The following is a 57,671-nucleotide window of genomic DNA, read 5'->3' as shown; positions in this document are numbered from 1 at the left end:
ACCTCTACCAGACCCATCCCCTGTTACCCCTGATCGCCGAGGTCTTCTCGGTCAACTCCCTCTCGGCCAGCTGGACCCTGGCAGGATGCACTGCTGGCCTCGCCGCCTCCCTGCTGATCTGCGCCAGACTGGCGGATCGCCATGGCCGTCGGCAGGTCATGCTGGGTACCCTCACCCTGGCGATCCTGCTCTCACTGTTAATCCCGCTGGTTGAGCAGTTTGGCACCCTGCTGCTGCTACGCATCCTGCAGGGCGCGCTGCTGGCAGGACTGCCCGCGACCGCGATTGCCTATATGGGGGAAGAGTTCAGCAAACGGGCGCTCCTCTCGGCGGTGGGGGTCTATATTGCCGCCAACGCCCTCGGTGGCATTGCCGGTCGGGTGGTCGGCGGCCTGCTGGCAGGCTGGTTTGGCGACTGGCAGCACACCTTTCTGGGGATTGGTGTGATCAGCCTGTCGCTGCTGCCACTGGTCTTCTGGCTGCTGCCCTATCAGACCCGCTTTGTGGCAAGCTCCCCCGTTCGCGGCCAATTTGTCCGCGCCTTGCAGCAACACCTGACCAACCCGTTGCTGGTGGGGGCCTATCTGATTGGGGGGCTCAACTTCATGGTGTTTCTGAACCAGTTCAGCTACCTCACTTTCCTGCTGGCCAAGCCCCCTTTCTCCCTGCCCACCCAGTGGCTCGGCATGCTGTTTCTCACCTATCTCTCGGGGACGGTGGCCTCCTCTCTGAGCGGCCGATTTGCCAATCGCTGGGGGGCACAACGCATGCTGCTGGTCGGGATCGCGCTGATGGCCCTCGGGAGTCTGTGGCTGCTGCAAGCTAGCCTGCTCGGGATCCTGAGTGGCTTGCTGATCTCCAGCTTCGGCTTTTTCCTGGCACACGCCTGCGCCAGCGCCTGGGTCGGTCATCATGTCGAACACAACCGCGCCCTCGCCTCCTCCCTCTATCTGGTGGCCTACTATCTGGGAGCCAGTCTGGGGGGACTTTACCTGCACCCCTTCTGGGAGCAGGGTGAGCTGGGCGGTCTGGTCATGGGGATTGAACTGGTCCTCATCCTGACGGCGGGCTTGAGCCTCTGGCTCGGCCGTCTCAAGCAGCGAAGCCGATCGCCACTGCCCGCCCAGCAACCCCACCGACATGGGTAACGGGCTCAGCGCAAACAGAGTCACCCACGAGCAGATGGCGATCTCGCAACCCAGCACCGCCAGATAACAAAAGGGGTCACACCGGTGACCCCTTTTGCTGCGTTATTCAAGAGCCTGTCAGGCTCGCACCGCATTGAGCGCAGGATCACTCCTGATCGAAATAATTCGCAGGCACCGCGATCACAGCACCGGTCGCCACCTCTTCGGCGATCACCTCAGCCAGCGAGCGCAGATGAAACTTGATCTGTCCGGAGGGCAACATCAGGCCAATATCGGGGTTGCGGGTATCCTGCATGTTGCCGGTTTTGAATGGCAGCTCGGGATAGCACGTTACCAGATCTTGCAGTGAAGTGACCACCAGCTCGATATGTTCCAGCCCCGCCTGATGGACGCGACCCGGTTTCGGTGCAGCCAGCTCGATACAGGGTACCTGTACCTCATCAGCCAGCAGCGGCTGATGCAACTGATAAGTCGCAATAGGGCGCCCGCCGATCATCCCCTCCACCAGCAAGGAGCCCGCTTCAGCCAATACAGCACATAGCGCGCGGTACTCCTGCAAGGTGGCCGCCCGATAACAGAGGTGATCGACCGTCGGCCGGGAAAATGTGACGCCAGCAGCGGCCAGTTCGGCCAACAGCTGAGAAACAAATGGGGCCATTGGCCCCAGTGTGGAATCGAGTGGGTGGGACATGCTTACCATTTCTTCTTGGGTTGAAACAGGACATCGAGCTCGTCGGCTTCCTTGTCCTTGATGTTTTGCAGATCCTGCGCGCTGTTTTGCTGCTGCAGCTCTTCAAGCTCCTTGAGCCCCTGACGCATATCTTCTTCACGGGCCAGCAAATAGGGATCCTTGTCGCCCACGCTCGCCATGGCAGAGAGTCCCTTGGTATAGAGCTGGCGGCAAGTGCCATATTGGCCCTGAATGCGGGCATCCATCGCCCGCTTGACCAGATTGGAGATGTTGATCTTGAGCTGCATCAGCTCGAGGCGGCGCTCTTCCTGGGCAAACCCCTGAGGGTCAATCTTGCCCTTGTTGTGCTCGACCCGCAGCACGGCCCGCATCTTCTTGACCAGCTGCAGCATCTGGATCGCCTGACGATCGGACTCCGGGGTCTTGAACTGCCCCTCATCCTGCACGCTGTAGTTCTCCTGCACATTCTTGATCTGGGTCTGCACATCGACGATGCGCTGCTTGATCTGATTGTTCGGCATCACCTGGGCGATAGCGCGATAGGCATCGAGGATCCGGTGCTGCAACAGCAACACCATGTTCTTGGAGAAAGGCACCAGATTGACGTTCAGCAACACCTCTTCGGTCTCGTCAGCCACCGTCTTGTGTCTGGCAACAGCGTGACGCTTGTCCGCCTCTGCCTTCTGCTTATATTGCTGCACCACGTTATAGGCGATAACCAAAAACAGGAGTGCGCCAATAGACAGCAATACCAAAGTTAAAATCATAGGATGTCCAAACCCCTGTTCCTATCCAATTGCGTGATCCTACAACAGCTTACCCACTTAAGGTAGCCTGCAGATCTCCCCTTGCCCACGATTTGTCACCAAGCTGTGCCCCCGGTCTCAGGGAGAGATTGCAGGATCAGGGGATGATGACCATGACGGTCACCTCCCCATAGTATCGCCCATCAGCGCCATTACTTGAGGTTAAAGCCCCGCGATTGCAGGAATCCCAGCATGAAAGGGCGGGACTCCTTGCCCAGAATGGCGCGGATCTGGCCACTCCAGGTCTGCTGCTTGTTGTTGCTGCTGCGGGCCTGATAGTAGTCCGCGATCTGCTGATCGTACCGGGCCAGCAGGTCGCGATCCAGCTCGTGCTGGTAGCGCTCCTGATGCACCACCAAGCCCCTGGGCAGACGGGGTTTCTGCTCCGGCTGCTGGGCAGGATGGCCAAGGCAGAGGCCAAACAGCGGGATCACCTGATGGGGCAAGCCGAGCAGTTCGCTCACCTCGGCCGGATGGTTGCGAATGCCGCCGATATAGACCCCGCCCAGCCCCAGCGACTGCGCCGCAAGCAAGGCGTTTTGCGCCATCAGGGCGCCGTCGATGGCTCCGATCAGCAACTGCTCCGCATAGCCGGTCTGGGCCTCGGGCACGATCTGGGTGTGGCGGTGGTAATCGGCGCAGAACACCAGAAACTCGGCCGCCTGCACCACATAGGGTTGATTGCCCGCCAGCATGGCCAGCTGCTGACGCGCCTCGGGTTCGCTGACTCGCACAATACTGGTCACCTGCAAAAAGCTAGAGGTCGAGGCGGACTGGGCGGCGGCGAGGATGGCATCCAGCTGCTGCGGGGCGATCGGCTCGGCAGTGAACTGACGAATGGAGCGATGGGAAAGGATAAGATCGATGGTCTGATTCATGGCACCTCCAAAATGAGGTAACACCATAGCGAAAAAAACGAGGGAGCCCAAGGCTCCCTCGCACACCCAGCTTAAGGGGCCGGATAGACGTAAGGGGCTTGCAACCCGAGCGGGAAGCCGAGCGCCCAGTAGAGCAGCAGGAAAATCGTCCAGCTCACCAGGAAGGCCAGCGAGTAGGGCAGCATCATGGAGACCAGGGTACCGATCCCGGTGCTCTTAACATACTGCTGGCAATAGACCACCACCAGCGGGAAGAAGACCATCAGCGGGGTAATGATGTTGGAAGCAGAATCCCCGACCCGATAGGCCGCCTGGGTCAGCTCGGGGGAGATCCCCACCGCCATCAGCATGGGTACCAGGATCGGGCTGATCAGCGCCCACTTGGCGGAGGCCGAGCCGACTACCAGATTGACGGTGGCGGTGAGCAGGATCATCCCGACGATGGTCACTTCACCGGGCAGCGCCAGCGCATGGAGCACTTCGGCACCGGAGAGGGCCAGCAGGGTGCCCAGGTTGGAGTCACCAAACGCCTTGATAAAGAGCGCGCAGAAGAAGGCCATCACCATGTAGGAGCCCATCTTGTTCATGGTGGCCGACATGGCATCGATCACATCCTTGCCACTCTTGAAGCTACCTGCGACAAAGCCGTAGACAATCCCAGGCAGGATAAAAAGCAGGAAGATGAGCGGCACTATGGACTTCATCACCGGCGCGGCGAAGGTGGTCAGGGAGCCATCGGCAGCACGCAGCGGTGAATCGCTCGGGGAGAGCGCCAGCGCCAGCAGCACGATAGCCGCCAGCATGGCAAACCCGGCCCAGTTGAAGGCCCGGCTCTCTTGCGCGCTGTAGCGCCCCATCTCGTCGGCACTCTCCAGATCCTCGTTGAGCGCCACATGCTTGAGGCGCGGCTCCACCACCTTTTCGGTGACGAACCAGCCGACGCAGATGATCAGCAACGAAGAGGCACCGGTAAAGATGATGTTGCACAGGGTGTTGACCATGTAGTCAGGATCGAGCAACTGAGCGGCGGACTGGGTAAAGCCCTGCAGCAGCGCATCCCCGCCGGAGGGCAGGAAGTTGGCGGCAAAACCGCCGGAGACACCGGCAAAGGCAGCGGCGATCCCCGCCAGCGGATGGCGTCCGGCAGCGTGGAAGATGATGCCGCCGATGGGGATCACCAGCACATAGCCTGCATCTGCGGCGGTGTGGCTGACGATCGCCACCAGGATCAGCATGGGAGTGAGAAAACGGGCAGGCGTCACTTTCAGCAACTTTTTCAGACCGGTATTGATAAAACCGGACTGCTCGGCCACCCCGACCCCGAGCATGGCTACCAACACGATCCCCAGCGGGGCAAAACCAGTAAAGGTCGTGACCATGGAAGAGAGAAACTCGGCCAGACCGGCACCGGTCAGCAGGTTGTTGACCACTACCGCCTCCCCGGTACGGGGATTGACCAGATCAAACTGGAATTGTGACAACACCCAGGAGCCGACCCAGACGATCAGCAAGGCGTAGAGGAACAGCATGGCGGGGTCGGGTAATTTGTTCCCGGCTTTCTCGACGCCATTGAGGAAACGGTTCAGCCAACCTTTGGGAGGGCTGGCCGGACGGTCATTGACAGCAGCATGACTCATTATTGCGATACTCCTTTCCCTAGAAACGAGGTCGCATGCTAGCAATTCCAGCCCATCCGTCTCATGACCGATCGCAAAAGAATGATTAATTTTGATTAAATATTGCGGAATAAAATCCCAAGTTGTGGCCTAACGCACACTTGTTACTCTGCCATCACGGCATCTAGCAGTGGATAACGCCCGACCTGGCACTCCACCACAAAACCGCTCGCCTCGACTTGCGCCACCGTCAGCGGCTTGCTGAACAGATATCCCTGGAACACATGGCACCCCTGGGTCTGCAGGGCGGCCAGCTCGTGAGGCTCCTCCACCCCTTCCGCCATGATCCCCAACCCCAGATTGGTGGCCATGGCCGCAGTCGCCCGGATCACCGGCAAGTTGAGGCCGACCACGAAGGAGCGATCCAGCTTGATGTTGTTGATCGGCAACCGGTTGAGATAGGCCAGCGAGGAGTAGCCGGTACCGAAATCATCGATGGCAATCTTGATCCCCTGTTCGCTCAAATCGTCGAGAATACCGAGGCACCCCTTCATATCGAGCATCAGCACGGTTTCGGTCAGCTCCAGCGTCAACAGGGAGGCATCCACCCCGTGCAGCTCCAGCTGCTGACGAACTTGCCCGGGCAGCGCCGACGAGAGCTGGAAACCGGAGAGGTTGACGGAGACCGGCACCCGCTGATGGAAGCGCTTCTGCCAGCTGGCAACCTGTGCCAGCGCGGTGGAGAGCACCCAGCTGCCAATCTCGCGGATCAGCCCCATCTCTTCGGCCAGCGGGATAAACTCCACCGGCGACACATGGCCGAGCACCGGGTTGTACCAGCGCAGCAGTGCCTCGTAACCGATCAGACGCCGTTTGGCGGCATCGACCTGCGGCTGGTAACAGAGGCTCAGCTCCTGACGGCCGATGGCCTTGGCCAGAAACTGCTTTAGATTGAGCTTGCGCTGCAGGGTCTGTTGCATGCTGGGGGTGAAACGCTGCCAGCGCAGCCGCCCCATCTGCTTGGCCTGATACATGGCCATGTCGGCACGGGTGATAAGGTTGTCCCCGTCATCCGCATCATCGGGATAGATTGCGATACCGATACTGCCGCCGATGGTCACCTCCGGCAGCCCGCTCAGTTGCAGCGGCTTGGTCATCTGGGAGAGCATCTGATCGGCCACCTCTTGCGCCCGATCCCCCTGATTGCCCAACGGCACCAGTGCTGTGAATTCATCGCCACCGAGGCGAGCCAGCTCCACATCCCGCGGGCAAATCTGTTTGAGGCGACCGGCGACCCGCTCCAGCAGGCGATCTCCCGCCTTGTGGCCGTAGTTGTCGTTGACCAGCTTGAAGTTGTCCAGATCCATGAACACCAGCGCGAAACGCTCTCCCAGCCCGCAATAGGCCTCAAGGGATTTCATCAAGCCATACCGATTGAGCAGGCCGGTCAGGGAGTCGTGCCAGGCGAGGTGGCGATGCTCCAGCTCTTCGAGTTTGCGATCGGTAATATCCCGCATGGTGAGCAGAATGCGGGCCCCCTGCTGGATATAGCGGAACTGATACTGGAACCAGCGCATCCCCTTGAGGGTACGGCACTCCCCCTCGGTCACCACTTCATCGAGACGGGAGAGCTTCTGGTAGAAGCTGTCATCATTGCCGGAGAAAACCTGGGAGAGCTTGGCGATCTGGTGGCCGAAACACATTTCGAAGTGATAGTTGCCACTCTCGAACACACCGTGGCTATCGAACAGGCAGGCCAAGGTATCGCCGGTTGCCAGCGAGGACTCCTGATAGAGGGTATCGGAGTCGAGCACCGCTTCGGTCATCATCATCAGCCGGCCAGCCAGCTGAATACCGGAGAGGCGCAGATAGATCTGCTTCTTGACCCCCTTTGGGGAGAGAGTCCACCACTCGTTGTAACTGCGACCCTGCTGAAAATCACCCAGATAGCGCTGCAGCAGCAGATCGATGGCGGTTGCCATATCGGCAGAGAAGTCGCGGGAGCAGAGTTCGTCGAGAGACGTCGCCTCCCACACGGAGAGCGCGGCGCTGTTTGCCCAGAAAATATGGTGATGCTCGATGTCATAAACCCAGATCGGGGTATGCAGAACATCCATCGTCTTCAGTAACCGTTCGTCAAGCGTATTCATCTGGTCAAGGTCATTCATGCTGGATGGTCACTGGTTAACCGGAAAACAGATCTGGCAAACCGCTAGCTGCAGAATGCAAGGTGCAAATACCTCTCGGCCATTATCCCTTTTCACATAGCCAAGAGCGGACAAAACTATTTCAGATATCAACAACAGGGCAGCCTGTACGGCAATACTACAAAGGACTCAGCCAAGGACCCTGTTAATCCAAGCAAATCATATAGTCGATTTTTAACTTTTTTCCCCAGTAAAAACAAGCACTAAGAGCTATCCACTCGAGACCTTGAAAGAGCAATTGCATATTTGCTGCGACAAATTTGTTATTAACATTTAAATCAATGGTGGAAATAGTCATCACTCTCTGTCACAAAGCTTCCATTAATTAACCAAGCGGGTGGATAAACAGCCAAAAAAACGCCAAAACGGACAAAAATAGTTCACTAAGGCGGAATCGATATACCCCAAATTCATTTTTCAACAGGCAATGAGCAAAACCAGAATATATGATCTGCATCACATTGGCTGTGGATGGCAAACCACTCCGGCTGAGTACGCAGAGCAACCCGGCGCCCTTCCATCAGGTTGCAATATCGGCCTTCGCCTGCGGTTATAGCGGAACAAATCAGGGAATATGGCAAACATCACTGCCGCAGTACCATTTGGCATCGTGCCGGAATAATCACCAACTCGGGGAAACTGAGATGACGGGCGGGTGGAGAACTGGTATCAACAGAAATCGAATCCAGATCAATTAAACGCTGAATTACCCTTGCCAACCCGGAACGCTCTTTTTATGGTTGCCCCCTTGTTACACCCAGAACAGCGTTTATGAAGCACATCGAAGAGTTCTACCTGTTCGTCAAGGTGGTGCAAGAGGGAGGATTCTCCCACGCTGCAGCCGCACTGGGCATGCCAACAGGCACCATCAGTCGACGCATTTCCCAGCTGGAAGAGCAACTGGGTTGCTCCCTGCTACATCGCTCTACCCGCAAGCTCCGCCTTACCGATGATGGCCTCAGATACTACGAACGTCTCTGCACGCCACTCGCACAAATCGAGCAGGCCACCAGCGAGATCCAGGGTCAAGAGGCCGACATCACCGGGCTTATCCGGATAGCTGCGCCCATCGCGCTCTCCAACACCATCCTCATCGATATGCTGGCCGAATTCGGGCTGCACTATCCCGAGGTACAGTTCGATATCACCCAGACCAATGATCACCAGCACCTGTTCGACAATGATCGGGATCTGGTGTTCTTCAACGGTGAGCTGCCCCAGTCGCTGCCCAATGCGATCTGTCTCGGTCATATCGAGTACGGCCTGTTTGCCTCACCACTCTATTTGACCAAGAAGGGCACCCCCTCCCACCCCAACCAGCTGGAAGAGCACGATCTCATCTACTGCTGGCCTCACCAGCACTGGCAGCTGACCGACAAGGATGGCCAGAGCGTCTGCATCAAACGCAGCGCCAAACTGACCGTCAACCAGACCCAGGCCGCGGTACGCGCAGCCCGGCGTCATCTGGGGATCGTCAACGCCCCGCTGCACTATCTGAGCAGCTTCCTCCATGACGAGCAGCTGGTGCCGGTACTGACCGACTGGCAAACCGGCAATCGCCCCTTCTACATGTTGTGTTGCCAGCACCAGTTCGCTCCGTTGCGTGTTAAGATGTTCGTTGAATTTGTTGAAAAATACTCAGCACGCTATCGCAATCGGCAGTGGGACAACCAATTTTCACAAGGTGATAGCCTCACCCATTGCATCTGACCGTTAGCGGGCCACACTTATAGCATCCCTTGCCAACAGAGCCTGCCTAACGCCATGAATGTATTGATATGTGATGACTCCGGGTTCGCCCGCAAACAGCTGGCGCGGGCGCTCCCGGCCGACTGGAAAGTCGATTTGCACTACGCAGCCAATGGTCTCGAAGGGATCGAACAGGTGCTGATGGGTCATGGCGATCTCATCTTCCTCGATCTGACCATGCCGGAAATGGACGGTTACGGCGTGCTGGAGACCCTCCAACGGGAGGGTCTGCGCAACAAGGTGATCGTGGTCTCCGGGGATATCCAACCAGAGGCCTATCAACGGGTCATGGGGCTGGGGGCGCTCGATTTCATCAAGAAACCCGCCGCCCCAGAAACCCTGCTCGCCCTGCTCAAAAAGCATGATTTCTGGAGTGCCGCCCCGAGTGGTCAACCAAGCGCCCCCGAGCAGCTGACAAGCGGCGTGGTAGCCGATGCAGGCGTCAAGATCACCCCCGAAATCCGCGATGTCTATCAGGAGCTGGCCAACGTCTCCATGGGTCAGGCAGCCGACTTGCTGGCTCGTCTGCTCAACGCCTTCGTGGTACTGCCTATCCCCAACGTCAACGTGCTGGAGGTCTCCGAGCTGCACATGGCCCTCTCGGCCGCTGCGGATTCAGATACCCTCTCCGCCGTCTGTCAGGGGTTTATCGGAGCGGGGATCGCCGGTGAAGCGCTGATCCTGTTCCATGACTCCAGCTTCAAAGATTTAGCCAAGCTGATGAACCATCAGGGGACGCTGGATCGCACCGCCGAACTGGAGCTGTTGATGGATACCGCCAACGTGCTGATCGGCGCCTTCCTGCGCGGCTACGCCAACCAGCTCGACACCCCCTTCAGTCAGGGGCACCCGGTGGTGCTCGGCCAGCACAGACCCATCAACGAGCTGATCAACACCAACAAGAGTCGCTGGCGCCGCACGCTCGCCATCGAGATCAACTACCGGATCCAGGATTACGCGGTGCAGTGTGATCTGCTGCTGCTGTTTACCGAAGATTCCATCGCCACCATGAACAACAAAATCATGCACATGCTCTAGGAGTGACTATGGAAATCCGTGAATTTCATTGGCTGATGAACATAGTCCAGAACCTGGACGTAGGCCTGGTAGTGCTCGACAAGGAGTACAAGGTACAGGTGTGGAACGGCTTTATGGAGAGCCACAGCGGCCGACTGGCCAGTGACGTGCGCGATGGCGTACTGTTCGAGCTCTTCCCCGATGTGGACAAAGCCTGGTTCGAGCGCAAGGCCAACATGGTCTTCAAGCTCAACAACCGCGCCTTCAGTACCTGGGAGCAGAAGCCCTATCTGCTACGTTTCTCCAACTACCGCCCCATTACCGGCTCGGCCCCCCATATGTTCCAGAACCTGACCCTGGTGCCACTGGCCGATTTCGGCGGTCAGGTGACCCACATAGCGGTGATGATCTACGACGCCACCGATGAGGCCATGCTGATGAGCGGCCAGCGGCAGGCTTGAGCTTGCTGCAAATAACAGAGGGCGCCGCGGCGCCCTCTGTTATTTCGGTATCAACAAATATCGGGATAACGGCTACATCACCAGCCGTCTCAACGCGCCCCGAGATACTCGGTGAAGGCGTCGATCACCTCTTCAATATCGTCATCGTTGATCTGCAGATGAGTCACCAGCCGCAGCTCGCCGTAACCGGAGAAGAGGATCCCCCGCTCCTTCATAAAAGCGAGCAGAGGGGCCGATTCCCCCTCACGCAGCCGCAGGAACACCATGTTGCTCTGCACCAGCGAGAGGTCGAGCTCGATGCCCGGCAGTGCAGCCAACCCTTCGGCCAGCCGTTTGGCACGGCGGTGATCATCGGCCAGACGGGTCACGTGCTGCTCGAGGGCAAACAGACCGGCTTGCGCCAGAATGCCCGCCTGGCGCATGCCACCTCCCAGCATCTTGCGTAGGCGGCGCGCACGGGCGATGAAATCGTGGCTGCCCACCAGCAGCGAGCCCACCGGTGCCCCCAACCCCTTGGAGAGACAAATCGAGATACTGTCAAACGGTGCAGCGATCTCCTCGACCGGGGTCTCGCTGGCCACGGCGGCGTTAAAGAGCCGGGCGCCATCGAGATGAAGCTTCAAGCCGCGCTCGGCAACGAATGCCCCCATCTCCTGCAGATAGGAGAGCGGCAGCACCTTGCCGTTGTGGGTGTTCTCAAGGCAGATCAGGCGAGTTTGGACGAAGTGGGCATCATCAGGGGCCAGCGCAGCTTTGATATCATCGAATGCCAGCGTGCCATCGCGCTGCATCGGCAAGGGTTGCAGGGCTACGGAGCCCAGCACGGCACTCCCCTGCGCTTCATAGCGATAGATGTGAGCGGCGTTGCCGAGGATGGCCCCCTCACCGCGCTGACAGTGGCTCATCACCGCCAACAGATTGGACATGGTGCCGGACGGCACAAACAGCGCCGCCTGTTTGCCCAGCAATCTGGCCCCAAAGGCCTCCAGCGCGTTGACGCCCGGATCTTCACCATAGACATCGTCACCGACTTCGGCGTGGAGCATGGCTTGACGCATGGCGTCAGTAGGCTGGGTGACGGTGTCACTTCGTAAATCGATATAGCGCATGAGATCCCTCCTGAAACAGGAGAGTGACGTTAGTCATGCTCCCCTCACTTGGCAAGGGGCGCATGAGCAGAATGTGAAGCCAATAGACGTCCGCAGAACCCGCAGGCGGGATTTACCAGGGCAGCGGCTGACCGTTGAGATCCAGTAGCTGGCCCGATTGGGTCAACGATAACCCCTTGATGAGATTGAGCAGTTTCACCGCCACCTCGGCAGGATCCTGCAATTGCTCCGCAGGCAACTCGCTCAGAAAGGGGGTGTTCATCGGGGACTCCATCAAGCCGGGCGCCACCGCCACCACCCCCGCTTGCGGGAAACGCTGCATCCACTCAAGGGCCAGCGTTTTCACCCCCATGTCGAGGGCCGCCTTGCTCATCCGGTAGCTGTAACGCCCCCCCTCCAGATTGGAGGTAATGGAGCCCGCCAGATCAGAGATGGCACAGAGCCACAGCGGATGGTCATTGCCCATCAACCGACTGAAACGGGCAGCCAGCGCCAGTGTTGGCCAGGCATTGGCCAGCAGGCTGTCGCACAGCCACTTGGGGTGCACCTCTTCGACCCGCCGCTCCGGCATAAAGCTGACATCGTGCAACAGGCCGATGGTGTTGATTACCACGGTGGGAAGCGGATCGGTGTCGTAGAGGGTAAACAGGGCGTCGAACGAGATGGCGTCCACCTCTTGCAGCGGGAAGAAGGCCCCCATCTCGATCCCTTTTGGATAGGTGCGCCCGGCCAGAAGGAAGGACTCCCCCCTTGCCATCAGCTCTCTTGCCAGCGCCGAGCCCAGCGCACCACTTCCGAGGATCAAGTAGCTCATCGCCCATTCCATGGAGAGTTATCTTGCTTAGAGCGTATCAGAATAATCAACCGGCCGTGACACGACCAAAGGGTAATATGCCCCTCATCACGCTTCCCCCAGATGGCGGCCAAACTCCCGCGTCAGCGCCAAGTCGAGAAAACCGTCCGCTTTCTTGTGGGTGCGCAAAAACTGGTAGTAGGCGAGCAGGGTGACCAGTGCCTCCTCATCGGGCAGCCCCACCCCGGGTTGCTGCTCGCCCAGCAGTAGTTGCGCCGCTGCCAGCGCCTCCCTGTCTACCACTTCCGCCTGACGGTAGAGATAACCGCAGCCGGTTGCCAGCCACTCCAACGAGCAGTTGGCCCCCATGGCGATCTGGTTGGCCCGCGCCAGGCCAGGCTCGGCTCCCTTTAAATATTTGCGGATCAGCGCTTCACTGAGCCCCACCTTGCGGGCAAAGGCGCTCACGCTCATCTCCCCGATCAGGCTCTGCAAGCGCTCGGCAAATCCTTCCATCCAACTCTCTCCTACTCTGCGATCAGAACCAAAGTTCGAATCATGCCACTGCCCATTATTGCTTTGCCAGCCACATGAGGCCAAGATGCCCGCAGTCATCTATGTTGCACATCGTTTTCGCATCGTGTTTTTCAAGGAGTCAACCATGTCTGTATCCCGTGTCGCCCTGCATCCGCAAGGCCCCACCTTCTCTCGCCTCATCATGGGTTACTGGCGCCTGATGGAGTGGCAGCTCTCTCCGGCCGCTCTGCTCGATCTGATGAAATATCATCTGGATCTGGGGGTCACCACCATCGATCACGCCGATATCTATGGTGGCTACCAGTGCGAAGAGGCCTTTGGTCACGCCCTGCGCCTCGAGCCTTCCCTGCGCAGCCGGATGGAGATTGTCACCAAGTGCGGTATCGCCCTCACCGCCAAGCCGGAGCATGCTCTCAACCACTACAACACCGGCAAGGACCATATCATCGCCAGCGCCGAGGCCTCGCTGCGCAAGCTCGGCACCGACCATCTGGACCTGCTGCTGATCCACCGCCCGGATCCCCTGATGAACGCAGATGAAGTGGCCGACGCCTTTATCACCCTGAAACAGGCGGGCAAGATCAAGCACGCTGGGGTATCCAACTTCACCGCCCGTCAGTTCGAGCTACTGCAATCGCGCCTCCCCTTCCCGCTGGTCACTAACCAGCTGGAGATCTCGCCGCTTCATCAGGAAGGGACCCTCGATGGTACCCTGGATCAGTGCCAGCAGCTTGGCATCAAGCCGATGGCCTGGTCATGTCTTGGCGGCGGCCGACTGTTCAGCGATGACGCCTATGCCCCGCTGCGTGCCGAACTGGAGCAGATCCGTCAGGAAGTGGGCGCCCAGACTATCGAGCAGGTGGTCTACGCCTGGGTAATGATGCTGCCAAGCCAGCCGCTGCCATTGATTGGCTCCGGCAAACGGGAGCGGATTGCTGCCGCCGTGGCCGCCGAATCCATCGTCCTCAATCGCCAACAGTGGTTTCGCATCCGCAAGGCGGCGCTCGGTTACGACGTCCCCTGATCACAGCAAAACGTCCAGAAACAAAAACGGCATGGGGGAAACCCATGCCGTTTTTTTATTGCCGAGGCACCTTAGCGGTGGCGCTGTTGCGGGCGACCACGGGGAGCATCTGTCTTCGGTTTGGCCTGGTTGACGGTGATGGTACGGCCACCGACCTCAGTGCCATGCAGACCAGCGATGGCCTTTTCGGCATCACCATTGACCGGCATTTCAATAAAACCAAACCCCTTTGACTGGCCGGTATCGCGGTCGATGATGATATCAACCTTGTCGACCTGTCCAAACTGGCTGAACAGGGTTTTCAGTTCGTCGGCCGTCATCCGGTACGACAGATTTCCTACGTAAATCTTCATGCCATCCACTCTCGATTCAAGGTGCCTTCTCTATGCAATTCCCAGCATAACGGTAAGGGCACAACCCCTATGCCGGACCTGCCATGGCTTCATGCCGTGGCCTTCTCCACACTGTCGTCAAGTGATTGATCTCTTGGGTTAACAGTGCAGACAAGATCAATTCGAGTCACTGGCAGTATCTGAGCTTTGCCGGGAATTGTCGAGAAAATAGTCGACTCAGGCCGATTGCAGATCTGACAACCGTTGCGCCAGCATCCGGCGACCGTGCCAGGCCCGTTTAAAGCCGAAGCGATAGACCGACGGGCTCACCAGATGCAGCTCCCCCGCCTTGAGATCCAGCAAGGCCATGGCCGCCGCCAGCTCCTCTTCACTCAGTTGCAGATCGAGGCTGAAGTCGAGCCACTGGCCGTCGTGGCCCACTCGCCGCTCTCGTTCGAGCGCCACCAGCTGGCTGCGGGGCAGCGCCAGCGCCTCATCCTTGTTGCCATTGAGCAAATAGATATGCTGTTCATCCCACCCCAGCTCCGCCAAGCGCCAGGGCTGCCAGCTGCGGGGCAGCGACACCATGATCCCGGTGATGCCACCAAAGACCAGGCCCACCCAGTTGAGCAGCGCCATGGCGCCCCAGCCATCCCACAAGGAGGCCGCCACCACGCCCCAACTCACCAGCAACAGCAGAAAAATGACGCAGCGATAGCGAACCGCTGGCGGCATCAACAGCTGCACCTGGGAACCGGCAAGCAAGGATGTAATACGCATGAAAAGCTCCTGTCATCACGAAATGGCGCCATTGTGAATAGCCATCAGGATGCTGACAAGGGGGTTTTCTTTGTCATCCCCCTATAAAATCAATACCATGGCGTAAATGATTCTCAGTGGGACCCGCTTCTTGACCAGCTCGCAACCCTGTGTGCGCTTTTGTGGCGTCGACAAATTCTATGGCGACTTTCAGGCTCTTCATCACATCGATCTCACCATTGAACGGGGAGAAAAGTGGGTCATCTGTGGCCCGTCAGGCTCGGGAAAATCGACCCTGATCCGCACCATCAACGGGCTGGAGGGGATCGACGGCGGCCAGCTGTTCCTGTTTGGCGAGCCGGTAACCCCCGCCTACTTGCGTCGCCTGCAAGGTCGGGTCGGCATGGTGTTTCAGCAGTTCAACCTCTTCCCCCATATGACGGTGCTGGAGAACCTGATGGTGGCGCCGGTGCATACCCTGGGGTTGCACCCTCAGGAGGCCAAAGCCCGGGCGCTCGGGCTGCTCGAGCGGGTGCGCATTCAGGCACAGGCCGACAAGTACCCACACCAGCTCTCCGGCGGCCAGCAGCAGCGGGTCGCCATCGCCCGCTCCCTCTGCATGCAACCCGAGCTGATGCTGTTTGACGAGCCCACCTCCGCCCTCGACCCCGAGATGATCCGCGAAGTGCTCGATGTGATCCGCGAGCTGGCTGACGAGGGGATGACCCTGATCTGCGTTACCCACGAGATGGGCTTTGCCCGTCAGGTGGCGGATCGGGTGCTCTTTATGGATGAAGGGAAGATTATCGAGTCTGCCCCGCCCGCCCAGCTGTTCAACGCCCCCCGGCACCCGCGCACCCGGGCCTTCCTCGAACAGGTGCTCAGCTATCATGGCTAGGCTCAATCGTCCCCGCCTGCTTGGCTGGTTGTCAGGCACTGTGATGCTCTCTGCGCTACTGGGCTGGGCGCTCTATAGCGGCGCTCGCCAGATGGGCTATGAGTGGCAGTGGCCGCGGGTGTTGCCCTTTCTCGGCGAGTGGGATGAGGGGACCTTTTATGCTGGCCCCCTGCTAAACGGCCTGCTGGTCACTTTGCAGGTGGCGCTGCTCAGCCTGTTGGGCACTCTGGCGGTCGGGGTGTGCGTGGTCAGCCTGCGGCTGCTTCCCTCCAGGCTCGGCCCCTGGCTCGCCATCTCCTATCTGGCGCTGGTGCGCACCACGCCCCAGTTGGTGCAGCTCTATATTCTCTATTTCTTGCTGGGCCCCATGCTGGGATTGGCCCCCCTTGCCTGCGCCGTGTTGAGCCTCTCCCTCTATCAGGGGGCCTTCACCGCCGAAGTGCTGCGTGCAGGTGTACAGGCCATTCCCAAAGGACAGTGGGAGGCAGCCCAGTCCCTTGGCTTGTCACGGGCCATCACCCTGCGCAAGGTGATCCTGCCCCAGCTGGTGCGCATCACCTTGCCGCCACTGACCAACGAGCTGGTCTCCCTTATCAAACATTCGGCGCTGGTGAGTGTGATCGCCATCTTCGATCTGACCAACGAAGGGCGTACTCTGGTTGCCGATACGTTTCTGACCTTTGAGGTGTGGTTTACCGTGGCTGCCCTCTATTTGCTGTTAACCCTGACGCTGTCAGCCTGTTCGCGAGCGCTGGCCCGTCACCTGAATCCGGATCAACAAGGACGCTAACCATGAATCTGTCATTCAAGACCACCCTGTCGGGCGCTGCCCTGCTACTGACAAGCCTGCTCACTCCGGCACTGGCACAAACTGCCCCCTCCGACACCCAGGCACAGATCGAGCAGAGCGGTACCCTGCGGGTCGGCATGTCCACCTTCGCCCCCTGGGCGATGCGCGACAAGCAGGGGGCCCTGATCGGTTTCGAGATTGACGTGGCCCGTCGCCTCGCCACAGATAACGGCTGGCAGGTAGAGTTCGTGCCTACCGCTTGGGATGGCATCATCCCCTCCCTGCTGGCGAAAAAATATGACGTCATCATCGGCGGCCTCACCATCACCCCCGAGCGGGAGAAGAGCGTGCGCTTCACCCAGGCCTACTCCCATTCGGGGGTGCAGCTGGCCGCCTCCAGCACCATGGCCAAAGAGAAGAAAACCGTGGCGGACTTCAACCAGCGCGGGGTGATCCTGGCGGTACGCCGTGGCGCCTCACCGGTACAGGTGGCAAAAGAACACTTCCCCAAGGCCACCCTGCGCCAGTTTGATGACGAGTCACAGGTATTTCAGGAGGTGCTGAACGGCCGCGCCCACGGCGCCCTCTCCTCTTCCCCGAAACCCGAGCAAGAGGCGCTGCGCCACCCGGATGCCCTCTTTATGCCGTTTGCCGAGCCGTTGGCACAAGGCGATGAAGGCTTTGCCCTGCGCAAGGGGGATGATGCCCTGGCTGAACAGTTCAACGAGTGGATCGCCGCCCGTCAGGCCGATGGCTGGCTCAAGGCGCGCCATGACTACTGGTTCAAGTCGCTGGCGTGGGAAGCGCTGGTCGCCAATCCCTGATGCTGATGGCCCTCAAACAGACCATCCGGCGCATCGTCCGGAAGCCATGTCGGAACATCAACTGGCTGGATGGGGCGATCGCCCTGATCCTGCTGCTGGCTGGCCTCTGGCTGGCCAGCCGCTTGCACATCGGGGTGGCCTATCAGTGGCGCTGGCATGAGGCCTTCGATCTGCTGTTCACCCCAGGCCCTCACGGCGAGTTGCCCTACTTTTTCAGCGGTCTGCTCACTACCTTGCGCATCGCCCTGCTCGGCATGGTGCTGGCGCTGCTGCTCGGCACTGCGCTGGGGGTAGCCGCCTTCAGCCGCCGCCCCTGGCTGGTGATGCCCGCGACCCTGTTTATCCAGCTGATCCGCAATCTGCCGCCGCTGGTCTTTATCTTCATCTTCTACTTCTTTATCGCCAACCAGCTGCTGCCTTCGAGCGGCCTCTCCCGCTGGCTCGGCACCGTATCACTCTCCCCGTGGCAAGAGGCGCTGTTTGGCCCACCTGCCCGCTGGGAGAACCTCATCTCAGGCACCCTCTGCGTTGGCATGATCAGCGCAGCCTTCGTCGCCGAGATCGTCCGCGCCGGGCTGGCCGCAATCCCCCGCGGCCAGTGGGAGGCGGCGCAGAGCCTCGGGCTCTCCCCCTGGGTGCGGCTGCGCCATGTGATCCTGCCGCAGGCCATGCTGCTGATGTTGCCCCCCCTCACCGGTCAGCTCATCGCGCTGGTGAAGGATACCGCCATCGTTTCCCTTATCTCGGTGCAGGAGCTCACCTTCGTCGGCACCGAGATGGCCAACTCCAGCGGACTGGTCTACGAGATCTGGCTGCTGGTGGCCGCGGCCTATTTATTTATATGTTTGAGTCTGTTCGTATTGCTGAGCCGACTCGAAGCAAGACAAGGAGCACGTACATGCTGACGTCCCTGTTGCTGGCGACTGTATTGCAAGCGGAAGCCATCGGTGGTTATGCCGCCGGTTGCCTGAAAAACGGCGTATCCCTACCCCTTGAAGGGCCGGGTTATCAGGTGATCCGCACCAAGCGGCTGCGCTACTACGGCCACCCCGACCTCATCCACTATCTGCAAGCGCTGGCCAACCAGACCCGCATGGCCGGGCTGCCAGATCTCTACATCGCTGATCTGGCGATGGCCCGGGGCGGCCCCTTTACCTCTGGCCATCGCAGCCATCAGACCGGACTTGATGCCGATATCTGGTTTCGTATGGCCAACCGTCCCATCAGCAAATGGGAGCAGGATGCCCCCAAGGAGTGGGCACTGATCGACGAACCCAGCTACAAGATGTTGCCGGGGCGCTTTGGCCCACAGCAGCTCACCCTGCTGCGGCTTGCGGCCAGCAAACCCGAGGTGGCCCGCATCTTCGTCAATCCGGTGATCAAATCCGCGGTCTGCCAACAGGCTGGTAACGAACCCTGGGTCGCCAAGCTACGCCCCTGGGTGGGCCACTTCAGCCACTTCCACGTGCGGCTGCGCTGCCCGGTGGGCAGCCCCGATTGCGAACCTCAGGCTCCCATTCCGCCCGGCAATGGCTGTGGGGAAGAGCTGGCCTCCTGGCTCAAAGACAAGCCCCAACTGCCCAAGGTCTCCGGCATCAACAAGCGACCCGAGCTACCTGCGCGTTGTGGCAACTGACCCTAAGCTGGTATGGTGGTGCACTCTTGGTCGTGCACCATCCATGGCGCACTATCGACTCGAAATACCAAAGGAGAACAACAAGATGGCCACATCACTCTGGCGCAGAACCACGCAGAGCCTGTTGACCCTGACCCTGCTGCTCGGCCTGACCGGCTGCGGCATGAACAACATTCCGACCCTGGATGAGCAGGTTAAAGCAAGCTGGGGGCAGGTGGAGAACCAGTATCAGCGCCGCGCCGATCTCATTCCCAATCTGGTGGCAACCGTCAAGGGCTACGCCAGCCATGAGCAGGAGACCCTAAAGGCGGTCACCGATGCCCGTGCCCGGGTCGGCAGCGTACAGGTGAGCGATCCTGCCCAGCTCAAGGAGTTTGAAGCGGCGCAGAACCAGCTCTCCAGCGCCCTCTCCCGCCTGATGGTGGTGGTAGAACGCTACCCCGAGCTGAAAGCGGATCAGCAGTTCCTTGCCCTGCAGGCACAGCTGGAAGGAACCGAGAACCGCATCTCGGTGGCTCGCCGCGACTATATCGAGGCGGTGCGCCAGTTCAATACCGAGATCCGCACTTTCCCCGGCGTTATCTGGTCCAAGCTGCTCTACTCGGATCTGGAGGCCAAACCCAGTTTCAGTGCCAAACCCGGTGCCGATGAGGCGCCCAAGGTCAGCTTCCAATGAAGATGATGCTGCGCTGGTTTCTTCCCTGTCTGCTGCTCTGGGCCAGTGCCCTGCAAGCGGCACCGGACTTCCCGACGCTGAGCGGACGGGTGGTGGATGAAGCCAGTCTTATGTCCCGCAAACAGGCCCATCAACTGACCCAACAGCTGGCCGCCTTTGAAAAGCGCAGCGGCATCCAGCTGGTGGTGGTCTCCGTCGACAGCCTCGATGGGGAGACTATCGAGGAGTACGGCTACCAGCTCGGTCGCCACTGGGGGATCGGCCAGAAAGACAAAAACAGTGGCGTGTTGTTGCTGATCGCCCAGGATGAGCGCAAGGTGCGGATCGAGGTGGGATATGGGCTGGAAGGCGCCCTGCCCGACGCCATCGCCGCCAACATCATCCATGGCCGCATCCTGCCCGCCTTCAAGCGCGGCGATATGGTGGCCGGGATCATGGCGGGCAGCCAGAGCATCATGAAGGCACTCGCCGGGGAATATCAGCCGGTCGAGCAGCCAAAGAGTGACAACGGTGGCGGCCCCTGGCTGTTTATTCTGGTGGTGATTGCAATGATCGTGCTCCACAACCTGCGCGGGGGGGGTGGCGGTGGGCCGGGAGGACGACGTCGGTCGACCTACATGGCTGGTGGATTGGGTGCCGGCTCCTTTGGTGGTCGCTCCGGCGGCGGATTCAGCGGTGGCGGCGGCAGTTTTGGCGGCGGCGGAGCCTCCGGTGGCTGGTAACAGGAGTAAAGAGACAAATCATGATTTCTAAACAGTTCTTCCACACGCTTCAGGCCAAGGTGCGCGAAGCGGAGCTAGAGACTGATGCTGAACTGGTCACCGTGCTGGCCCCGGCCAGCGATGGCTATCGCTACATTCCCACCCTCTGGGCGGCGCTGCTGGCGATGCTCACCCCGCTGCTGGTGTTCCAGCTCGGCTTCTGGCTCGGTTGGTACGAAATCCTGCTGGTGCAGTGGTCGGTCTGGCTGCTGCTGAGCCTGCTGTTCCACTGGACCCCCATCAAGATGCGGCTCATCCCGAAGAAGGTTCGCCAGCATCGGGCGGCCCTGATGGCCCGCCTGCAATTTGTCGAACAGGGGCTGCACCGCACCCGCGACCGGCTCGGGGTGCTGATCTTCGTCTCGGCCGCCGAGCACTATGTAGAAATACTGGTGGATGACGGCATCGCCCAGCATATCGACAACGGCCAGTGGCAGGAGATCATCGACGACTTCGTGGCACGAGTGCGCAACAAGGAGATCGAACAGGGTTTTCTGGAGTGCGTAGAGCGCGTTAGCGCCATTCTGACCGATGCCTTCCCGGCCACCCGGGATCAAAACGAGCTGCCGGACAGTCTGATCATCCTCGACAAGCCCTGATCCGGTTTAAAAAACCGGCATTCTGCACAAGGGTTAGGCATTCGGAAAAGATTATGAAAAATAAGGGGAAAAGAGGTTGACCCACACAGTCCTTTCCCCTAAATTACGCCCCGTTCCAGCGCAACAGCGCAGCGAACGAAAATTTGGTGAGGTGTCCGAGTGGCTGAAGGAGCACGCCTGGAAAGTGTGTATACGGCAACGTATCGAGGGTTCGAATCCCTCCCTCACCGCCAAATCTAAAAAAACCGACCTCAGGGTCGGTTTTTTGCTTTCCGGCAAACACCTATGCCGACAAGTGAGCCTGAGCCACGCAGTGGCAGATCATCCACGCACTCATCCCCCGGTTTGCAAAGCCCTGATGGAACATCACTGCTTTTCGTATTGCCAGCTCCCTCCCCCTACCTTGCTTTTGTGATTGCCCCACCCGACAAGCGTTCCTTCCTGTCACAACAGGAGCAACAAGATGATTGTAATGCCATCTTATGGCCGCAACACGCCTTCTTTTATGGACGTTACCCAGTGCCCATTAATTGCTCAGCGATTGGATATCATTTTGAAAAACTGATACTTAAGTAGCTACACTAGCGATTATCAATATGCAGGGATGTGTAAAAAATGAGCTTGATTGGCTTGGTACTGGCGTTGATCGCCATCCTTGGCGGCAACATGATCGAGGGTGGTCATCCCAGCGCACTGCTCGATCTGCCCGCATTTCTTATCGTGATCGGCGGTACCATTGGTGCTGCGCTGACCCAGTTCCCCTTCTCCGTCGTCGGCAGCACCATGAAGCGTTTCAAATGGCTGCTCTCCCCCCTCAAGCTCGATATGCATGAACAGGCCCAGTTACTGGAGACCCTGGCAGGCAACGCCCGCCGCAGCGGCATGCTGGCGCTGGAAGGGATGATCGACGAGATCAAGGATCCCTTCCTGAAGAAAGGGGTGCAGATGATGGTTGATGGTTACGAGAAAACCAAGATACACGAGGTGCTGGAGAACGAGATCGAATTTGAACAGGAAGATCTCGAACAGACGGTCAAATTCTATGAAGCCATGGGCGGCTACTGCCCGACCATGGGGATCGTCGGGGCGGTATTTGGCCTGATCCACGCCATGGGTCTGCTAGATGCCCCCGACAAGCTGGGCGGCGCCATCGCGGTGGCCTTTATCGCTACCATCTACGGGGTATCCGCAGCCAACCTGATCTTCTTGCCGTTCGGCAACCGCTACAAGGGGTTTGCCCACCAGATCCGCCACTACAAGGAGATGACCCTGACCGGCATTCTCTGCATCGTTGATGGCGAATCCCAAGCGCGCCTGCAAGTTACCCTCGAACCTTATCTGGGAGGTCACGGTGGCCAAAAAGAAAAAGGCTGAAGCACCGGAGAACCATGAACGCTGGCTGGTCTCCTATGCCGACTTCATGACCCTGCTGTTCGCCCTGTTTGTGGTGCTCTACTCCTTTGCCATGGCCAAGCAGTCCGAAACCCGAGTGCTTATCCAGGGCTTTATCGAGTCGCTGGGTAAAATCGGCCTCATCTCCCCGCCTGCCGGCTCACCCTTGATGCAGGGGGGAACAGGGATTCTCGAGCCGGAATCGAAGACCACGCCGAGCAGCCCGAAAGAAGAGACTGTACTGGAAAAAGATGCCCCCATGGCGGCATCGGACCCCTTCAACGAGACCATAGGTGCCTCGGAAAAACCGAGCGCCACCGAAGCCTGGCCCCACAAGACCAAGGAGCAGGAGTGGGTGCAGGTGACCAAGCAGAAGCTGGAGCAGCAGCTAAAGGCCCAGATCGAATCGAAGGATCTCGAGGTCGAGCAGCTTGGCAGCCAGCTGGTGATCCGCATCGGCGAGAAGGCGCTATTCCCCTCTGATTCGGCGTTCCTGCAGCCCCAGTTCATCCCGCTGGTCAACAAGATCGCCGGCATTTTGGCCAACATCCCGGGGCAGGTAGTGGTCACCGGTCATACCGACAACTCCCAAGCGCCGGTGGAGCTCTATCGCAACAACTGGGAGCTCTCGGTGCTGCGGGCCTCTTCCATCGTGCAGACCATGCTGACCAACCCCCAGCTGGATGCCAGACGAGTCATCGCTCAGGGTGTTGCCGACACCCAACCCCGCTTTGCCAATGACACCCCCGAACATCGCCAGGCGAACCGCCGGGTCGATATCACCCTCTCCCAAGGCAAGGCCGCAGAAGAGTCGCTGCAACTGCTCAAGCCCTGATCCCCCGCTCCCGCTTCGTGCGGGAGCCTCTTTTTTAAAAACAAATAACTCAATAATATCAACACCATAAGCTCTTAATGATAATGATTGCCATTTATTGTCAAGTGGTCAGGCCTCTGCAATAATGCTGCCCTTCAGGCTTAAATAAAAACAATTATCATTATGAACAAACTGCTTCAGGCATGGCCGGCACTCCTGTGTGCCTCCGCTGGCGCGGCCGATCTTCCCCCTGTGGAGAAGGCGCGCAGCGACGACACCATCATTGTCACCGGGCAACGGGTACAACAGAAACTCTCCGATGTCTCCGGCTCCATCACCGTCATCACCCAGGAAGAGCTGGACCGTCAGGTCGCCAGCGAGCTGACTCATGTGTTTCGCAAGATCCCCGGTGTCTCGGTCACCGGCTCTGCCGGGCGACCGCAAAACATCAGCGTGCGCGGCATCGGTGGCAACCGTATCCTGCTGATCAAGGATGGGGTGCGCGTCAGCGACGGCTTTGGCGCCGACAACATCAATGACAAGGTGGGTCGCTTCAACTTCGATCTCGATGACATCAAACAGATTGAGGTGGCCAAGGGGGCCGGCTCCTCCCTGCATGGCTCCGATGCCATCGGCGGTACCGTGGTGATGAATACCAAGCAGCCGGAAGATTATCTGCAACAGCAAGATAGCTATCTGGCGGCCAAGACCCTCTACGGTGGCGACAGCAGCAACAAGAAGCTCAGCATGACCGGCGCGGTGCGGGCACTGGAGAGCGAACATCTGTTGCGCCTCTCCGGCTGGCGTAGCAACGAAACCGCCAACTTTGAAGAGAACCGCATTCCGGCGGATCTGGATGGCATGAGTGCCTCCACCAGCAGCCGCCTCCCCCTCAATGCCCATCACGCTCTGCGGCTGGAGCTGGACTACTACGAGGATCACGCCAAACGCCAGATGGGACCCAAAGCGGTGCCCCAACCCGATGGCAGCTGGGACGTGGTCGGTTTTCAGGAAGATGGCGATCAGCGCACCCAGGGCGGCAAGTTCAGCTGGGAAGCCAGCGATCTGGGCATGGTCGATACCCTCAACTGGAGCCTGTTTGGCAATCAGTCCCGCAACGAAGCCAACCAGCGCCAGTTGCTGCGCAACGATGCCCTGAGCGGTTATCCCAGATATCGCAGCCAGCGCACCCTCTCCACGTTCGAGGAGCTGCGCCTTGGCAGCGAGCTGGAGCTGCAGAGCAAGCTGAGCACCGGCTCGCTGGATCACACCTTCAGCTACGGTGTGGAGATGGAGCAGGCCAACCACGAGCGGCCGGTCAGCAATCTGACCCTGGAAGATGGCATCACCACCCAGGGACAGAAAGCCCCCTTCAGCAAGGCCGAGACCCGCCGCGATGGCATCTGGCTGAGCGATGTGATCGATCTGGGCAACTGGCAGTTTACCCCGACCCTGCGCTTTGACCGCCAGCGCCTGCGCGCACCGGACAGTAATCTGGCCGAGAACCACAGCGACCACATCTCCCCCAGTGTGGCGGCCAGTTACCGCTTCAACGAGACATGGCGCAGCTGGCTCAGCTATGCCAACGGCTTCCGCGCCCCCGCTTACGATCAGGTTTACGGCAACATTCCCCACTACTTTGCCATGCCGCCATTCGAGATCATCGCCAACCCCAACCTCAAGGAGGAGACCAGCCACAGCCTGGAGTGGGGAGTGAATGGGCAAAGCGACAACTGGAGCGTCAAACCGGCCGTTTTCTACAACCGCTACTACAACTTCATCGACTGGCGCCAGACCGGTTTTCGCCTCGATGATGGTGTCTTCCTGCGCCAATATCGCAACGTTGCCAAAGCAGAAACCTGGGGCGCCGAGCTGGCCGCCAGCCTCTGGCTGAGCGACGAGTGGGAGCTTTCGACCAATCTGGCCTGGATGGATGGCAAGGATCACCGCGGTGAGCCGCTGCGCACCCAGACACCGCTGGAAGGCAACACCACACTGCGCTGGCAACAGCTCGACTGGGGGGTTGAGCTCAGTGGCAACTATGCCGCCGCCATGACCAAGGTGCCCCAGTGCGCCAATGCGCAGACTGGCTACAACGGTGCCTGCCAGAGCAGTGCAGGCTGGTTCAGCCTGGACCTCACCGGCGACTGGCAGATCACCGAGGCGCTCAAGGTCAATGCCACCATCGGCAACCTGCTCGATACCCGCTATGTCCGCTATCAGGATGTGGCCGGACTTCCGGCTGGCAGCGATACCTCCCTCTACAGCCAGAGCGGCCGCTACCTGTCAGCCAGCCTTAGCTACCGTTTCGTGGGGATGTGATGAAGCATCATGCAATCATGGCGGCCCTGTTGGCCGCCCCGTTGGCGTGGGCGCAAGAGGCCCTGCCACCGCCGATCCCGTCCCAATCGCACCTGATTTCAGGCAATCCCGTACGCCAGGATCCCTACTTCTGGTTGCGGGACGAGAGCCGCAGCAACCCGGCCATTCTTGCCCTGCTCAAGCAGCAAAATCGCTGGAGCGAGCAGCAGCTCGCCGCGCAGCAGCCGCTGGAAGCAACCTTGCGCGCCGAGTTTGCCCGTCATCCGGCGGGGGAATCTGTGCCAGAGAACTGGCTTGTCCGCGGCGATCAGGCATGGCAGCTGCGCCCGGATGGCTCACTCTGGCAACGCCACGGGGGCAAGGTGCAGCAGCGGCTTCCCGCCAGAACGGGTGAGGGCTATTACGAAGCGGGCGGCTGGGCCCTGAGCCCGGATAACCTCACACTGGCCATCGCCGAAGACAGGCGCGGCGATCTCGACTATCAGGTCACCCTGCTCGATCTCCAGAGCGGCAAGGTGCTGGCCAGTTTGGCGCAGCGCAGCGCCGATCTCGCCTGGTCACAAGATGGTCGCACCCTCTACACCATCGCCAACGAGCGCTACACCCTGCGCCCCTGGCAGCTGCGCGGCTGGCAGGATGGCCAGGAGCAGACTCTCTATGAGGAGCAGGATCCCGCCTGGCTGCTCAGCCTCTATCGCACCACGGATGGCCAGCATCTGGTGTTGCAGGGCAACAACCACGACAGCTCGGAGCAGTACCTGCTCGACTCGGACAAGCCGCAGCAGATCAAACCCCGCCAGCGCGGGGTGGAATACTATCTGGACAGCCAGTCTGGCTGGGTGATCAAGAGCAACCGGGAGGGGGCATTTGCCCTCTACTCAGCCAACACGCCGCTCGGTGAGTGGCAGCGCCTGTGGCCCGCCAAAGGGGAGGATCTCGGCGATCCCGAGAAGTGGCGACTGTTTGATCGCCATCTGGTGGTGCAGTTTCGCCAGCAGGGGGAGGATTGGCTCGCCCTGCTCGATCGCAACGGCCATGAACGCCAGCGCCTGCCGCTGGCCAGTGGCGCCGGTACCGGCTGGCTGCAAGGAGAACATGACCCGGCCAGCGACCGCATTCTGGTGCGCAGTCAGGGCTTGAGCCAGCCCCCCGGCCAGCGCTGGCTGGATTTAAACAGCGGCCAGTGGATCAACGACCAGCACACCGCAGGCAATAAAGCATTGCCCTATCAGAGCGAGCGGCGCTGGATCACCTCTGCCGATGGCACCCGGGTGCCTGTCTCGCTGGTGTGGCGCAAAGATCTGGCCCCTCGCGCTGTAATGCTCTACGGCTATGGCGCCTATGGCACGCCGATGCGCCCCTACTACCAGAAAGAGCTGTTAAGCCTGCTGGATCGGGGCTTTGTCTACGCCATCGCCCATGTGCGCGGCGGCGGCATGCTGGGGGAGCAGTGGACCCGCGACGGACGGGGCATCCACAAGCAGAACGGCATCAGCGATTTTATCACAGCCGGTCACGCCCTGCGCCACTGGTCGCCCGACGCCGCTCCCCTGCCCCTGTTTGCCATGGGGGGCAGCGCGGGGGGCACGCTGGTTGCTGCGGCCCTCAACCAGCAACCGACACTCTTTAGCGGCGCCGTGTTGCAGGTTCCCTTCGTCGATATGCTCGGCACCATGAGCGATCCTGCCCTCCCCTTGACCCGTCAGGAGTACCAGGAGTGGGGCAATCCGGCCAAGCCCGCAGAGTATCAGGCGATGCGCCGCATCAGCCCCTACGACAACCTGCACCGCGCCCCCTACCCGCCCCTGCTGGTCACTACCGCCCTGCACGACAGCCAGGTGCCCTACTGGGAGCCGGTCAAGTGGCTGGCCCGCCTGCGGGAGCACAGCACGGGCTCCGGCCCCTACCTGCTGCTGACCGAACTGGAGGGAGGCCACCGCGCCGGTGGTGGCGATCGGGCTCGTGAATTTGCCTTCTTGTTGCATCTGGCGGGGATCAATCAATGACCCTGCCGCTGATTGGGAGTACCACTATGAAACCCCTGTTGCCCGCCCTCTTGCTGGGGCTGGCTGGCTTTTCCACTCAGGCCGCCGAACTACGTTTTGTCGAACAGGACGCCCCGGCCGATACCCGCCTCTGGCTCGAACAGCAGCTCGGCGTCACCCTGAGTGATGCCCCGGCCTATCAGCGCCAAGGCAAGCTGGGCCACTATCTGCATTATCGCCAGCAGCTCAATGGCGCACCGATCGCCGGCCTGATGGCCGCCGTCAGTCTCGATGAGCAGGGTCGCCCGTGGCGCCTTTATCACAATACCCGGCTGATGCAGGCACAGGCGGCTCCATGTGATGAAGCAAGCCGCGCCGGGGTGGATGCCTATACCGCCACGCTGGATAGTACGGTGTGGCAATTCGCTGGCAGTGACGAAGCCCAGCCCTGGTACTGGCAGGATGGCGACACACTGACTGCGGCCTGGCGTCTGCTGGCGGTGGAAAGCCAGCCGGGCAACAGCAAGAGCAGCCACTGGCAACTGTTTGTCACCTGCGATGGCAACGCCCTGCTGGGGCGCACGCTGCAAGAGGCCAACACCCGTGCCGAAGCGGTCCCGCAGGCAGGGGAAGCGGCTACGGTGCAGGCCCGCATCTTTGCCCTCGACCCACGCACCCAACTGCAAGATGGCAACCTGCTGTGGCGCCACGATCTGGTGCTGGACAACCGGGCCTATCGCACCGTCCCGCTCACGGTACAAAAGGTGGATGACACCTACCAGCTAAATGGCCCACGCGCCCGGGTCGTGGATGGCACGGCGCCGGAAACTGCCCCCTTTAGCAGCCCTGATGCCGATGGCTTTCAGCTGGATCACCAGCAGCCCGCCTTCCTCGATATCAATGGCTACTACCATCTGGATCTGGCCCAGCGCCATGTGGAATCCCTGGGCTACCCAACACTGATGGGCGGCCCCCTGGCCATCGATACCGATGCCGGGGAGCAGGACAACTCCCTCTATGATCCCTTCTTGCGCCGGTTGGAGATTGGCCGGATCGGAGTGCCCGATGCGGAAGATCCCATGGTGATCTGGCACGAGTTTGGCCATGCGGTGCAACACCATATCCTGCCCGACATGGGAGACGAGGGTGACTGGGGCGCCATCGGCGAGGGCTTTAGCGACTATCTGGCCGCCAGCTGGCGCCAGCGCAGTCCCGAAGCCCGCCAGTTCGAACCTTTCATGGTCTTCAACTGGGATGCCAGGATCAGCGGCCGGACGCCCCGTCAGCTCGATGATCTGCGGGCGCGCTATCATCCGGGCTTCCTCTATCCGGCTCACCTCACCATCAACGGCAGCAACGGCGACCAGCTGTGGGGCACCCCGCTCTTCACCGCGCTGCGCCAGGCCGTTGAACAGTATGGCCAGGTAGCCCGTGACGAGTTCGATACCCTGCTGATTGAATCCCACTTCGGCCTCGGCCCGCAGGTGCGGATGCCCCAGCTGGCGCGGGTCACCGTGGATACCGCCAACCGCCTCTATCCGGACCGCAGCTATGGCAAGCTGCTGGAGCAGGCCTTCCGCCACCACGCCCTGCTGCCCACGCCCATCGCGGCCCGCCTTGCCGATGACAGCTACCTGCTGCCCGGGGAGAAAAAGAGCCTCGCCATCGAATTGACCAACCAGAGCGGCCGCCCCCTGACCGTGGCTGACGCCAGCCTGCTCCCGACCAAGGGGCTCATGGGTGATGGTCACTGGCAAGGAGAGCTCAACGCCGATGGCACCGCCCGCTGGACCCTGCCGCTGGAAGCGGCGAGCAACCTGACCTGTGGCGAGGCAGTCACCTTGCCGCTGCAGTTCCAGCTCACCCTGCCCAGCCCCACCGAGCGCCAGACCCGCCTTGACCTGCAACTGCCGATCGGTGAACCGCTCTGGCAGCGGGCCATCGGCCAGGGTGGCCAGATCAAGGATGCGGTGAGCGATGAACGGCACGGCCTGTCCCGCTTCACTCTCACCCTGCCCGAGAGCAAGGCCCGCATCGACAGCGGATTCGTGGTTGCCCTCGATCTGGAGCACAGCAAGCTGGAGCAGCTGGAGATCTGGCTCACCTCCCCTTACGGCACCCGGATCAGCCTGTGGAACAAGGGTTACGCCAGCCATACCCGGCTCAAGGGGGAGTTCCCCCGTGAACTGGTACCGTTCGAATCGCTGGACAAGCTGCACGGCGAACCGCTCGCTGGCCGCTGGCTGCTGGAGATCAACGACACCAGCGCCGGTGACACCGGTCAGTTGCGCAACTGGCGGGTAGCCCAGCAAGTCGGCGCCCGCTGCGACAAGGATGAAGCCCTGCCCAACACCGGCATCATTCCCCTTGAGCAGGATGAAGGGGGTGGCGGCACGACTTCCCCCCTGCTGCTGTTGCTGGCCCTCTGGCCCCGCCTCTGGCACCGGAGCCCCCCGCGCCGTTGAATCCTGCACCACGGGGGTTACCGCCCCCGTGAACCTGTGACCGAATCAAGGAATGTGAAGTGAAATCATCCGTACTGGTTATTGCAACCCTCTCAGCCCTGCTCAGCGCCTGTGGCGGCGGGGAAGATAACGCACCACTGGCGATCCCGGACTACCGGGTCGATGTCGCCCTGCCGACTGCCGGTACCCTGTGCGCCGATCTGGATCAGAACTGGCAATGTGATCCTGCCGACCCTGCCGTCAGCGGCGAAGGAGTTGTGGCCCTGGTCAGCCGTTCGGCCAACATCGTCAACTCGCCCCTGCTGTTCGTACCGAGGAGCGGAGGCCTGCTGCTGGCACATCCGGCCGCCAAAGGGGATCCACAACGGCTACAACCGACCCTGCTCAGCACCCTGTGGCAGAGCCGCATTGCCGAAGGGGTGGCCGCCGATCGCGCACTGACGCAGCTGCTGGCCGATCTCGCGCCACTGCAACCGGGCGGCGATCGCGCGGCCCTCGCAGGTCTAGGCCAGTTTGATCAGGCGCTACAGCAGGTGGCGATCAGCTTGCAGCAACAGGCCCGCACACGCCTTGCCACCGCCAAGGAGACCCAGTTGCTCACCACCAGCTATCGCGCCATCAGCCTGATGCTGGAGCAATTGGCTCAGGAGTGGCAACGTAACGGCCAGTTTGCCGAAGAGACCCAAAGCGAGCTACTAACCCTGCTGGTACAGCAGCAGCCACGCAACCTGCTGACCGTCACCGGCGTCACCACCTTCAGCGATGGCAACGATCCGCTGCTGGAACAGGAACCCGCCGACTATCCGGGACAAGATGCCAGCTGGAATCGCACTCGTCCCCAGCTTGCCTATCGCAAACTCGATGATCGCGGTCAGGTGCTCCCCGACAACGCGCCGAGCTGGCAGTGCGTCAAGGATCTCAATACCGGTCTGGTGTGGGAGGTCAAATCGGACGATCCCTTGAGTCCGGCCTGGAAAAGCAGACCCTTTGCCTATGAGGATGAGCAGTTCAAGGCGACCGCAGGCGAGCAGCAAGCGGCCTACCAGCATATTCATAACCGGATCGAACAGCTCACCGCCGAAGGAGATCTGTCGGCCCTCGCCCGGGCACAGGCGCTGACCACCATGCTGACCACCCGCGCGTATCAGCAGTGGCTCAATGGCGAGCAGCGCTGCGGCATCAGCCAGTGGCGGCTGCCCACCATGGGTGAACTGATGTCACTGATGCACTACGGCAGCCTGGCCAAGGACCCGCTGGGTCAACGCATCATCGTGGATACCCGTTACTTCCCGGATATCGCCCCCTCGGAAGATGACACCTACCATGGCTACTACTGGAGCGCCACCAGCAACACAGCCCAGCGCTTCTCCGGTGGCCCCATCAGCAAACGCACAGTCCTGCTCCTGGGAGAAGATGCGGGCACCACCTATCCCGCGCTGGTGCAGCAAGATACCTATATCGAGCTGATGCAGGTACGACTGGTCGCCACTCCCCAATAATCCGAGGAATATCATGAGCCTTTATCGCTTTTCGTTCGCCATGCTGGCACTGCTGGCCCCCCTGGCCCACGGTGCTGCCATTTGTGATGACACCATGGATCGCACCGCCCCCTCTGCCCGTTTTCTTGACCATGGCAACGGCACCGTCACGGATCAACACACCGGCCTCACCTGGATGCGCTGCAAACTGGGGCAGACATGGAGTGGCAGCAGTTGCCTGGGTGAACCGACCGTTTACTACTGGCAGCAGGGGCTGCAAGTGGCGGAGCGGATCCGCAGTGACAGCAGCCATGCTCTCTATCACTTCGGCGGTATCAGCCAGTGGCGCCTGCCCGACATCAAGGAGCTGGCGACCCTGGTCGAGCATGCCTGCTACAAGCCCTCTCTCAATGAAGCCATTTTCCCGCGCGCCATGGCGGGGGGCGGTAAAGAGGTCAATGAGGGCTATGTCTATCTGATGAGCAGCACGGTAACCTCCGCCAATGGTCAGCGGGCGTATCTGGATATCACCTCGGGAGATATCGGTCTTCGCTCCATTGGCGCCTACCCGGATCAGGTCTTGCTGGTCGCCAATAAACCCTGACCGCCCCACGCTCGAAACCGGAACGCGATGACAGGAGAGGCTTGAAAGCCTCTCCTTTTATTGCTCTTGCCGCCCCCCTACCTCACTCGCCATCACGCTCTTCTCCCGCCAGTGCCCCCTGCCCGCGATACCGACCTGATCCGGCTTCGCCCGCGGCATTTACCCCTTTCAGGTGATGACGAGGAGCAGCACTCTGCGCTTTCCAGGCCTTTCTCGCCCGCCATAACCAACAAAAAAGTGCGCTTCTTAACAAAATTTAATTACCGGTTAACCGATTAATAATTAACCCGTAAAAATGACATGTAAATCAGTGCGAAAGTGTCATAATGCGTAACATTATTGTTAAGTCGCTTGATTAATTTGGTTAGGAAAAACCTCTATGTTTGCTGATATTTCTGCTCAACATTGGGCTTTTGCCATTTATGTCATCGGTGCCATCACCATCTGTCTGGTGATGATAGGCCTCGCCGCCCTGCTGGGAGGTCGCGCCTACGGTCGCACCAAGAACAAGCCATTTGAATCTGGTGTCGACTCGGTCGGCAGTGCCCGCCTGCGTTTTTCCGCCAAGTTCTATCTGGTCGCCATGTTCTTCGTCATCTTCGACGTCGAGGCGCTCTACCTGTTTGCCTGGTCTGTCTCCGTGCGGGAGAGTGGCTGGGTCGGCTTTATTGAAGCCACCATTTTCATCGGACTGCTGCTTATCGGCCTGATCTACCTCTGGCGCATCGGCGCACTGGACTGGTCACCGCGCAAACCGCAGCTGAACAACAAAAACAGTGATTGAACCACAGACCCTTTCCTTGAGGTTGCACCATGAAGTACACCCTGACCCGGATTGACCCGGATGCACCCGTTGAGCGCTACCCCCAGGAGCAGCGCCAGACCGTCGATGACCCACTGGCGCAAGAAGCGACGCGCGGCATCATGATGGGCCGCCTCGAGGAGGTGCTGCAAGACACTGTCAACTGGGGCCGCAAAAACTCCCTCTGGCCTTACAACTTCGGCATCTCCTGCTGCTATGTGGAGATGTGTACCGCCTTCACCTCCCCCCACGATGTGGCCCGCTTCGGCGCCGAAGTTATCCGTGCCTCGCCCCGTCAGGCCGACTTCATGGTGATTGCAGGGACCCCCTTCATCAAGATGGCGCCGGTGATCCAACGCCTGTATGAACAGCTGCTCGAACCCAAGTGGGTGATCTCCATGGGGGCCTGTGCCAACTCAGGCGGCATGTATGACATCTATTCCGTGGTGCAGGGGGTGGACAAGTTCCTGCCGGTCGACGTCTACATTCCGGGTTGCCCGCCCCGTCCCGAAGCCTTTTTGCAAGCCCTGATGCTGCTGCAGGACTCCATCGGCAAAGAGCGCCGCCCCCTCTCCTGGGTAGTGGGCGATCAGGGGATCTACCGTCCCCAGATGCAGGCCGAAAAAGAGCGCAAACGCGGCGAACGGATCAATGTGACCAACCTGCGCACGCCGGATGAGATCTGACCATGAAACTGACTCGTGATTTTCCCAGCAATTACGCCATGGCCCAGTGGCAGCCCAGCGACCACAAGGATGCCAAAGTCATTGGCGAACTGTTTGCCCACTTCGGTGCCGAGCACTTCACCGTGCAGACCACGCGCACCGGCGTGCCGGTGGTCTGGCTTCCCCGCGAACTGCTTCAGGATGTGATGGGCTTCTTGCGCAAGGTGCCCTCCCCGTTTGTGATGCTGTTTGATCTCAGCGCCACCGATGAGCGGCTGCGCAGCCATCGCGACGGTCTGCCGCAAAGCGACTTCACCGTCTTCTATCACCTCATCTCCATCGACCGTAACGCCGATGTGATGTTGAAAGTTGCGCTGGCCGAGAGTGACCTGCATCTGCCCACCATCACCAACCACTTCCCAAATGCCAACTGGTACGAGCGGGAAGTGTGGGATCTGATGGGCATCACCTTCGATGGCCACCCCCATCTGACCCGGATCATGATGCCCAAGAGCTGGCAGGGTCACCCGCTGCGCAAGGATTACCCGGCGCGCGCCACCGAATTCGATCCCTTCATGCTCGATGCCGCCAAACAGGACATGGAGCAGGAGAACCTGCTGTTCAAACCGGAAGAGTGGGGGCTGGCCCGCGGCAACGAGAATGAGGACTACATGTTCTTGAACCTCGGCCCCAACCATCCCTCTGCCCACGGTGCCTTCCGCTTGGTGTTGCAGCTCGATGGCGAGGAGATCCGCAACTGCGTGCCCGACATCGGCTACCACCATCGTGGTGCCGAGAAGATGGGCGAGCGCCAGTCCTGGCACAGCTACATCCCCTATACCGACCGGGTCGAGTATCTGGGCGGGGTGATGAACAACCTCCCCTATGTGCTGGCGGTCGAGAAGCTGGCCGGCATCAAGGTGCCGCAGCGGGTCGACATGATCCGGGTGATGATGGCGGAGCTGTTCCGCATCCAGAGCCACCTCTTGTTCCTCGGGACCTATATCCAGGACGTAGGGGCCATGACCCCGGTCTTCTTCACCTTCACCGACCGGCAGAAGATCTACACCATCATCGAAGCGATCACCGGTGCCCGTATGCACCCGGCCTGGTTTCGTATCGGCGGTGTGGCCCACGACTTGCCGAAGGGATGGCAGCGGCTGGTGCAGGACAACCTGTTGAGCTGGTTGCCCAAGCGCTTGATGGATTACGAAAAAGCGGCGATGCGCAACAGCATTCTGCGCGGTCGCACCATAGGCGTCTCTGCCTACACCACCGAGCAGGCGTTGTCCTGGGGCACCACAGGGGCCGGATTACGCGCCACCGGCCTCAACTTCGACGTGCGCAAGTGGCGCCCCTACTCCGGTTACGATCAGTTCGACTTTGAAGTGCCAGTCGGCAGCAATGGCGATGCCTACGACAGAGCCACCGTGCGGATCGAGGAGATCCGCCAGAGCATGTCGATCATCGAGCAGTGTATGAAGAACATGCCGGAGGGCCCCTTCAAGGCGGATCACCCCCTCACCACACCGCCGCCCAAAGAGCGCACCCTGCAGCACATCGAGACCCTGATCAACCACTTCCTGCAAGTGTCGTGGGGCCCGGTGATGCCCGCTGCCGAGTCGTTCCAGATGATTGAGGCGACCAAGGGGGTCAACAGTTACTACCTGACCAGTGACGGCTCCACCATGAGCTATCGGACCCGGATCCGCACCCCGAGCTTTGCTCACCTGCAGCAGATCCCCTCGGTGATCAAGGGCAGCATGGTGTCGGACCTCATCGTCTATCTGGGCAGTATCGATTTCGTTATGTCGGATGTGGACCGTTAAGTGATCCGCCCTCCCGGCCATGGCCGGGAATTTGGATCACCGAACGAGCAGTAAAAGGACAAGCCACCAAAGGTCAAGTCATGAGCCAGCAATGTCAGTGTCACAATAATCAGACCCCACAGGGGCAAGGGGCATGCAGCAGCAAACAGGACGACTTCGTTCTGAGCCAGGCTGAACGCGATGCCATCGAACACGAGAAACACCACTACGAAGATCCCCGCGCCGCCAGCATCGAAGCGCTCAAGATCGTGCAGCAGGCCAGAGGCTGGGTACCCGACGGCGCCATTCACGCCATCGCGGCCGAGCTCGGCATTCCCGCCAGCGACGTGGAGGGGGTCGCCACCTTCTATAGCCAGATCTTCCGCCAGCCGGTGGGGCGCCACATCATCCGCGTCTGCGACAGCATGGTCTGCTACATCAATGGCCATGAAGAGCTGATGGCCGGTCTCAAGGAGGTGATGAACCTCGGCCCCGGTCAAACCACCCCGGATGGCCGCTTCACCCTGCTGCCGGTCTGCTGTCTTGGCAACTGCGACAAGGGGCCAGCGATCATGATCGATGACGACACCTATGGCGGCCTCGATCCGGTGACCTTGCTGAAAACGCTGGAGGCTTACCCATGAGCCTGCCGCAGAACAAGATCCTCGCCTCTCTTGGCACCGCCAACCGCACGGCACGCGCCGCCGAGACCCACCCGCTCACCTGGCGGCTGCGGGATGACGGCCAGCCGGTGTGGCTGGAGGAGTATCAGGCCAAACAGGGGTATGACGCCGCCCGCAAGGCGCTCGGCCAGATGAGCCCGGACGAGATTGTCAGTACCGTCAAGGATGCCGGTCTCAAGGGGCGCGGCGGTGCGGGCTTCCCCACTGGCGTGAAGTGGGGGCTGATGCCCAAAGACGAGAGCATGAACATCCGTTACCTGCTCTGCAACGCCGACGAGATGGAGCCCAACACCTGGAAAGATCGCCTGCTAATGGAGCAACTGCCCCATCTGCTGATCGAGGGGATGATTATCAGTGCCCGGGCGCTCAAGGCCTATCGCGGCTACATATTCCTGCGCGGCGAGTATGTCGATGCTGCCATCCACCTGCGCCGTGCGGTGGAAGAGGCCAAGGCCGCCGGTCTGCTGGGCAAGAACATTCTGGGGTCCGGTTTTGACTTCGAGCTGTTCGTCCACACCGGCGCCGGCCGCTACATCTGTGGCGAAGAGACGGCCCTTATCAACTCGCTGGAAGGGCGCCGCGCCAACCCGCGCGCCAAGCCCCCCTTCCCCGCCGTTTCCGGCGTCTGGGGCAAACCCACCTGCGTCAACAACGTCGAAACCCTCTGCAACGTGCCTGCCATTATCGGCAACGGAGTCGCCTGGTATCACGGGCTGGCGCTGCCGGGCTCGGAAGATCACGGCACCAAGCTGATGGGCTTCTCTGGCAAGGTGAACAACCCGGGCGTCTGGGAGCTGCCTTTTGGCATCACCGCCCGCGAGCTGTTTGAAAATTACGCCGGCGGCATGAAGAGCGGCTATCGCCTGAAAGCCTGGCAACCGGGCGGCGCGGGCACCGGCTTCCTGCTGCCGGAGCACCTCGATGCCCAGATGTATACCGCCGGTATCGGCAAGGTAGGTACCCGGATGGGGACTGGCCTCGCCATGGCGGTGGATGACTCCATCAGCATGGTGAGTCTGCTGCGCAACATGGAGGAGTTCTTCGCCCGCGAGTCGTGTGGCTGGTGCACGCCCTGTCGCGATGGCCTGCCCTGGAGCGTCAAGCTGCTGCGGGCACTGGAACGTGGCGAAGGGCAATCCGGCGATCTGGCGACTCTGGAACAACTCTGCGGTTTCCTTGGCCCGGGCAAGACCTTCTGCGCCCACGCACCGGGCGCCGTCGAGCCGCTGGCCAGCGCCATCAAATATTTCCGCTCCGAATTCGAGGCCGGGATCAAAGGCAGCGGTGATAACCGCAAGCCGGTCAAAGGGATCCAGCCCAATCTGCTGGGCGAGCGCTGGTAACGACACCACAGATTTCACAAAACAGGTTTCAGGGAAGTTGTATGGCAACCATTTATGTAGACGGCAAAGAGTACGAGGTAGACGGAGCAGATAACCTGCTGCAAGCCTGTCTGTCGCTGGGTCTGGACGTCCCCTATTTCTGCTGGCATCCGGCGCTGGGTAGCGTGGGAGCCTGCCGCCAGTGTGCGGTCAAACAGTATCAGAATGCCGATGACAAGCGCGGCCGTCTGGTCATGTCCTGCATGACCCCTGCCACCGATGGCAGCTACATCGCCATCGAGGATGAAGAGGCTAAAGAATTTCGCAAGAGCGTGGTGGAGTGGCTGATGACCAACCACCCCCACGACTGCCCGGTGTGTGAAGAGGGCGGCGCCTGCCACCTGCAGGACATGACGGTGATGACCGGCCACAACAGCCGTCGCTACCGTTTCACCAAACGCACCCACCAGAATCAGGAGCTGGGCCCCTTCATCGGTCACGAGATGAACCGCTGCATCGCCTGCTACCGCTGCGTCCGTTACTACAAGGATTATGCCGGTGGCGAGGATCTCGGGGTCTATGGTGCCCACGACAACGTCTATTTCGGGCGGGTCGAGGATGGCACCCTGGAGAGTGAATTTTCCGGCAACCTGGTGGAGGTCTGCCCCACCGGCGTCTTCACCGACAAGACCCACTCCGAACGTTACAACCGCAAGTGGGACATGCAATTTGCCCCCAGCATCTGCCAGCAATGCTCCGTGGGCTGCAACATCAGTCCGGGCGAGCGTTATGGCGAGCTGCGCCGCATCGAAAACCGCTTCCATGGCAGCGTCAACCACTACTTCCTTTGTGACCGTGGCCGCTTTGGCTATGGCTACGTCAATCTGGCGGACCGCCCGCGCCAACCGCTGCTCAAAGATGGCAACGACCAGCTGACCATCACAGTCGATGGCGCCCTCAACCGAGCCGCCGATGCCCTGCGCACGGCCCGTGGCCTCATCGGCATCGGCTCGCCCCGCGCCTCGCTGGAGAGCAACTTTGCCCTGCGCGAGCTGGTGGGTGAAGCCAACTTCTACGCAGGCGTCGAGCAGGCCGAGTGGGCCTGTCAGCTGAAGATGCTGCAGATCCTGCAACAGGGCGGCGTGCCGACTCCGAGCCTGCGGGACATGGAAGAGGCTGATGCCATTCTGCTGCTCGGCGAAGATGTCACCATGAGCGCAGCCCGTATCGCGTTGGCGCTGCGCCAAGCCGTCAAGGGCAAGGCTCGCGAGCTGGCCCGCAAGATGAAGGTGGATCTGTGGCAAGTCGCCGCCGTTCAGACCCTGGGTCAGAACGAGCGCTACCCCCTGCTCATCACCAGTCTCGACACCACCCGTCTGGACGATGTGGCGGCCGACAAGCTGCACGCCCCCTATGCCGATCAGGCGCGCCTTGGCTTTGCCATCGCCAACCTGCTCGACCCGAGTGCACCGGCCGTGGCCGACCTCTGCCCCGAGCAGCAAGCACAAGCGACTCGCTGGGCCGAGCTGCTCGGCAACGCCAGGAAGCCGCTCATCATTGCTGGCTCCACTGCCCGCGATGTGGCGCTGCTTGAGGCGGCCAGCAACATTGCCCGTGCCCTGAAAGGCCGAGGCCTGGAAGCCAGCATCGCGCTGGTTGGCCAGGAGGCCAACTCGCTGGGTCTGGCCATGCTGGGCGCTCAAACCTTGTCAGACAAGTCGCTCGAAGCCGCCCTTGCGCGTATCGAGTCCGAAGAGGGGTTGGCACTGGTCACCCTGGAGAACGATCTCTACCGCCGCGCGCCGCGCAACCGGGTGGATGCTGCGCTGGCACGGCTGCAGCACCTGCTGGTCATCGACCATCAGGCGACCCCGACCGCCAACAAGGCAGATCTGGTGCTGCCAGCGGCCAGTTTTGCCGAAGCCGATGGCACGCTGGTGAACATGGAAGGGCGCGCCCAGCGCTTCTTCCAGGTCTATGCACCCGCCTTTTACAACGCCGATATTCAGGTGCGTGAAGGGTGGCGCTGGCTGGCGGCGCTGCAAGGGGCGATCGAACGCAAGCCGCTGCGCTGGCAGAACTTCGACCAGGTCAACCATGACTGTGCCACCAGCAATCCGCTGCTGACTACCATGCTGGAAGCGGCGCCCAACGCAGGCTTGCGGATCCGTGGCATGCGACTGGCCCGTGAGCCACATCGTTACAGCGGTCGCACCTCCATGCTGGCGGATCAGAACGTCAGCGAGCCGCGGGTAGCGCAAGATCCCGACTCCCCCTTCAACTTCTCCATGGAAGGGTATGCAGGAGCCCGTCAGCCGCTGCCGCAAGTACCGTTCGCCTGGGCGCCGGGCTGGAACTCTCCCTCCGCCTGGAACAAGTTCCAGGATGAAGTGGGTGGCAAACTGCGTGCTGGCGATCCGGGTCGCCGTCTGCTGGAAGCAACAGACCCGAAGGCAGAAGGCAAGGAGCTGCTCGGCTGGTTCACCACCATCCCCGCCCCCTTCAAGGCCGCAGAGGCGCTGCAAGTGGTCAATTATGCCCAGCTGTTTGGCGGCGAGGAGCTCTCCGCTCGCAGCCCGGTCATTCAGGCCCGCATGAACGAACCCGAGCTGGTGCTCAATCCCCTTGATGCGCAGCGTCTGGCCCTCCACGGGGGCAGTCAGGTCTCCTTCTCCTGGGGCGGTAGCCACTGGCAACTGCGTCTGCGGCTTAGCGAGCAGCTGAGCGCCGGTCTGGTGGGGCTCCCCCTTGGGGTGAACGGCCTGCCGACGGCCCTGCAACAAGCCCCAATCACTAACCTGCAGGAGGTGATCGCATGAGCGAGTCGCTGATCGATCTGTTGCTGGAGGTGGGCAAGGCACTGATCGTGCTGGTGGGGATCGTGGGGGCTGGCGCCTTCATGAGCTTCATCGAGCGCCGTCTGCTGGCCCTGTGGCAGGATCGCTACGGCCCCAACCGGGTGGGGCCGTTTGGTCTGCTCCAGCTGGCCGCCGACATGATCAAGATGTTCTTCAAGGAGGACTGGATCCCGCCGTTCGCTGATCGGCGGATCTTTATCCTGGCCCCAATCATCGCCTTCACTGCCTTTATTCTGGCGTTTGCGGTGGTGCCCATCACCCCCACCTGGGGCGTGGCGGATCTCAATGTGGGGCTGCTCTACATCCTGGCCATCGCGGGGCTGGCGGTCTATGCGGTGCTGTTCGCCGGCTGGTCGAGCAACAACAAATACTCATTGCTCGGCAGCTTGCGCGCCTCGGCCCAGACCCTCTCCTACGAGGTGTTTCTGGGCTTGTCGCTGATGGGGATTGTGATCCAGACCGGCAGTTTCAACCTGCGGGATATCGTCGAGGCACAGGCAGACTTGTGGAACGTGGTGCCCCAGATCCTGGGCTTTGTCACCTTCCTGTTTGCCGGTGTCGCCGTCACCCACCGTCACCCGTTTGACCAGCCGGAGGCCGAGCAGGAGCTCGCCGATGGCTATCACATCGAGTATGCGGGGATGAAGTGGGGTCTCTTCTTCGTGGGCGAATATATCGGCATCGTGCTGATCTCCTCGCTCATCGTGACCCTCTTCTTCGGTGGCTGGCACGGCCCTTGGCTGCCCCCCTTCATCTGGTTTGCCCTGAAGACCGCCTGTTTCATGGTGTTCTTCATCCTGCTGCGGGCCTCCCTGCCTCGCCCGCGCTTTGACCAGGTGATGTCGTTTGGCTGGAAAGTCTGCTTGCCGCTGACCCTGATCAATATGCTGGTCACCGCGGCAGTTGTACTGATAAGTACGCAGTGAGGCACTCAATATGAAAATTGTTAGCATTATTCAGGGTGTCGGCACCCAGTTACGCAGTCTGGCCATGGTCTTCTCCCATGCCTGGCGGCCCCGTGAAACCCTCAACTATCCGGAGCAGGCAGTCTATGCGGCCCCCCGCTACCGCGGTCGCATCGTGCTGACCCGCGACCCCGACGGGGACGAGCGCTGCGTGGCCTGCAACCTCTGCGCAGTTGCCTGCCCGGTCGGCTGCATCTCGCTGCAAAAATCCGAGCGGGAAGATGGTCGCTGGTATCCGGAGTTCTTTCGCATCAACTTCTCTCGCTGCATCTTCTGCGGCCTGTGTGAAGAGGCTTGCCCCACCACCGCCATCCAGCTGACACCGGATTTCGAGATGGGTGAGTATCGCCGCCAGGATCTGGTGTACGAGAAGGAGGATCTGCTGATCAGCGGGCCCGGCAAATACCCGGACTACAACTTCTATCGCATGAGCGGGATGGCCATCGACGGCAAGCCGAAAGGGGATGCCGAAAACGAAGCCAAGCCCATCGATGTCAAGAGCCTGCTGCCCTGAGGAGTCAATCATGGAACTGGCATTTTATGCCTCGGCCCTGGTGGCCATTTACAGCACGCTGCGGGTGATCAGCACCAGCAATCCCATGCATGCGCTGCTCAATCTCATCATCTCCCTCATCGCCGTGGCCATGATCTTCTTCTGCCTGGGTGCCGCCTTTGCGGGGGCCCTGCAGGTGATCGTCTACGCCGGCGCCATCATGGTGCTGTTCGTGTTCGTGGTGATGATGCTGAACTTGGGGAGTGCCCAGGCACAGGAGAAAAAGTGGCTCACCCCCATGACCTGGGGGGGGCCTGCCCTGCTCTCGCTGATCCTGCTGGGCTTTCTGGCCCACGGCATTCTCGGGGTGACCGGGGGCCTGATCGGGGTGACCGAGGTGACCGCCAAGCAGGTGGGTGTCGAGCTCTTTGGCCCCTATGTGCTGGCGGTGGAGCTTGCCTCCATCCTGCTGCTGGCGGGTCTGGTAACCGCCTATCACCTGGGGCGGGAAGAGAAGAGCGGTGAAGTGCTCTCCGTCCCGCGCTCTGCTTCCCGCTCTGCACAAGAAGGAGGTCAGCAATGAATGGAATCCCTATGGAGCACGGCCTCCTGCTGGCCGCGGTGCTCTTCTGCATCGGCTTGTGCGGTCTGCTGATCCGCCGCAACCTGCTCTACATCCTGATGAGTATCGAGATCATGATGAATGCCTCGGCACTGGCGTTTGTGGTGGCGGGTAGCCGCTGGGCCCAGGCCGATGGCCAGATCATGTATATCCTGGTGATTTCTCTGGCGGCAGCGGAGGCCAGTATCGGCCTTGCCCTGTTACTGCTGCTCTATCGTCGTTACCACACCCTGAACGTGGACACTGTGAGCGAGATGCGCGGATGAGCCTCTTATATCTGACTTTTCTATTTCCGCTGCTGGGATGGCTGGTGCTGGCCTTCTCCCTCGGCCGGTTTGGCGAGCGTACCTCTGCAATGATCGGGGTGGGCTCCATTGGCCTGTCGGCCCTCACTACCCTGTGGGTGGGCATCGACTTTCTGGGCAACCCGCCCGAGGGGGGCGTCTATGTCCAGCGCCTGTGGCAATGGATGGCGGTGGGCAACTTTACCCCGAGCTTCTCGCTGGCACTGGATGGCCTGTCGCTGACCATGCTGGGGGTGGTGACCGGGGTGGGTTTCTTTATCCACCTGTTCGCCTCCTGGTATATGCGCGGTGAAGAGGGCTACTCCCGCTTCTTTACCTACACCAACCTCTTTATCGCCAGCATGCTGTTTCTGGTGCTGGCTGATGACCTGCTGTTTGTCTACCTCGGCTGGGAAGGGGTAGGGCTGTGCAGCTATCTGCTGATCGGCTTCTACTACAAGGATCGCAAGAACGGCGCAGCGGCCCTCAAGGCATTTGTCGTGACCCGGGTGGGTGATGTCTTCCTCGCCATCGGCCTATTTATCCTCTATCGGGAGCTGGGCACCCTCAATATCCACGAGCTGCTGGTGCGCGCACCGACCCTGTTTGCCGAGGGCTCCCCTGCCCTGTCGCTGGCCTGCCTGATGCTCTTGGGCGGCGCGGTCGGCAAATCGGCACAGCTGCCGCTGCAAACCTGGCTGGCGGATGCGATGGCAGGCCCGACGCCCGTCTCCGCGCTGATCCACGCCGCCACCATGGTGACCGCCGGTGTCTACCTGATTGCCCGTACCCACGGCCTGTTCCTGCTGGCGCCAGAGATCCTCCATCTGGTCGGGCTGGTTGGCGCCATCACGCTAGTGCTGGCAGGCTTTGCCGCGCTGGTTCAGACCGATATCAAGCGGATCCTCGCCTACTCCACCATGAGCCAGATTGGCTACATGTTTCTGGCACTGGGTGTCGGCGCATGGGAAGGAGCCATCTTCCACCTGATGACCCACGCCTTCTTCAAGGCGCTGCTGTTCCTCTCCGCCGGTGCCGTTATCGTTGCCTGCCACCATGAGCAGAACATCTTCAAGATGGGTGGCCTGCGCAAGAGTCTGCCACTGGTCTATGCCTGTTTCCTGGTGGGGGGCTCGGCGCTGGCGGCGTTGCCGCTGGTCACTTCCGGTTTCTACAGTAAAGACGCCATCCTGTGGCAAGTAGAAGCCTCGGGCCAAAGCGCGCTGCTGTGGGCAGGTCTGGTAGGGGCATTCCTCACCTCGCTCTACACCTTCCGGCTGATCTTTATCGCCTTCCATGGCCAAGAGCAGACCAAAGCCCATGCGGGCCACGGCCTGGCTCACCATCTGCCGCTGCTGGTATTGCTGGTACTTTCTACCGGCATAGGCGCGCTGATCACCCCGCCACTGGCAGGTGTACTACCCGCAGGCCCGGGGGACCATATCGAAGAGGGGCGCCATGCACTGGAAATCACCTCTGGCATCATCGCCATCGCAGGCATTGCGCTGGCCGCGTTTCTGTTCCTTGGTAAGCGCCGTCTGGCCACCTCCATTGCCAACAGCGCACCGGGCCGCCTGCTCAGCACCCTCTGGTTCAACGCCTGGGGCTTTGACTGGCTCTATGACCAGCTGTGGGTCAAGCCCTATCTGCTGGCGACCCGGCTGCTGGCCCGAGACCCGCTGGACTGGATGATGGGCCTGCCCGCCTGGTTCGCCCTGCGTGGCAACCAGCTGCTGGCCTGGACCGTGACCGGCAAGTTGCGCTGGTATGCCGCTTCCATGGGGATCGGTGCCGCACTGGTGCTGGCACTGCTGCTACTGGGGTAAACGCGATGAACAACACGAAAATCGTACAGCCGGGCTGTTTGCCGACCTTGATGGAACAGGGCGTGCAATCTCATATGAACTTGAACGAGAGCTGATACCGTGACCTTACTCTGGATCTTGTTAATTCCTTTTATCGGCGGCTTGCTCTGCTGGCAGATGGAGCGTCTCGGCGGGCAGTTTGTCCGCTGGGTAGCCCTGCTCTCCATGAGCGCCAGCCTGCTGCTCTCCTGTGCCATCTGGCTAAGTGGTGATTTCTCCCTTGCCACCACGGGCCTAGACAGCGCGGGCGTCTCCGGTGCTGCCTCCGCCTGGGCCGCCGAGTGGCGCCTGCCGTGGATCCCCCGCTTCGGCATCTCTTTGCATCTGGCGGTGGATGGCCTGTCGCTCCTGATGGTGATCCTCACCTGCTTTATCGGGGTACTGGCCATTCTCTGTTCGTGGAAAGAGATCGTGCAGCGCATCGGCTTCTTCCACCTCAACCTGCTCTGGATCCTGGGCGGCGTGCTCGGGGTCTTTATGGCGCTGGACCTGTTCCTCTTCTTCTTCTTCTGGGAGATGATGCTGGTTCCCATGTACTTCCTGATTGCGCTCTGGGGCCATTCGGTCACTGACGGCAAATCACGGATCAACGCCGCAACCAAGTTCTTCATCTACACCCAGGTGAGCGGCCTTATCATGCTGGTGGCCATCATCGGGCTGGTGCTGACCCACCAGCATGCCACCGGAGTCTTCACCTTCAACTATCTGGAGCTACTCAATACCCCGATGAGCAAGGGCGTTCAATGGCTGCTGATGCTGGGCTTCTTTATCGCCTTCGCGGTCAAGATGCCGCTGGTGCCGCTGCACGGCTGGCTGCCGGATGCCCACAGTCAGGCGCCGACTGCAGGCTCGGTGGATCTCGCTGGTATTTTGCTCAAAACCGCGGCCTATGGCCTGCTGCGCTTTGCCCTGCCGCTCTTCCCCGAAGCCTCCGCCGAGTTTGCTCCCTACGCCATGGTGCTTGGCCTGATCGGGATCGTCTACGGTGCCATCGTGGCCTTTGCCCAGACCGACATCAAACGGCTGGTAGCCTACACCAGCATCTCCCACATGGGCTTTGTGATGATCGCCATCTACTCGGGTAGCGAGCTGGCCCTGCAGGGCGCCGTGGTGCAGATGATCGCCCACGGACTCTCCGCAGCCGGCCTCTTTATCCTCTGCGGTCAGCTCTACGAGCGGTTGCACACCCGAGATCTGCGCCAGATGGGCGGCCTGTGGGGACGCCTGCGCTATCTGCCCGGCGTGATGCTCTTCTTCTCGGTGGCGTCGCTCGGCATGCCGGGCACCGGCAACTTTGTCGGCGAGTTCCTGATCCTGGTCGGCAGCTTCCAGGTTGCCCCTGTTATCACGGCAGTCGCCACCTTCGGTCTGGTACTGGCCTCGGTCTACTCCCTCATCATGTTGCAGCGCGCCTGCTTTGGCCCCGCCAAGGATGAGAGCATGCTCAAGGGACTGGATCGCCGCGAGCTGACCATGATGATGGTGATCGCGGGACTGCTGGTTCTGCTTGGCCTCTATCCCCAACCCGTGATTGATACCGCCAGCAGCAGCCTTATCAACGTGCTGCACTGGTATCTGCTGCCGACTGCTGGAGCCCTGCAATGACTTTCTCCGCTTCCCAACTGCTGGCACTGCTTCCCCTGCTGTTGACCACCGGGGCCATGGCGGCCCTGATGCTGGCCATCGCGTGGCGCCGCTGTGTCACCACCGCCTTTACCGTGACCATTGTTGGCCTCAATCTGGCACTGTTCTCGCTGCCCATCGTGATGGCTCAGGGGGATCAGGGGGTCACCCCGCTGCTGCAAGTGGACAGTTACGCCGTCTTCTATATGGGACTGGTGCTCATCGGCGCCCTGGCCACCTGCACCTTCGGTCAATCGTGGCTGAAAGCCTACCCGGACAACCGGGAAGAGTTCTTCCTGCTGCTGCTGATCGCCACCGCTGGTGGTCTGGTGCTGGCCTGCTCCCGTCACCTCGCCTCTCTCTTTATCGGGATCGAGATGCTGACCCTGCCGATGTTCGGTCTGGTGGGTTACGCCTACCGCGAGCGCCACTCGCTGGAAGCAGCGGTGAAATACATGGTGCTCTCTGCCGCCGCCACCGCCTTCCTGCTGTTTGGCATGGCGCTGCTCTATGCACAGGCTGGCAGCCTGAGCTTTGCTGCCCTGGGGCAGACCCTGGCCGAGAGCCCGGCTCACCATCCGCTGCTGATGGGCGGTTTGGGGTTAATGCTGGTCGGCTTTGCCTTTAAACTCTCCCTGGCCCCCTTCCACCTCTGGACCCCGGATGTCTACGAAGGTGCCCCGGCACCGGTCGCCACCTTCCTCGCCACCGTCAGCAAGGTGGCGGTTTTTGCCGTGCTGTTGCGCTTCTATCTGGCGGTACCGGCGGCGAGCGATCCCATGATCCACTGGCTGCTGGCAGCCATGGCGGTCATATCCATCATGGTCGGCAACCTGCTGGCCCTGGTGCAGACCAACGTCAAACGGATGCTGGGTTACTCCTCCATCTCCCACTTCGGTTACCTGCTGGCGGTGATCGTGGCGAGCCGATTCGGCCAGATGCCGGTGGAAGCGGCCGGGGTCTACCTGCTGATGTATCTCTTCACCAGCCTCGGCGCCTTTGGCGTCGTCAGCATGATGTCGAGCCCCTATCGCGGCAAGGATGCAGACTCCCTGCACAGCTATCGTGGTCTGTTCTGGAAGCGCCCCTATCTGACTGCCGTACTGACGGTGATGATGTTGTCACTCGCGGGCATCCCGATGACCCTCGGCTTTATCGGCAAGTTCTACCTCATCGGCGTCACCGTCGAGGCGCAGCTTTGGTGGCTCTCCGGTGCCATCGTGCTCGGCAGCGCACTGGGTCTCTACTACTACCTCAAGGTGATGGTAACCCTCTATCTGCGCGAACCGGGTATGCAGCAGCGCGATGCCAGCGCCGACTGGGCTCTCTCCTCCGGTGGTGTGGTAGTGCTGCTCTCTGCCGTTCTGGTGGTGTTGCTGGGGCTCTATCCCCAGCCGGTCATCAGCCTGGTACAAGGGTTCCAGCACGTGGTATTGCAGTAACCTTTACCGTCGCTACCCCTCATTACCCGCAAAACCGGCAGCCTTGGCTGCCGGTTTTCTATTTGCGGACCGACAGCATCGCGCACTCCGCGAGCCAGCAAATGACAGATAAGTCAGCTAGGGTGATGCCCATCATGGTTTTTGCCATACAACCAGAACCGGGCGAGATCCTCATACCCTCTTGAATTCCTTATTGATATATTGGTTATATTCTGGAATGGAGTTCAGATTGATGCAGCAACACTACGTTTGCCAATTTAACCCGACAGAACTGGCCGCCACGCTGGCACCCTTGCAAGGAGGCAAGCTGACCATACTGCTGGCCGAACAGGATTGCGCGCAGGCTCCCCTGTTGCAGCAGTTGTGCCGCGACTTCAACATCGCCCTGGATGGCGCCATTTTCCCCCAGCTGATCGGTGCGCAAGGATTGTTGCCGCAAGGGGCATGGCTACTGCCCAGAGCCAACCCCTATCACGCCATACTGCTGCCCTTGACACCGCAGGCCAGCGCAGTATCCCTTGCCCAACTGATTGCGGAACAGGTGGAGAGCATGCTGGCCACCTGGCCAACCCCTTCGCCACCAACCCTGTTTCTGACCTTCGACAGCCTCATTCCCAATATCGCCTCCATTCTGGATGCGCTTTATCTGCAACTGGCCAATCGCGTCAACTATGCCGGCGCCAACGCAGGCAGCGGCAGCTTCACCCCCCTTGCCTGCCTGTTCGACAATCAACGGCAACTTGCCTACGGGGTCACCTGCACGCTGCTGCCCAGCAACAGCTTTCCCTTTCTGGAACATGGTTACCAACTCTCGGCCCAACCGATGCTAGCCACCAGCAGTGAAGCGAACAAGATTGCCTACATCGATTGGCAACCGGCCTTTCAAAAATATCAGGGGCTGATCCGCCAGCAATTCCAGCACACTATTGTGCGCGAGGAGCTCTACCATTTCGTGGTGCACATGCCACTGGGCCTGCTGCGGGCCAACGGGGATGTGATTGTCAGGATCCCCGTCGAGGCAAACGATGACGGCGCCCTGCTCTGCGCCGGCGAGGTCGCGGAGCACAGCATCCTCACCCTGCTGAAGGCGCCAGAGAGTGCCACCGAACATGCCTGCTCACTGGCCAGGCGCCTTAACCAGCAACAAACCCTCACCCAAGCACACTTGCTGGAGGTCTACTACTGCGCGGGACGCCAGCTGCACTTCGACCAGCAGACAGTGACCGAGCTGCACACCCTGCTGACCCACTCGGGGGCCGGCGATCTGGCAGGAGCCCTCTCCCTTGGCGAAATTGGCAGTGTGCGCCACGGGGATTACCCCCAATTTCATAACGGCGCCATTCTCTGTAACGGGGCATTGATATGAACAACGACCACGCCATGGCCATCGTCTGCGATCTGGCGCTCTGCATCGGGCGTGAAGTCACGCTGGATGCGCTGCTCACCAAGGTACTGCAACGTTTTATGCATCACTGCGCCACGCCGGTTGGCGCGGTATTGCAGCAACAACGGGAGGGATGCAAGCTGCTCAAGGTGATCGGCGACGAGCAACTGCGCCAGCACACCGGCACCACCCTGCCACTGCCTGGGTGGGTCAGCGAGGAGGAGCACTGCCTGCTGCAACAGACGCTCCCCCTGCCGGGCAGCCGCCCCTACCAGTTTGCCTATCGGCTCAAGGTTGAAGGGGGTTATCTCATCTTGCTGCTCGCCCCCCAGCCACATCAGCAGATCGTACCGGTCTGCCATCTGTTCAGCCCGGTGCTCGGCAACCTGGCCCGCGCCATTTCCCTCTGCAAGGACAGCGAGCTGCTCGCCCTGCGTCAGCAGGCCGAACTGAAGGATCTGAAACACTTCAACGAATCCCTGCTCAAGGCTATCCCGATCCCGGTGTTCTACAAAGATCTCGAAGGGCGATTTCTGGGCTGCAACCAGGCCTTCAATCAGGTGATCGGCATCGGCAAGGAGGCACTGCTGGGTCGACGGGTCGAGGAGCTGCTGCCAGTCGGGCTTGCCGAGGCCTACAGCATGCGGGAAGCCGAGTTGCTGCGAAGTCGCCAGCCCCAGTGCATCGAACAGCAGTTGCATGACCGCAATGGCATGCGCTATCAGGTCATCTGTTTCAAGGATCTCTTCTATGACCATCAGGGGATGGTTGCCGGCATCATCGGCACCCTGGTCGACATCACCCGCCTCAAGGAGAGCGAGCGCCACCAGCGTGAGCTGCTGTTCCAGACCATCAGTGCCCTCGCCAGCGCCATCAGCCACAAGGATCGCAACAGTGCGGGCCATGAGCTGAGGGTGCGCGATTTGGCACTGGCCATCGGGCAGGCCATGCAGCTGCGGCAAGAACGGCTGGATGCGCTGGGACTGGCGGCCATGGTGCACAATATTGGCCTGCTGCAGATCCCTACCGAGATCATCACTCGCCCCCGTGAATTGCGGCCGGTGGAGTTCGAACTGATCAAGCAGCACCCCCAGGCCGGCCACGATATTCTCAAACAGATCGACTTCCCCTGGCCCATAGCCACCATAGTGCTGCAGCACCACGAAAACCTCGATGGCAGCGGTTATCCGCAGGGGCTGGCGGGCAACGCCATTACCCTGGAGGCGCGCATTATCCGGGTGGCCGATTCGCTGATCGCCATGACCTCCCATCGCCCGTTCCGCCGAGCCATGCCTCTGAGTGACGCCATTGCCGAACTGACCCGCTATGCCGGGATCCATTACGATGAAAAAGTGGTCAACAGCTGTATCGTGCTCTGGCAGACCGGCTACCACTTCGGCCCTCCCATCAGTCAACTTGCAGACAAGGCGGGATAAGATGTCCGAACTCCTCACCTCCTGTGCACTCCCCCACCCACTGACCGATGCGCTCCCCTCCTCGGCGCTGTTGCTGACCCAGGTGATGGATCAGCTTCCCTATCGGGTGCTGCTCAAAGACACCCGATTCAGCTACATCGCGGGCAACCGCCTGCTGGCGGCGGATCTCGCCCTCTCACCAGAGGCACTGGTGGGCAAGAATGACTGCGACTTCTTTCCCCCCGAACTGGTACAACGCTATCGGGAGGATGACGCCCGAGTCATGCGCGAGGGGATACACCAGCACATCGAAGAGCCCTATCTGAAGGGGGGAGAAGCCCGCTGGCTCAGCACCACCAAGTTTCCCCTGCGTGATGAGGCGGGGAGTATCGTGGGGGTCGGCGTCTTCTTCGAAGACATTACCGAGCAGAAGTGGCAGCAGGAGAAACTGCAACAGTACAGCTGGACCCAGCAGGCGATCAGCCGCGCCCACCACGCCCTGCTCAAACCGGGCGATGAGCCGCAACTGCTGCAGGATATCTGCGATGCCATCGCCGTCGATGACCGTTTTCCGCTGGTGGCAGTGCTGCAAGGCCAGCCCGAACTCGCCCAACCGCCGAGGATCGTGGCGCAGGCAGGCAGTGCCGATGCCTCGGAACAAACGCTTTGGTTGAACGATGAGGCCCTCACCCAGGCCATCCTCCACCAGCGGCGTCTCAATCAGGTGATCTTCCACGAGCGGCCCCATACCAGCCACCACCCGTTGCGCTCCCGCCTGCTGATCCCCTTGCCACTGCAGGAGGATCTGGCCGGTGCGCTGATCATTCACAGCGACCAGCCACGGTTGTTCAGCCAGGAGGAGGAGCAGCTCTTCATCCAGCTGACCGACTACCTCACCTATGGCCTGCAGGCGCGCCATACCCAGCAGGCTTATCTGCGCTCGCAACAGGAGAAGATCTTCCATGCCCGCCAGCTGGAGCTGGCACTGGAAGATGCGCTGGGTGCCATCGCCGCCGTGCTGGAGCAGCGCGATCCCTATACCGCTGGCCATCAGAAACATGTGGCCAAGCTGGCCCAAGCCATCGGCCGGGAGCTCAGGCTGGAAGAGAAGCGGCTGCGGGGGATCTATCTGGGCGCCATGGTGCACGATATCGGCAAGATCCAGGTACCGGCCGAAATTCTCACCAAACCGGAGCGCCTCACGCCGCTGGAGTTCGAGCTGGTCAAGGAACACCCCGCTATCGGCTATCTGGTGCTCAAGGATATCGACTTCCCCTGGCCCATCGCCCGGATGATCCACCAGCACCACGAGTATCTCGATGGCTCCGGCTATCCGCAGGGGCTCAAGGGAGATGAAATCCTGCTGGAGGCCCGCATCCTCACCGTCGCCGATATCGTCGAATCCATGTCCTCGGATCGCCCCTATCGCGCCGCCCTCGGCATTCCCCAGGCCCGTGAGCAGATCATCCAGATGCGCGGCCATCAGCTCGATGCTGATGTGGTGGATGCCTGTCTGCGGATCCTCGACCGGGGAGACTTTATCCCCCAACCGCTCGGCAAGCCGTAACGACACGGATAAAAAAACCGGCCAATTGGCCGGTTTCTGTTTTTATGCGCTGGTGCTGTCTCTATTAACCCAGACGAACCCGGGCGTTGCGGAACATCCGCATCCAGGCGCCGTCCTCGCCCCAGTTGTCGGGGTGCCAGGAGTTGGCCACGGTGCGGAACACCCGCTCCGGGTGCGGCATCATGATGGTGGCGCGACCGTCGGTGGTAGTGACGGCGGTGATACCATCCGGCGAGCCGTTGGGGTTGGCCGGGTACTGCTCGGTCACGCTGCCGCGGTTGTCGACAAAGCGCAGCCCTACCAGACCGCTCTGCTGCAGTGCGCTCAGGTGAGCGGCATCGCGCACCTCGACACGCCCTTCCCCGTGGGAAACGGCGATGGGCATCACGGAGCCTGCCATGCCGGCGAAGAAGGCCGACGGGGACTCCTGCACCTCAACCAGACTGAAGCGGGCTTCGAAGCGCTCGGAGCGGTTGCGTACAAAGCGCGGCCAGAGATTGGCACCCGGGATAAGGTCTCGCAGGTTGGACATCATCTGGCAACCGTTGCAGACACCCAGAGAGAGGGTATCGCCACGCTCGAAGAAGCGCTGGAACTGCTCGCGGGCGTTGTCGTTGAACAGGATGGACTTGGCCCAGCCTTCCCCCGCCCCCAGCACGTCACCGTAGGAGAAGCCGCCACAGGCCACCAGGGTCTGGAACTCCTCCAGCTTGATGCGACCGGAGAGAATGTCGCTCATATGGACATCGACCGCCGCGAAACCGGCACGATCGAACGCCGCCGCCATCTCCACATGGGAGTTGACCCCCTGCTCGCGCAGCACCGCCAGACGGGGTGAGACCCCACGGGCGATATAGGGAGCAGCCACATCCTCGGACGGGTTGTAAGTCAGCTTGGCATGCAGACCCGGATCGGTGGCGTCCTGACGGGCCGCGTGCTCACTGTCGGCGCACGCCGGGTTGTCGCGCAGGCGCTGCATCTGCCAGCTGGTCTCGCCCCAGATGGTGCGAAGGGCGGTACGGCTGGCACGATAGACCTCCTGACCGCCCCGCTGCAAGGTGATGAGATCCCCTTCGCGCACGGTACCGAGCACATGGGAGCAGGCTGCCAGACCGTGGCCGGCCAGCAGGGTCATCACCGCCTCTTTATCTTCACGACGCACCTGAATGACGGCGCCCAGCTCTTCGTTGAACAACGCAGGTAACAGCTCGCCACCGATGCGATCGAGCTGGATGTCGAGACCGCAGTGACCAGCAAACGCCATCTCCACCAGAGTGACAAACAGGCCGCCGTCGGAGCGGTCGTGATAGGCGATCAGCTTGCGATCGGCCACCAGCGCCTGAATGGCGTTGAAGAAGCCTTTGAGCTGGACCGGGTTGTCGAGATCCGGCGCCTTGTCACCCAGCTGGCGATAGACCTGCGCCAGCGCCGAGGCGCCGAGGCGCTGCTTACCGTTACCAAGGTCAATCAGGATAAGGTCGGACTCACCGAGATCGGTACGCAGTTGTGGGGTGACGGTGTTGCGCACATCCTCGACCCGGGCAAAGGCGGAGATGAGCAGGGAGAGCGGCGAGGTGACGCTGTGCTCCTTGCCATCCTGCTGCCAGCGGGTCTTCATGGACATGGAGTCCTTGCCCACCGGAATGGTGATACCAAGGGCTGGGCAGAGCACCTCGCCCACCGCTTTGACCGCCTCATAGAGACCGGCATCTTCCCCCGGGTGACCGGCAGCGGCCATCCAGTTGGCGGAGAGCTTGACCCGCTTCAGCGACCCGATGTGGGCCGGCGCCAGGTTGGTAAGCGCTTCCGCCACCGCCATGCGAGCGGAGGCGGCGTGGGAGAGCAGCGCCACCGGGGTACGCTCGCCCATCGACATGGCTTCGCCGTGATAGCTGTCATAGGTGGCAGCGGTGACGGCGCAATCGGCCACCGGGATCTGCCAGGGGCCAACCATCTGATCGCGATTGACCAAGCCAGTCACGCTGCGATCGCCGATGGTGATAAGGAAGGACTTCTCCGCCACGGTCGGCAGACGCAGAACCCGCTCGGCCGCGTCACTCAAAGTGATGCCATCGAGCTGGAGCGCTTTGCCTTGTGCAGGCAGAGTCACCACGTCGCGGTGCATCTTGGGCGCCTTGCCCAGCAGCACGTCCAGCGGCAGATCGATGGGCTGATTGTCAAAGTGGCTGTCAGAGAGGGTCAGATGCTTCTCTTCGGTCGCGGTACCGATGACGGCATAGGGGGCGCGCTCACGCTCGCACAGCGCCTTGAACAGCGGCAACTTGTCCTGCGCTACCGCCAGCACGTAACGCTCCTGGGATTCGTTGCACCAGATCTCCAGCGGGCTCATGCCCGGCTCGTCGCTCTGGATGGCGCGCAAATCGAAACGACCACCGCGCTCACCGTCGTTGACCAGCTCCGGCATGGCGTTGGAGAGACCACCCGCCCCCACATCGTGGATAAAGACGATAGGGTTGTCGTCACCCAGCTGCCAGCAGCGATCGATCACCTCCTGGCAACGGCGCTCCATCTCGGGGTTGTCACGCTGCACCGAGGCAAAGTCGAGATCTTCGGCTGACTGGCCGGAAGCCATGGAGGATGCGGCACCACCGCCCAGACCGATGTTCATCGCCGGGCCGCCCAGCACGATCAACGCCGCGCCGACCGGGATCTCCCCTTTCTGGACATGTTCGGTGCGGATGTTGCCGATGCCGCCAGCCAGCATGATGGGTTTGTGGTAGCCACGCACCTCGACGCCGTTGTGGCTCGGCACCTCCTCTTCGAAGGTACGGAAGTAGCCGAGAATGGCCGGACGACCGAACTCGTTGTTAAACGCGGCGCCGCCGAGCGGCCCCTCCTGCATGATGTCGAAGGCACTGACGATACGGCTCGGCTTGCCGAAATCCTGCTCCCAGGGCTGCTCGAAGCCGGGAATGCGCAGGTTGGAGACGGAGAAACCGACCAGACCCGCCTTGGGCTTGGCACCGCGCCCGGTGGCTCCCTCGTCGCGGATTTCGCCGCCGGAGCCGGTTGCTGCCCCCGGGAACGGGGAGATCGCGGTCGGGTGGTTGTGGGTCTCCACCTTCATCAGGATGTCGACCTGTTCCTGGTGATACTGGTATTCGCCGTTGGCCGGGCTCGGGAAGAAGCGGCCACCCTGGCTCCCTTCCATCACGGCGGCGTTGTCTTTATAGGCAGAGAGGACATGATCCGGCGTCTGCTCGAAGGTGTTCTTGATCATCTTGAACAGCGACTTGGGCTGCTGTTCGCCATCGATGGTCCAGTCGGCATTGAAGATCTTGTGACGGCAGTGTTCGGAGTTCGCCTGGGCGAACATGTAGAGCTCGATGTCGTTGGGGTTGCGACCCAACTTGGTGAAGTTCTCCACCAGATAGTCGATTTCGTCGTCGGCCAGCGCCAGACCGAGCGCCACGTTGGCTTCGGCCAGGGCTGCGCGACCACCGCCCAGCACATCCACCTGGGTGAAGGGGCGCGGCTCGTGGTGAGCAAACAGGGCGGCAGCTTCGCTCATCTCGGCAAACACCACTTCCATCATCCGATCATGGAGCACGGCGGCAATGGCGCTGCGCTGGGCGGCACTCAACTCACCCTGCCCCTTGATGGTCAGGTAATAGGCAATACCACGCTCCAGCCGCTTGACCTGTTTCAGGCCGCAATTGTGGGCGATGTCGGTTGCTTTGGAAGACCAGGGGGAGATAGTGCCGGGGCGGGGGGTAACAAGAAACAGCTGACCGCTGGGGGTGTGTTCGGGGATGGTCGGGCCGTAGCGCAAGAGCTGGCCCAAGGTCGCTCGCTCGGGGGGAGAGAGGGGGCTTGTCAGCTCGGCAAAGTGCACGTATTCGGCATAGACATCCTCTATCTCTACTCCGCTCTCTACTCCACTCTCGTTTCTCATCTGTGCGAAGCGTTGCAGCAGTTTTTGGACACGAAAATCAGACAGTGCTGGGGCACCACGCAAGATATCCATATGACCTTTCTCACCAAGTTTTAAAGTGGGGGGGAATTGAGACGCGCGTATTATAGGGATCTGGCTCACAGCGGACAAACGTTTTTCTCACTTCGTGCAGTGTGACTCTGCGCACACTCTCTGGTATAAAGGTGCCTCTTTTTTGACAAATGCCGATTTTTTCAACAAAGGTACTAACCTACTTGCGCTGCATTTTTCGACTGTTTATCGGGCTATTGTTGACGCTGACGCTGGTTGGCTGCGACTTCTATAGCCCCTCCAGCCAGCTGGAGCAGATCCGCCAGCGAGGCGAGATCCGGGTTGGCACCATCTATGGTCCCACCTCCTATTACCAGCGTGATGACCTCGCCCAGGGGTTCGATTACGAGCTGGCGCAAAATTATGCCGACTGGTTGGGGGTGAAACTCACCATCATCCCGGTCGACACCACTGACCAACTGGTCACCCTGCTGAAAAAGGGCAAACTCGATCTGGCTGCGGCCGCCATCATGGTCACCCCCGAGCGACGCGAGCTGTTTCGCTTCGGCCCGGGCTTCTACCAGGTCTCCCCCAAACTGGTCTACCGCAACGGCAAACCCAAGCCGGCCTCATTGAACGATATCAAGGGCAAGCTGGTGGTGGCCGCCGGCTCCACCGGGGAAGATCTGCTCAAAGAGATGAGCAAAGAGAATCCGAAACTAGCCTGGAGCACCAGCGACAACGCCGATGTGGAGGAGCTGCTCAAGCAGGTGGTGGATGGCAAGATTGACTACACGGTGGTGCAAGATACCGTGCTGGCCCGTACCCAGCGCTACTACCCGGAGCTCACCGAGGGGCTGACCCTGGCCCAGAAGCAGACCGTTGCCTGGGCCATGAGCAAGCTGCCCGATGACAGCCTCTATGCCAGCGTGATCGACTTCTTCGGTCAGCGCTTTATGGATGGTGCCATCGCCAAGCTCGACGAGAAGTACTTCGGCCACGTGCAGAACTTCGACTTTGTCGATACCCGTACCTTCCTCAAGCGCGCCAAGAGCCTGCTGCCCAAGTACCAGCCGCTGTTCCAGACTCACGCCAAGAATATCGACTGGCGTCTGCTCGCCGCCATCAGCTATCAGGAGTCTCACTGGGACCCGCAGGCCCGCTCTTACACCGGCGTGCGCGGCATGATGATGCTGACCGAGCCCACCGCCAAGGCGATGGGAGTCAACGACCGGCTTCATCCGGAAGAGAGCATCAAAGGTGGCTCCCTCTATCTGCAACAGATGATGGAGAAGGTGCCGGATTCGGTGCCCGATGATGAGAAGGTGTGGTTTGCCCTCACCGCCTACAACATCGGTTACGGCCACATGATGGATGCCCGCCGCCTGACCAAAGAGCTTGGCAAGAATCCCGACGCCTGGAGCGATGTGAAGGAGGTGCTGCCGTTGCTGCAACAGGCGCGCTGGCACCGCAAGGTACGTTACGGCTATGCCCGTGGCAGCGAGGCGCGCAACTATGTCAACAACGTGCGCCAGTATTACCAGAGTCTGCTCTGG

General features: G+C 60.8%; 48 protein-coding genes and 1 tRNA gene (2 of these 49 only partly in view). 38 read left to right on the top strand and 11 right to left on the bottom strand.

Annotated elements, in window-relative coordinates; genetic code table 11:
* A protein-coding gene (locus I6L49_RS03495; RefSeq protein WP_216950607.1) for an MFS transporter crosses the window boundary here: on the top strand, positions 1–1,148 show its 3' portion. The gene continues 76 nt to the left of window position 1, outside the view; only the last 1,148 of its 1,224 coding nucleotides appear in the window; the start codon falls outside the window, past its left edge; it ends in the stop codon at positions 1,146–1,148.
* A 145-nt stretch (positions 1,149–1,293) separates the two neighbouring features.
* Here the strand turns inward: I6L49_RS03495 and I6L49_RS03490 are convergent, their stop codons facing one another.
* The 5 genes from I6L49_RS03490 to I6L49_RS03470 form a co-directional block, all read right to left on the bottom strand.
* Entirely contained in the window at positions 1,294–1,848 is a 555-nt protein-coding gene (locus tag I6L49_RS03490; protein WP_216950606.1) for a VOC family protein, read from the bottom strand.
* Positions 1,842–2,606 carry a hypothetical protein gene (locus I6L49_RS03485; RefSeq protein ID WP_005337161.1) on the bottom strand — a complete coding sequence of 255 codons (765 nt, stop codon included), beginning with the start codon at positions 2,604–2,606 and terminating at the stop codon, positions 1,842–1,844. The genes I6L49_RS03490 and I6L49_RS03485 overlap by 7 nt, the downstream gene beginning before the upstream one ends.
* 191 nt (positions 2,607–2,797) lie before the next feature.
* Positions 2,798–3,523: an oxygen-insensitive NADPH nitroreductase gene (gene nfsA / locus I6L49_RS03480; RefSeq protein ID WP_100653948.1), complete on the bottom strand. Its 726-nt coding sequence runs from the start codon at positions 3,521–3,523 to the stop codon at positions 2,798–2,800.
* A 71-nt stretch (positions 3,524–3,594) separates the two neighbouring features.
* Positions 3,595–5,160: an AbgT family transporter gene (locus I6L49_RS03475; protein ID WP_216950605.1), complete on the bottom strand. Its 1,566-nt coding sequence runs from the start codon at positions 5,158–5,160 to the stop codon at positions 3,595–3,597.
* Positions 5,161–5,303: 143 nt separating this feature from the next.
* A complete protein-coding gene (locus tag I6L49_RS03470; RefSeq protein WP_013723827.1) occupies positions 5,304–7,256 on the bottom strand; it encodes a bifunctional diguanylate cyclase/phosphodiesterase in 1,953 nt (650 codons plus the stop codon).
* 861 nt (positions 7,257–8,117) lie between these two features.
* Between I6L49_RS03470 and I6L49_RS03465 the strand changes: the two genes are divergently transcribed.
* The 3 genes from I6L49_RS03465 to I6L49_RS03455 are packed head-to-tail and all read left to right on the top strand — an operon-like array spanning position 8,118 to position 10,573.
* Entirely contained in the window at positions 8,118–9,056 is a 939-nt protein-coding gene (locus I6L49_RS03465; RefSeq protein WP_005337171.1) for a LysR family transcriptional regulator, read from the top strand.
* 54 nt (positions 9,057–9,110) lie between these two features.
* Positions 9,111–10,133 carry a response regulator gene (locus I6L49_RS03460; RefSeq protein ID WP_111901339.1) on the top strand — a complete coding sequence of 341 codons (1,023 nt, stop codon included), beginning with the start codon at positions 9,111–9,113 and terminating at the stop codon, positions 10,131–10,133.
* A gap of 8 nt (positions 10,134–10,141) precedes the next feature.
* Positions 10,142–10,573, top strand: a complete 432-nt coding sequence (locus tag I6L49_RS03455) for a PAS domain-containing protein (RefSeq protein WP_042081919.1) — start codon at positions 10,142–10,144, stop codon at positions 10,571–10,573.
* Positions 10,574–10,662: 89 nt separating this feature from the next.
* Here the strand turns inward: I6L49_RS03455 and ltaE are convergent, their stop codons facing one another.
* From ltaE to I6L49_RS03440, 3 genes are all read right to left on the bottom strand, one after another.
* Positions 10,663–11,682: a low-specificity L-threonine aldolase gene (gene ltaE, locus I6L49_RS03450; RefSeq protein WP_111901338.1), complete on the bottom strand. Its 1,020-nt coding sequence runs from the start codon at positions 11,680–11,682 to the stop codon at positions 10,663–10,665.
* Positions 11,683–11,794: 112 nt separating this feature from the next.
* Positions 11,795–12,496: a short-chain dehydrogenase gene (locus I6L49_RS03445; RefSeq protein ID WP_204383452.1), complete on the bottom strand. Its 702-nt coding sequence runs from the start codon at positions 12,494–12,496 to the stop codon at positions 11,795–11,797.
* A gap of 87 nt (positions 12,497–12,583) precedes the next feature.
* Positions 12,584–12,991 carry a helix-turn-helix transcriptional regulator gene (locus I6L49_RS03440; RefSeq protein ID WP_204383454.1) on the bottom strand — a complete coding sequence of 136 codons (408 nt, stop codon included), beginning with the start codon at positions 12,989–12,991 and terminating at the stop codon, positions 12,584–12,586.
* A gap of 145 nt (positions 12,992–13,136) precedes the next feature.
* Between I6L49_RS03440 and I6L49_RS03435 the strand changes: the two genes are divergently transcribed.
* Positions 13,137–14,036, top strand: coding sequence for an aldo/keto reductase family oxidoreductase (locus tag I6L49_RS03435; RefSeq protein WP_069555747.1), 900 nt, complete (start codon positions 13,137–13,139; stop codon positions 14,034–14,036).
* Between the two features lie 71 nt (positions 14,037–14,107).
* On the opposite strand, the gene I6L49_RS03430 is transcribed toward I6L49_RS03435, so the two are convergent.
* Both I6L49_RS03430 and I6L49_RS03425 read right to left on the bottom strand, forming a co-directional pair.
* The gene (locus I6L49_RS03430) at positions 14,108–14,356 is read right to left on the bottom strand and encodes an RNA-binding protein (RefSeq protein ID WP_013723828.1); all 249 of its coding nucleotides are present in this window, start codon (positions 14,354–14,356) and stop codon (positions 14,108–14,110) included.
* 249 nt (positions 14,357–14,605) lie between these two features.
* Entirely contained in the window at positions 14,606–15,148 is a 543-nt protein-coding gene (locus I6L49_RS03425) for a hypothetical protein (RefSeq protein ID WP_167567443.1), read from the bottom strand.
* A 106-nt stretch (positions 15,149–15,254) separates the two neighbouring features.
* Between I6L49_RS03425 and I6L49_RS03420 the strand changes: the two genes are divergently transcribed.
* The 32 genes from I6L49_RS03420 to I6L49_RS03265 all read left to right on the top strand — a co-directional run bounded on the left by I6L49_RS03420 (position 15,255) and on the right by I6L49_RS03265 (position 52,169).
* A complete protein-coding gene (locus I6L49_RS03420; RefSeq protein ID WP_216950604.1) occupies positions 15,255–16,025 on the top strand; it encodes an amino acid ABC transporter ATP-binding protein in 771 nt (256 codons plus the stop codon).
* Complete coding sequence (locus I6L49_RS03415; RefSeq protein WP_204383456.1) at positions 16,018–16,815, top strand: amino acid ABC transporter permease; 798 nt, start codon at positions 16,018–16,020, stop codon at positions 16,813–16,815. The genes I6L49_RS03420 and I6L49_RS03415 overlap by 8 nt, the downstream gene beginning before the upstream one ends.
* 2 nt (positions 16,816–16,817) lie before the next feature.
* On the top strand, positions 16,818–17,639 hold the full coding sequence (locus tag I6L49_RS03410; protein WP_216950603.1) for a transporter substrate-binding domain-containing protein: 822 nt from the start codon (positions 16,818–16,820) through the stop codon (positions 17,637–17,639).
* Positions 17,639–18,544, top strand: coding sequence for an amino acid ABC transporter permease (locus I6L49_RS03405; protein WP_101529945.1), 906 nt, complete (start codon positions 17,639–17,641; stop codon positions 18,542–18,544). The genes I6L49_RS03410 and I6L49_RS03405 overlap by 1 nt, the downstream gene beginning before the upstream one ends.
* Positions 18,538–19,275: a penicillin-insensitive murein endopeptidase gene (gene mepA / locus I6L49_RS03400; RefSeq protein WP_005359850.1), complete on the top strand. Its 738-nt coding sequence runs from the start codon at positions 18,538–18,540 to the stop codon at positions 19,273–19,275. Before I6L49_RS03405 ends, mepA begins: the two co-directional genes overlap by 7 nt.
* Positions 19,276–19,360: 85 nt before the next feature.
* Positions 19,361–19,951 carry a LemA family protein gene (locus tag I6L49_RS03395; protein ID WP_005346564.1) on the top strand — a complete coding sequence of 197 codons (591 nt, stop codon included), beginning with the start codon at positions 19,361–19,363 and terminating at the stop codon, positions 19,949–19,951.
* Positions 19,948–20,673, top strand: a complete 726-nt coding sequence (locus I6L49_RS03390) for a YgcG family protein (RefSeq protein WP_216950602.1) — start codon at positions 19,948–19,950, stop codon at positions 20,671–20,673. The genes I6L49_RS03395 and I6L49_RS03390 overlap by 4 nt, the downstream gene beginning before the upstream one ends.
* Positions 20,674–20,693: 20 nt before the next feature.
* Positions 20,694–21,311, top strand: coding sequence for a TPM domain-containing protein (locus I6L49_RS03385; protein WP_005337196.1), 618 nt, complete (start codon positions 20,694–20,696; stop codon positions 21,309–21,311).
* A gap of 145 nt (positions 21,312–21,456) precedes the next feature.
* Positions 21,457–21,544 (top strand) — tRNA-Ser (locus I6L49_RS03380).
* Positions 21,545–21,926: 382 nt separating this feature from the next.
* Positions 21,927–22,685, top strand: coding sequence for a flagellar motor protein (locus I6L49_RS03375; protein WP_042056089.1), 759 nt, complete (start codon positions 21,927–21,929; stop codon positions 22,683–22,685).
* A complete protein-coding gene (locus tag I6L49_RS03370) occupies positions 22,663–23,538 on the top strand; it encodes a flagellar motor protein MotB (protein ID WP_106844513.1) in 876 nt (291 codons plus the stop codon). Before I6L49_RS03375 ends, I6L49_RS03370 begins: the two co-directional genes overlap by 23 nt.
* A 162-nt stretch (positions 23,539–23,700) precedes the next feature.
* Positions 23,701–25,839 (top strand): TonB-dependent hemoglobin/transferrin/lactoferrin family receptor, encoded by a 2,139-nt coding sequence (locus I6L49_RS03365; RefSeq protein WP_216950601.1) that lies wholly within the window; start codon positions 23,701–23,703, stop codon positions 25,837–25,839.
* Positions 25,839–27,845, top strand: a complete 2,007-nt coding sequence (locus I6L49_RS03360) for a prolyl oligopeptidase family serine peptidase (protein WP_216950600.1) — start codon at positions 25,839–25,841, stop codon at positions 27,843–27,845. Before I6L49_RS03365 ends, I6L49_RS03360 begins: the two co-directional genes overlap by 1 nt.
* Positions 27,842–30,289: a proprotein convertase P-domain-containing protein gene (locus I6L49_RS03355; RefSeq protein ID WP_216950599.1), complete on the top strand. Its 2,448-nt coding sequence runs from the start codon at positions 27,842–27,844 to the stop codon at positions 30,287–30,289. The genes I6L49_RS03360 and I6L49_RS03355 overlap by 4 nt, the downstream gene beginning before the upstream one ends.
* A gap of 59 nt (positions 30,290–30,348) precedes the next feature.
* On the top strand, positions 30,349–31,788 hold the full coding sequence (locus tag I6L49_RS03350; RefSeq protein WP_216950598.1) for a DUF1566 domain-containing protein: 1,440 nt from the start codon (positions 30,349–30,351) through the stop codon (positions 31,786–31,788).
* 13 nt (positions 31,789–31,801) lie between these two features.
* Positions 31,802–32,371, top strand: a complete 570-nt coding sequence (locus tag I6L49_RS03345) for a DUF1566 domain-containing protein (protein ID WP_005351118.1) — start codon at positions 31,802–31,804, stop codon at positions 32,369–32,371.
* A 379-nt stretch (positions 32,372–32,750) separates the two neighbouring features.
* Positions 32,751–33,155 (top strand): NADH-quinone oxidoreductase subunit A, encoded by a 405-nt coding sequence (locus I6L49_RS03340; protein WP_005344919.1) that lies wholly within the window; start codon positions 32,751–32,753, stop codon positions 33,153–33,155.
* 29 nt (positions 33,156–33,184) lie between these two features.
* On the top strand, positions 33,185–33,859 hold the full coding sequence (locus I6L49_RS03335) for an NADH-quinone oxidoreductase subunit B family protein (protein ID WP_005344917.1): 675 nt from the start codon (positions 33,185–33,187) through the stop codon (positions 33,857–33,859).
* Positions 33,860–33,861: 2 nt separating this feature from the next.
* The gene (nuoC, locus tag I6L49_RS03330) at positions 33,862–35,667 is read left to right on the top strand and encodes an NADH-quinone oxidoreductase subunit C/D (protein WP_040067274.1); all 1,806 of its coding nucleotides are present in this window, start codon (positions 33,862–33,864) and stop codon (positions 35,665–35,667) included.
* Between the two features lie 80 nt (positions 35,668–35,747).
* The gene (nuoE, locus tag I6L49_RS03325; RefSeq protein ID WP_005344912.1) at positions 35,748–36,290 is read left to right on the top strand and encodes an NADH-quinone oxidoreductase subunit NuoE; all 543 of its coding nucleotides are present in this window, start codon (positions 35,748–35,750) and stop codon (positions 36,288–36,290) included.
* Positions 36,287–37,672: an NADH-quinone oxidoreductase subunit NuoF gene (nuoF, locus tag I6L49_RS03320; RefSeq protein ID WP_199416046.1), complete on the top strand. Its 1,386-nt coding sequence runs from the start codon at positions 36,287–36,289 to the stop codon at positions 37,670–37,672. The genes nuoE and nuoF overlap by 4 nt, the downstream gene beginning before the upstream one ends.
* A gap of 41 nt (positions 37,673–37,713) precedes the next feature.
* Positions 37,714–40,470 (top strand): NADH-quinone oxidoreductase subunit NuoG, encoded by a 2,757-nt coding sequence (nuoG, locus tag I6L49_RS03315; RefSeq protein WP_216950597.1) that lies wholly within the window; start codon positions 37,714–37,716, stop codon positions 40,468–40,470.
* Positions 40,467–41,435 carry an NADH-quinone oxidoreductase subunit NuoH gene (gene nuoH, locus I6L49_RS03310; RefSeq protein WP_005337244.1) on the top strand — a complete coding sequence of 323 codons (969 nt, stop codon included), beginning with the start codon at positions 40,467–40,469 and terminating at the stop codon, positions 41,433–41,435. The genes nuoG and nuoH overlap by 4 nt, the downstream gene beginning before the upstream one ends.
* A 10-nt stretch (positions 41,436–41,445) precedes the next feature.
* Positions 41,446–41,988, top strand: a complete 543-nt coding sequence (gene nuoI / locus I6L49_RS03305) for an NADH-quinone oxidoreductase subunit NuoI (RefSeq protein ID WP_005337245.1) — start codon at positions 41,446–41,448, stop codon at positions 41,986–41,988.
* Positions 41,989–41,998: 10 nt separating this feature from the next.
* Positions 41,999–42,550, top strand: a complete 552-nt coding sequence (nuoJ, locus tag I6L49_RS03300) for an NADH-quinone oxidoreductase subunit J (protein ID WP_005337246.1) — start codon at positions 41,999–42,001, stop codon at positions 42,548–42,550.
* Positions 42,547–42,855, top strand: coding sequence for an NADH-quinone oxidoreductase subunit NuoK (gene nuoK, locus I6L49_RS03295; protein WP_005337247.1), 309 nt, complete (start codon positions 42,547–42,549; stop codon positions 42,853–42,855). The genes nuoJ and nuoK overlap by 4 nt, the downstream gene beginning before the upstream one ends.
* Positions 42,852–44,699, top strand: coding sequence for an NADH-quinone oxidoreductase subunit L (gene nuoL / locus I6L49_RS03290; RefSeq protein ID WP_042056113.1), 1,848 nt, complete (start codon positions 42,852–42,854; stop codon positions 44,697–44,699). The genes nuoK and nuoL overlap by 4 nt, the downstream gene beginning before the upstream one ends.
* Before the next feature lie 99 nt (positions 44,700–44,798).
* Complete coding sequence (gene nuoM, locus I6L49_RS03285; RefSeq protein WP_005337249.1) at positions 44,799–46,343, top strand: NADH-quinone oxidoreductase subunit M; 1,545 nt, start codon at positions 44,799–44,801, stop codon at positions 46,341–46,343.
* Complete coding sequence (nuoN, locus tag I6L49_RS03280; protein ID WP_042056116.1) at positions 46,340–47,803, top strand: NADH-quinone oxidoreductase subunit NuoN; 1,464 nt, start codon at positions 46,340–46,342, stop codon at positions 47,801–47,803. The genes nuoM and nuoN overlap by 4 nt, the downstream gene beginning before the upstream one ends.
* A gap of 232 nt (positions 47,804–48,035) precedes the next feature.
* Entirely contained in the window at positions 48,036–49,169 is a 1,134-nt protein-coding gene (locus I6L49_RS03275; protein ID WP_216950596.1) for an FIST signal transduction protein, read from the top strand.
* The gene (locus tag I6L49_RS03270; protein ID WP_216950595.1) at positions 49,166–50,623 is read left to right on the top strand and encodes an HD-GYP domain-containing protein; all 1,458 of its coding nucleotides are present in this window, start codon (positions 49,166–49,168) and stop codon (positions 50,621–50,623) included. Before I6L49_RS03275 ends, I6L49_RS03270 begins: the two co-directional genes overlap by 4 nt.
* A 1-nt stretch (position 50,624) precedes the next feature.
* Positions 50,625–52,169, top strand: a complete 1,545-nt coding sequence (locus tag I6L49_RS03265) for an HD domain-containing phosphohydrolase (protein WP_216950594.1) — start codon at positions 50,625–50,627, stop codon at positions 52,167–52,169.
* Positions 52,170–52,233: 64 nt separating this feature from the next.
* Here I6L49_RS03265 and purL read toward each other — a convergent pair whose 3' ends face one another.
* Entirely contained in the window at positions 52,234–56,157 is a 3,924-nt protein-coding gene (gene purL / locus I6L49_RS03260) for a phosphoribosylformylglycinamidine synthase (RefSeq protein WP_216950593.1), read from the bottom strand.
* A gap of 149 nt (positions 56,158–56,306) precedes the next feature.
* On the opposite strand from purL, the gene mltF reads away from it, so the two are divergent.
* Positions 56,307–57,671 carry the 5' portion of a membrane-bound lytic murein transglycosylase MltF gene (gene mltF, locus I6L49_RS03255; RefSeq protein WP_005344877.1) on the top strand. Its footprint extends 120 nt past the window's final position, so only the first 1,365 of its 1,485 coding nucleotides appear in the window; the start codon lies at positions 56,307–56,309; its stop codon lies beyond the right edge, outside the window.

The sequence above is a fragment of the Aeromonas sp. FDAARGOS 1419 genome (assembly GCF_019047045.1).
Taxonomy (GTDB): Bacteria; Pseudomonadota; Gammaproteobacteria; order Enterobacterales; family Aeromonadaceae; genus Aeromonas; species Aeromonas veronii.
This window is presented reverse-complemented; position numbering and strand designations above follow the sequence as displayed.

Coding starts and splice junctions, on each gene's coding strand:
- I6L49_RS03490 (WP_216950606.1), bottom strand. CDS start 1,848: ATGGTAAGCATGTCCCACCCACTCGATTCCACACTGGGGCCAATGGCC.
- I6L49_RS03485 (WP_005337161.1), bottom strand. CDS start 2,606: ATGATTTTAACTTTGGTATTGCTGTCTATTGGCGCACTCCTGTTTTTG.
- nfsA (WP_100653948.1), bottom strand. CDS start 3,523: ATGAATCAGACCATCGATCTTATCCTTTCCCATCGCTCCATTCGTCAG.
- I6L49_RS03475 (WP_216950605.1), bottom strand. CDS start 5,160: ATGAGTCATGCTGCTGTCAATGACCGTCCGGCCAGCCCTCCCAAAGGT.
- I6L49_RS03470 (WP_013723827.1), bottom strand. CDS start 7,256: ATGGATGTTCTGCATACCCCGATCTGGGTTTATGACATCGAGCATCAC.
- I6L49_RS03465 (WP_005337171.1), top strand. CDS start 8,118: ATGAAGCACATCGAAGAGTTCTACCTGTTCGTCAAGGTGGTGCAAGAG.
- I6L49_RS03460 (WP_111901339.1), top strand. CDS start 9,111: ATGAATGTATTGATATGTGATGACTCCGGGTTCGCCCGCAAACAGCTG.
- I6L49_RS03455 (WP_042081919.1), top strand. CDS start 10,142: ATGGAAATCCGTGAATTTCATTGGCTGATGAACATAGTCCAGAACCTG.
- ltaE (WP_111901338.1), bottom strand. CDS start 11,682: ATGCGCTATATCGATTTACGAAGTGACACCGTCACCCAGCCTACTGAC.
- I6L49_RS03445 (WP_204383452.1), bottom strand. CDS start 12,496: ATGAGCTACTTGATCCTCGGAAGTGGTGCGCTGGGCTCGGCGCTGGCA.
- I6L49_RS03440 (WP_204383454.1), bottom strand. CDS start 12,991: ATGGAAGGATTTGCCGAGCGCTTGCAGAGCCTGATCGGGGAGATGAGC.
- I6L49_RS03435 (WP_069555747.1), top strand. CDS start 13,137: ATGTCTGTATCCCGTGTCGCCCTGCATCCGCAAGGCCCCACCTTCTCT.
- I6L49_RS03430 (WP_013723828.1), bottom strand. CDS start 14,356: ATGACGGCCGACGAACTGAAAACCCTGTTCAGCCAGTTTGGACAGGTC.
- I6L49_RS03425 (WP_167567443.1), bottom strand. CDS start 15,148: ATGCGTATTACATCCTTGCTTGCCGGTTCCCAGGTGCAGCTGTTGATG.
- I6L49_RS03420 (WP_216950604.1), top strand. CDS start 15,255: ATGATTCTCAGTGGGACCCGCTTCTTGACCAGCTCGCAACCCTGTGTG.
- I6L49_RS03415 (WP_204383456.1), top strand. CDS start 16,018: ATGGCTAGGCTCAATCGTCCCCGCCTGCTTGGCTGGTTGTCAGGCACT.
- I6L49_RS03410 (WP_216950603.1), top strand. CDS start 16,818: ATGAATCTGTCATTCAAGACCACCCTGTCGGGCGCTGCCCTGCTACTG.
- I6L49_RS03405 (WP_101529945.1), top strand. CDS start 17,639: ATGCTGATGGCCCTCAAACAGACCATCCGGCGCATCGTCCGGAAGCCA.
- mepA (WP_005359850.1), top strand. CDS start 18,538: ATGCTGACGTCCCTGTTGCTGGCGACTGTATTGCAAGCGGAAGCCATC.
- I6L49_RS03395 (WP_005346564.1), top strand. CDS start 19,361: ATGGCCACATCACTCTGGCGCAGAACCACGCAGAGCCTGTTGACCCTG.
- I6L49_RS03390 (WP_216950602.1), top strand. CDS start 19,948: ATGAAGATGATGCTGCGCTGGTTTCTTCCCTGTCTGCTGCTCTGGGCC.
- I6L49_RS03385 (WP_005337196.1), top strand. CDS start 20,694: ATGATTTCTAAACAGTTCTTCCACACGCTTCAGGCCAAGGTGCGCGAA.
- I6L49_RS03375 (WP_042056089.1), top strand. CDS start 21,927: ATGAGCTTGATTGGCTTGGTACTGGCGTTGATCGCCATCCTTGGCGGC.
- I6L49_RS03365 (WP_216950601.1), top strand. CDS start 23,701: ATGAACAAACTGCTTCAGGCATGGCCGGCACTCCTGTGTGCCTCCGCT.
- I6L49_RS03360 (WP_216950600.1), top strand. CDS start 25,839: ATGAAGCATCATGCAATCATGGCGGCCCTGTTGGCCGCCCCGTTGGCG.
- I6L49_RS03355 (WP_216950599.1), top strand. CDS start 27,842: ATGACCCTGCCGCTGATTGGGAGTACCACTATGAAACCCCTGTTGCCC.
- I6L49_RS03345 (WP_005351118.1), top strand. CDS start 31,802: ATGAGCCTTTATCGCTTTTCGTTCGCCATGCTGGCACTGCTGGCCCCC.
- I6L49_RS03340 (WP_005344919.1), top strand. CDS start 32,751: ATGTTTGCTGATATTTCTGCTCAACATTGGGCTTTTGCCATTTATGTC.
- I6L49_RS03335 (WP_005344917.1), top strand. CDS start 33,185: ATGAAGTACACCCTGACCCGGATTGACCCGGATGCACCCGTTGAGCGC.
- nuoC (WP_040067274.1), top strand. CDS start 33,862: ATGAAACTGACTCGTGATTTTCCCAGCAATTACGCCATGGCCCAGTGG.
- nuoE (WP_005344912.1), top strand. CDS start 35,748: ATGAGCCAGCAATGTCAGTGTCACAATAATCAGACCCCACAGGGGCAA.
- nuoF (WP_199416046.1), top strand. CDS start 36,287: ATGAGCCTGCCGCAGAACAAGATCCTCGCCTCTCTTGGCACCGCCAAC.
- nuoG (WP_216950597.1), top strand. CDS start 37,714: ATGGCAACCATTTATGTAGACGGCAAAGAGTACGAGGTAGACGGAGCA.
- nuoH (WP_005337244.1), top strand. CDS start 40,467: ATGAGCGAGTCGCTGATCGATCTGTTGCTGGAGGTGGGCAAGGCACTG.
- nuoI (WP_005337245.1), top strand. CDS start 41,446: ATGAAAATTGTTAGCATTATTCAGGGTGTCGGCACCCAGTTACGCAGT.
- nuoJ (WP_005337246.1), top strand. CDS start 41,999: ATGGAACTGGCATTTTATGCCTCGGCCCTGGTGGCCATTTACAGCACG.
- nuoK (WP_005337247.1), top strand. CDS start 42,547: ATGAATGGAATCCCTATGGAGCACGGCCTCCTGCTGGCCGCGGTGCTC.
- nuoL (WP_042056113.1), top strand. CDS start 42,852: ATGAGCCTCTTATATCTGACTTTTCTATTTCCGCTGCTGGGATGGCTG.
- nuoN (WP_042056116.1), top strand. CDS start 46,340: ATGACTTTCTCCGCTTCCCAACTGCTGGCACTGCTTCCCCTGCTGTTG.
- I6L49_RS03275 (WP_216950596.1), top strand. CDS start 48,036: ATGCAGCAACACTACGTTTGCCAATTTAACCCGACAGAACTGGCCGCC.
- I6L49_RS03270 (WP_216950595.1), top strand. CDS start 49,166: ATGAACAACGACCACGCCATGGCCATCGTCTGCGATCTGGCGCTCTGC.
- I6L49_RS03265 (WP_216950594.1), top strand. CDS start 50,625: ATGTCCGAACTCCTCACCTCCTGTGCACTCCCCCACCCACTGACCGAT.
- purL (WP_216950593.1), bottom strand. CDS start 56,157: ATGGATATCTTGCGTGGTGCCCCAGCACTGTCTGATTTTCGTGTCCAA.